The 55,683-nt window shown below is 73.7% G+C and carries 53 protein-coding genes and 2 pseudogenes (2 of these 55 only partly in view); 32 read left to right on the forward strand and 23 right to left on the reverse strand.

What is annotated here, in order from left to right:
• A protein-coding gene (rfaE2, locus tag ABZ793_RS06415; RefSeq protein WP_357452821.1) for a D-glycero-beta-D-manno-heptose 1-phosphate adenylyltransferase crosses the window boundary here: on the reverse strand, positions 1–1,157 show its 5' portion. Its footprint begins 772 nt before the window's first position; 1,157 of the gene's 1,929 nt are visible here — the first part of the coding sequence; its start codon is at positions 1,155–1,157; the stop codon falls past the left edge of the window.
• A gap of 117 nt (positions 1,158–1,274) precedes the next feature.
• On the opposite strand from rfaE2, the gene ABZ793_RS06420 reads away from it, so the two are divergent.
• Both ABZ793_RS06420 and ABZ793_RS06425 read left to right on the forward strand, forming a co-directional pair.
• Entirely contained in the window at positions 1,275–1,835 is a 561-nt protein-coding gene (locus tag ABZ793_RS06420) for a type 1 glutamine amidotransferase domain-containing protein (protein WP_357452824.1), read from the forward strand.
• A 118-nt stretch (positions 1,836–1,953) separates the two neighbouring features.
• Positions 1,954–3,621, forward strand: coding sequence for an MDR family MFS transporter (locus tag ABZ793_RS06425; protein WP_357452827.1), 1,668 nt, complete (start codon positions 1,954–1,956; stop codon positions 3,619–3,621).
• A gap of 13 nt (positions 3,622–3,634) precedes the next feature.
• On the opposite strand, the pseudogene ABZ793_RS06430 reads toward ABZ793_RS06425, so the two are convergent.
• Both ABZ793_RS06430 and ABZ793_RS06435 read right to left on the reverse strand, forming a co-directional pair.
• Positions 3,635–4,830 (reverse strand): annotated as a pseudogene (locus ABZ793_RS06430) (RNA-guided endonuclease TnpB family protein); the annotation flags it as partial.
• Between the two features lie 166 nt (positions 4,831–4,996).
• Positions 4,997–5,488: an NUDIX domain-containing protein gene (locus ABZ793_RS06435; RefSeq protein ID WP_350701761.1), complete on the reverse strand. Its 492-nt coding sequence runs from the start codon at positions 5,486–5,488 to the stop codon at positions 4,997–4,999.
• Positions 5,489–5,586: 98 nt separating this feature from the next.
• Here ABZ793_RS06435 and ABZ793_RS06440 point away from each other — a divergent pair, with 98 nt between their 5' ends.
• Positions 5,587–7,221 (forward strand): fatty acid--CoA ligase, encoded by a 1,635-nt coding sequence (locus ABZ793_RS06440; protein ID WP_357453178.1) that lies wholly within the window; start codon positions 5,587–5,589, stop codon positions 7,219–7,221.
• Positions 7,222–7,494: 273 nt separating this feature from the next.
• On the opposite strand, the gene ABZ793_RS06445 is transcribed toward ABZ793_RS06440, so the two are convergent.
• Positions 7,495–8,511 (reverse strand): NADPH:quinone reductase, encoded by a 1,017-nt coding sequence (locus ABZ793_RS06445; RefSeq protein WP_357452830.1) that lies wholly within the window; start codon positions 8,509–8,511, stop codon positions 7,495–7,497.
• 261 nt (positions 8,512–8,772) lie between these two features.
• Between ABZ793_RS06445 and ABZ793_RS06450 the strand changes: the two genes are divergently transcribed.
• A complete protein-coding gene (locus ABZ793_RS06450) occupies positions 8,773–9,297 on the forward strand; it encodes a class I SAM-dependent methyltransferase (RefSeq protein WP_357452834.1) in 525 nt (174 codons plus the stop codon).
• Between the two features lie 4 nt (positions 9,298–9,301).
• Here ABZ793_RS06450 and ABZ793_RS06455 read toward each other — a convergent pair whose 3' ends face one another.
• From ABZ793_RS06455 to ABZ793_RS06480, 6 genes are all read right to left on the reverse strand, one after another.
• Positions 9,302–9,973 (reverse strand): HAD family phosphatase, encoded by a 672-nt coding sequence (locus tag ABZ793_RS06455; RefSeq protein ID WP_357452837.1) that lies wholly within the window; start codon positions 9,971–9,973, stop codon positions 9,302–9,304.
• Positions 9,974–10,087: 114 nt separating this feature from the next.
• On the reverse strand, positions 10,088–10,912 hold the full coding sequence (locus ABZ793_RS06460; RefSeq protein WP_357453181.1) for a hypothetical protein: 825 nt from the start codon (positions 10,910–10,912) through the stop codon (positions 10,088–10,090).
• A 194-nt stretch (positions 10,913–11,106) separates the two neighbouring features.
• Positions 11,107–11,787, reverse strand: a complete 681-nt coding sequence (locus ABZ793_RS06465; protein WP_357452840.1) for an FKBP-type peptidyl-prolyl cis-trans isomerase — start codon at positions 11,785–11,787, stop codon at positions 11,107–11,109.
• 163 nt (positions 11,788–11,950) lie between these two features.
• Positions 11,951–12,298 (reverse strand): thioredoxin, encoded by a 348-nt coding sequence (trxA, locus tag ABZ793_RS06470; protein ID WP_357452843.1) that lies wholly within the window; start codon positions 12,296–12,298, stop codon positions 11,951–11,953.
• Positions 12,268–12,660 (reverse strand): MerR family transcriptional regulator, encoded by a 393-nt coding sequence (locus ABZ793_RS06475; protein WP_357452846.1) that lies wholly within the window; start codon positions 12,658–12,660, stop codon positions 12,268–12,270. The genes trxA and ABZ793_RS06475 overlap by 31 nt, the downstream gene beginning before the upstream one ends.
• Before the next feature lie 112 nt (positions 12,661–12,772).
• Positions 12,773–13,789: a Ku protein gene (locus ABZ793_RS06480; protein WP_357452849.1), complete on the reverse strand. Its 1,017-nt coding sequence runs from the start codon at positions 13,787–13,789 to the stop codon at positions 12,773–12,775.
• 85 nt (positions 13,790–13,874) lie between these two features.
• Here ABZ793_RS06480 and ligD (ABZ793_RS06485) point away from each other — a divergent pair, with 85 nt between their 5' ends.
• Both ligD (ABZ793_RS06485) and ligD (ABZ793_RS06490) read left to right on the forward strand, forming a co-directional pair.
• Complete coding sequence (gene ligD / locus ABZ793_RS06485; RefSeq protein WP_357452852.1) at positions 13,875–14,816, forward strand: non-homologous end-joining DNA ligase; 942 nt, start codon at positions 13,875–13,877, stop codon at positions 14,814–14,816.
• Positions 14,806–15,717 carry a non-homologous end-joining DNA ligase gene (ligD, locus tag ABZ793_RS06490; protein ID WP_357452855.1) on the forward strand — a complete coding sequence of 304 codons (912 nt, stop codon included), beginning with the start codon at positions 14,806–14,808 and terminating at the stop codon, positions 15,715–15,717. Before ligD (ABZ793_RS06485) ends, ligD (ABZ793_RS06490) begins: the two co-directional genes overlap by 11 nt.
• A 35-nt stretch (positions 15,718–15,752) precedes the next feature.
• Here the strand turns inward: ligD (ABZ793_RS06490) and ABZ793_RS06495 are convergent, their stop codons facing one another.
• Complete coding sequence (locus ABZ793_RS06495; protein ID WP_357452858.1) at positions 15,753–16,601, reverse strand: hypothetical protein; 849 nt, start codon at positions 16,599–16,601, stop codon at positions 15,753–15,755.
• A gap of 136 nt (positions 16,602–16,737) precedes the next feature.
• Between ABZ793_RS06495 and ABZ793_RS06500 the strand changes: the two genes are divergently transcribed.
• Both ABZ793_RS06500 and ABZ793_RS06505 read left to right on the forward strand, forming a co-directional pair.
• On the forward strand, positions 16,738–17,502 hold the full coding sequence (locus tag ABZ793_RS06500; protein WP_357452861.1) for a TIGR03089 family protein: 765 nt from the start codon (positions 16,738–16,740) through the stop codon (positions 17,500–17,502).
• A complete protein-coding gene (locus ABZ793_RS06505; RefSeq protein WP_357452864.1) occupies positions 17,502–18,098 on the forward strand; it encodes a dihydrofolate reductase family protein in 597 nt (198 codons plus the stop codon). The genes ABZ793_RS06500 and ABZ793_RS06505 overlap by 1 nt, the downstream gene beginning before the upstream one ends.
• A gap of 506 nt (positions 18,099–18,604) precedes the next feature.
• Here the strand turns inward: ABZ793_RS06505 and ABZ793_RS06510 are convergent.
• Positions 18,605–20,284, reverse strand: coding sequence for a DNA repair helicase XPB (locus ABZ793_RS06510; protein ID WP_357452867.1), 1,680 nt, complete (start codon positions 20,282–20,284; stop codon positions 18,605–18,607).
• 176 nt (positions 20,285–20,460) lie between these two features.
• Between ABZ793_RS06510 and ABZ793_RS06515 the strand changes: the two genes are divergently transcribed.
• A complete protein-coding gene (locus ABZ793_RS06515) occupies positions 20,461–21,327 on the forward strand; it encodes a L,D-transpeptidase family protein (RefSeq protein ID WP_357452870.1) in 867 nt (288 codons plus the stop codon).
• Between the two features lie 129 nt (positions 21,328–21,456).
• A complete protein-coding gene (locus tag ABZ793_RS06520; RefSeq protein ID WP_350701735.1) occupies positions 21,457–21,705 on the forward strand; it encodes a hypothetical protein in 249 nt (82 codons plus the stop codon).
• A gap of 60 nt (positions 21,706–21,765) precedes the next feature.
• Here ABZ793_RS06520 and ABZ793_RS06525 read toward each other — a convergent pair whose 3' ends face one another.
• The gene (locus tag ABZ793_RS06525; protein ID WP_357452874.1) at positions 21,766–24,249 is read right to left on the reverse strand and encodes a helicase-associated domain-containing protein; all 2,484 of its coding nucleotides are present in this window, start codon (positions 24,247–24,249) and stop codon (positions 21,766–21,768) included.
• Positions 24,250–24,336: 87 nt separating this feature from the next.
• On the opposite strand from ABZ793_RS06525, the gene ABZ793_RS06530 reads away from it, so the two are divergent.
• Both ABZ793_RS06530 and ABZ793_RS06535 read left to right on the forward strand, forming a co-directional pair.
• Positions 24,337–24,960: an HAD family hydrolase gene (locus ABZ793_RS06530; RefSeq protein WP_357452877.1), complete on the forward strand. Its 624-nt coding sequence runs from the start codon at positions 24,337–24,339 to the stop codon at positions 24,958–24,960.
• A gap of 28 nt (positions 24,961–24,988) precedes the next feature.
• Complete coding sequence (locus ABZ793_RS06535; protein WP_091098926.1) at positions 24,989–25,375, forward strand: cold shock domain-containing protein; 387 nt, start codon at positions 24,989–24,991, stop codon at positions 25,373–25,375.
• On the opposite strand, the gene ABZ793_RS06540 is transcribed toward ABZ793_RS06535, so the two are convergent.
• From ABZ793_RS06540 to ABZ793_RS06550, 3 genes are all read right to left on the reverse strand, one after another.
• The gene (locus ABZ793_RS06540; RefSeq protein WP_357452880.1) at positions 25,336–26,229 is read right to left on the reverse strand and encodes a 1,4-dihydroxy-6-naphthoate synthase; all 894 of its coding nucleotides are present in this window, start codon (positions 26,227–26,229) and stop codon (positions 25,336–25,338) included. The genes ABZ793_RS06535 and ABZ793_RS06540 overlap by 40 nt on opposite strands.
• Positions 26,230–26,529: 300 nt before the next feature.
• Positions 26,530–27,180: a futalosine hydrolase gene (locus tag ABZ793_RS06545; RefSeq protein WP_357452883.1), complete on the reverse strand. Its 651-nt coding sequence runs from the start codon at positions 27,178–27,180 to the stop codon at positions 26,530–26,532.
• Positions 27,177–28,835: an MFS transporter gene (locus ABZ793_RS06550; RefSeq protein WP_357452886.1), complete on the reverse strand. Its 1,659-nt coding sequence runs from the start codon at positions 28,833–28,835 to the stop codon at positions 27,177–27,179. The genes ABZ793_RS06545 and ABZ793_RS06550 overlap by 4 nt, the downstream gene beginning before the upstream one ends.
• Before the next feature lie 87 nt (positions 28,836–28,922).
• Between ABZ793_RS06550 and ABZ793_RS06555 the strand changes: the two genes are divergently transcribed.
• Complete coding sequence (locus tag ABZ793_RS06555; protein ID WP_357452889.1) at positions 28,923–29,762, forward strand: DUF3027 domain-containing protein; 840 nt, start codon at positions 28,923–28,925, stop codon at positions 29,760–29,762.
• Positions 29,763–29,799: 37 nt separating this feature from the next.
• Here ABZ793_RS06555 and ABZ793_RS06560 read toward each other — a convergent pair whose 3' ends face one another.
• Positions 29,800–30,048 (reverse strand): DUF2530 domain-containing protein, encoded by a 249-nt coding sequence (locus ABZ793_RS06560; RefSeq protein ID WP_357452892.1) that lies wholly within the window; start codon positions 30,046–30,048, stop codon positions 29,800–29,802.
• Positions 30,049–30,136: 88 nt separating this feature from the next.
• Between ABZ793_RS06560 and ABZ793_RS06565 the strand changes: the two genes are divergently transcribed.
• From ABZ793_RS06565 to thpR, 5 genes are all read left to right on the forward strand, one after another.
• Positions 30,137–31,615: an NCS2 family permease gene (locus tag ABZ793_RS06565; protein ID WP_357453184.1), complete on the forward strand. Its 1,479-nt coding sequence runs from the start codon at positions 30,137–30,139 to the stop codon at positions 31,613–31,615.
• A 119-nt stretch (positions 31,616–31,734) separates the two neighbouring features.
• Positions 31,735–32,184, forward strand: coding sequence for a MarR family transcriptional regulator (locus tag ABZ793_RS06570; protein ID WP_350701717.1), 450 nt, complete (start codon positions 31,735–31,737; stop codon positions 32,182–32,184).
• 70 nt (positions 32,185–32,254) lie between these two features.
• Complete coding sequence (locus tag ABZ793_RS06575; RefSeq protein ID WP_357452896.1) at positions 32,255–33,538, forward strand: MFS transporter; 1,284 nt, start codon at positions 32,255–32,257, stop codon at positions 33,536–33,538.
• A gap of 103 nt (positions 33,539–33,641) precedes the next feature.
• Positions 33,642–34,151, forward strand: coding sequence for a hypothetical protein (locus ABZ793_RS06580; protein ID WP_350701714.1), 510 nt, complete (start codon positions 33,642–33,644; stop codon positions 34,149–34,151).
• Between the two features lie 13 nt (positions 34,152–34,164).
• Positions 34,165–34,743, forward strand: coding sequence for an RNA 2',3'-cyclic phosphodiesterase (gene thpR, locus ABZ793_RS06585; RefSeq protein ID WP_357452900.1), 579 nt, complete (start codon positions 34,165–34,167; stop codon positions 34,741–34,743).
• Between the two features lie 102 nt (positions 34,744–34,845).
• On the opposite strand, the gene ABZ793_RS06590 is transcribed toward thpR, so the two are convergent.
• The 4 genes from ABZ793_RS06590 to ABZ793_RS06605 form a co-directional block, all read right to left on the reverse strand.
• A complete protein-coding gene (locus ABZ793_RS06590; protein WP_357452903.1) occupies positions 34,846–35,832 on the reverse strand; it encodes an aldo/keto reductase in 987 nt (328 codons plus the stop codon).
• A 74-nt stretch (positions 35,833–35,906) separates the two neighbouring features.
• Positions 35,907–36,986: a septation protein SepH gene (gene sepH, locus ABZ793_RS06595; protein WP_357452906.1), complete on the reverse strand. Its 1,080-nt coding sequence runs from the start codon at positions 36,984–36,986 to the stop codon at positions 35,907–35,909.
• A 187-nt stretch (positions 36,987–37,173) separates the two neighbouring features.
• Complete coding sequence (gene serC, locus ABZ793_RS06600) at positions 37,174–38,301, reverse strand: phosphoserine transaminase (RefSeq protein ID WP_350685275.1); 1,128 nt, start codon at positions 38,299–38,301, stop codon at positions 37,174–37,176.
• Positions 38,302–38,593: 292 nt separating this feature from the next.
• Complete coding sequence (locus ABZ793_RS06605) at positions 38,594–39,700, reverse strand: citrate synthase 2 (RefSeq protein ID WP_350685273.1); 1,107 nt, start codon at positions 39,698–39,700, stop codon at positions 38,594–38,596.
• Positions 39,701–39,981: 281 nt separating this feature from the next.
• Here ABZ793_RS06605 and pdxH point away from each other — a divergent pair, with 281 nt between their 5' ends.
• The 7 genes from pdxH to ABZ793_RS06640 all read left to right on the forward strand — a co-directional run bounded on the left by pdxH (position 39,982) and on the right by ABZ793_RS06640 (position 46,161).
• On the forward strand, positions 39,982–40,611 hold the full coding sequence (pdxH, locus tag ABZ793_RS06610) for a pyridoxamine 5'-phosphate oxidase (RefSeq protein ID WP_357453187.1): 630 nt from the start codon (positions 39,982–39,984) through the stop codon (positions 40,609–40,611).
• The gene (locus ABZ793_RS06615; protein ID WP_357452910.1) at positions 40,608–41,903 is read left to right on the forward strand and encodes an MFS transporter; all 1,296 of its coding nucleotides are present in this window, start codon (positions 40,608–40,610) and stop codon (positions 41,901–41,903) included. Before pdxH ends, ABZ793_RS06615 begins: the two co-directional genes overlap by 4 nt.
• A 53-nt stretch (positions 41,904–41,956) precedes the next feature.
• Positions 41,957–42,886 carry an aldose 1-epimerase family protein gene (locus ABZ793_RS06620; protein ID WP_357452913.1) on the forward strand — a complete coding sequence of 310 codons (930 nt, stop codon included), beginning with the start codon at positions 41,957–41,959 and terminating at the stop codon, positions 42,884–42,886.
• A 12-nt stretch (positions 42,887–42,898) separates the two neighbouring features.
• Positions 42,899–43,501: a nitroreductase family protein gene (locus ABZ793_RS06625; RefSeq protein WP_357452916.1), complete on the forward strand. Its 603-nt coding sequence runs from the start codon at positions 42,899–42,901 to the stop codon at positions 43,499–43,501.
• Between the two features lie 187 nt (positions 43,502–43,688).
• Positions 43,689–43,994, forward strand: a complete 306-nt coding sequence (locus ABZ793_RS06630; protein WP_007454850.1) for a type II toxin-antitoxin system VapB family antitoxin — start codon at positions 43,689–43,691, stop codon at positions 43,992–43,994.
• Between the two features lie 98 nt (positions 43,995–44,092).
• Positions 44,093–45,253: an acyl-CoA dehydrogenase family protein gene (locus tag ABZ793_RS06635; protein WP_357452919.1), complete on the forward strand. Its 1,161-nt coding sequence runs from the start codon at positions 44,093–44,095 to the stop codon at positions 45,251–45,253.
• A gap of 143 nt (positions 45,254–45,396) precedes the next feature.
• Positions 45,397–46,161: a DUF4230 domain-containing protein gene (locus ABZ793_RS06640; protein ID WP_350701696.1), complete on the forward strand. Its 765-nt coding sequence runs from the start codon at positions 45,397–45,399 to the stop codon at positions 46,159–46,161.
• Here ABZ793_RS06640 and ABZ793_RS06645 read toward each other — a convergent pair.
• A pseudogene (locus tag ABZ793_RS06645) lies at positions 46,146–46,770 on the reverse strand (XRE family transcriptional regulator). The gene ABZ793_RS06640 and the pseudogene ABZ793_RS06645 sit on opposite strands and share 16 nt — an antisense overlap.
• Positions 46,771–46,861: 91 nt before the next feature.
• Here ABZ793_RS06645 and ABZ793_RS06650 point away from each other — a divergent pair.
• Complete coding sequence (locus ABZ793_RS06650) at positions 46,862–47,833, forward strand: NAD(P)/FAD-dependent oxidoreductase (protein WP_357452922.1); 972 nt, start codon at positions 46,862–46,864, stop codon at positions 47,831–47,833.
• A 176-nt stretch (positions 47,834–48,009) separates the two neighbouring features.
• On the forward strand, positions 48,010–49,239 hold the full coding sequence (locus tag ABZ793_RS06655) for a Cmx/CmrA family chloramphenicol efflux MFS transporter (RefSeq protein ID WP_357452925.1): 1,230 nt from the start codon (positions 48,010–48,012) through the stop codon (positions 49,237–49,239).
• Here the strand turns inward: ABZ793_RS06655 and ABZ793_RS06660 are convergent.
• Positions 49,191–49,385, reverse strand: coding sequence for a PspC domain-containing protein (locus ABZ793_RS06660; protein WP_357452928.1), 195 nt, complete (start codon positions 49,383–49,385; stop codon positions 49,191–49,193). The genes ABZ793_RS06655 and ABZ793_RS06660 overlap by 49 nt on opposite strands.
• A gap of 379 nt (positions 49,386–49,764) precedes the next feature.
• Between ABZ793_RS06660 and ABZ793_RS06665 the strand changes: the two genes are divergently transcribed.
• The 5 genes in view from ABZ793_RS06665 to ABZ793_RS06685 are tightly spaced (at most 59 nt apart) and all read left to right on the forward strand, a layout consistent with a single transcriptional unit that may run on beyond the window.
• Positions 49,765–51,135, forward strand: coding sequence for an L-serine ammonia-lyase (locus ABZ793_RS06665; RefSeq protein ID WP_357452931.1), 1,371 nt, complete (start codon positions 49,765–49,767; stop codon positions 51,133–51,135).
• A 59-nt stretch (positions 51,136–51,194) separates the two neighbouring features.
• Positions 51,195–52,022: an ABC transporter permease gene (locus ABZ793_RS06670; RefSeq protein WP_357452934.1), complete on the forward strand. Its 828-nt coding sequence runs from the start codon at positions 51,195–51,197 to the stop codon at positions 52,020–52,022.
• A 2-nt stretch (positions 52,023–52,024) separates the two neighbouring features.
• Complete coding sequence (locus tag ABZ793_RS06675; protein ID WP_357452937.1) at positions 52,025–52,771, forward strand: ABC transporter ATP-binding protein; 747 nt, start codon at positions 52,025–52,027, stop codon at positions 52,769–52,771.
• Positions 52,772–52,782: 11 nt separating this feature from the next.
• Entirely contained in the window at positions 52,783–54,780 is a 1,998-nt protein-coding gene (locus ABZ793_RS06680; protein ID WP_357453190.1) for a DUF5941 domain-containing protein, read from the forward strand.
• Between the two features lie 16 nt (positions 54,781–54,796).
• A protein-coding gene (locus ABZ793_RS06685; RefSeq protein ID WP_357452940.1) for a bifunctional glycosyltransferase family 2 protein/CDP-glycerol:glycerophosphate glycerophosphotransferase crosses the window boundary here: on the forward strand, positions 54,797–55,683 show its beginning. Its footprint extends 1,321 nt past the window's final position; only the first 887 of its 2,208 coding nucleotides appear in the window; the start codon lies at positions 54,797–54,799; its stop codon lies off the right edge, out of view.

The raw sequence follows: 55,683 nt of genomic DNA on the forward strand, positions 1-55,683 counted from the left end.
TCCGTGTCGAGGGTCACCGCCACCACGTCGGCGCCGGTGTGCGCGCGCAGTTCGGCGAGGCGGGACTCGGCCAGCACCGCCCGGTCGACGCCCTCGCCCGCCGTGGCGTTGACGGTGACGCCGGTGCCGGTCACGGTGAGCCCGTCCCCGGTCATCGCCACCCGGCCCTCGCCGGGCGTCGGCTCGCCGGTCGGCCCGACACCGCCGCGGACGGGGCCCGCCCCGTGCCCGGTCGGTCCCGCTCCGCCGCCGGCCGGGTGGGTCCCGGGCAGGCCACCGGCGTTTCCGGCCGGGTGGGTTCCGGGCAGGCCGCCGGCGTTCCCGGTCAGGCCCGTCGCGTCGGGGTGGCGGATGCCGTGGAGCGGCCCGAGGCCGCCCGGCGCGGCGCCCACCGTGAGTTCGGAGGGGCCGTCGGCCGGATCGCCGTCGGGGTGGTCCAGGTGCAGCTCGGTCGCGTGGGCCGGCCGGGTGCCGGCGGCCCGGGCGAGCAGCCGGGTCGCCTCGGCGAAGCTCGGGGTCACCACGGTCGGGGCGAGGCCACGCCAGTCGGCCAGGTCGTGGGCGTCCAGGGCGACCGTCGCGTACCGCTCCCGCTGGGCGACCAGCCAGGCGCGCACCGGAGCGGGCAGCGCGCCCAGGCCGTAGTCGCAGACCACCAGGGTGGGCGCCTCGCCACCGGCGGCGGCGCGCAGCTCCTCGGTGGCGCAGTCCAGTGCCGTGAGCAGCCGGGCCACCCCGTCGTCGTCGAGCGCGTCGTCCGGGTCGCCGGAGTCCTCGCGCAGCAGGATCTGGTTGCCGGCCAGCATGCGCCGCTTCACCGGCGTCGGGCGGCCGGGCTGGTTGACCGTACGGTCCCAGACGCCGGCCCGGTCCAGACAGTCGTGCAACTCGTCCCCGGCGACGTCCGCGCCGACCGGTGCGACCAGCACCGCCCGGCCCCCGAGCGCCGCGACGTTCACCGCGGTGTTCGCCGCCCCGCCGGCCGCCGAGATCCGCCGGCGCAGGGTGAGGACGGGGGCGGGCGCCTCCCGGCAGAGCCGGTCGGACTCGGCGAACCGCCAGTCGTCGAGCATGGCGTCGCCGATGACCAGGACGGGACGCCCCAGCCAGCCCTCCACCACGGTGGCGAGCCGGCGCTGTTCCGCTGCTGCTGCCATGCCTCCCGGGGTCCCCCTCGGCACCCCCGTCAAACCTGGGCGCACCCTCGGCGCGGGTTTCGGGCACCGGGCCCCGGGAAGGGACGGACGGTACCCCGGAGAGGAGAGGACACCGACATGGCAGCGACGACACTTCAGGGCAAGCGGATCGCGTTCCTGGCCGCCGACGGCGTGGAGGAGGTCGAGTACGTCCAGCCCCGCGAGGCGGTGGAGCGGGCCGGCGCCACGGCGGTGCTGGTCTCGCTCAGGCCCGGCACGATCCGGTCCTTCGACCACCTGGACCAGTCCACCGCGTACGACGTGGACGTGACCGTGGCCGACGCGGACGCGGGCGGCTACGACGCGCTGGTGCTGCCCGGCGGGGTGGCGAACCCGGACTTCCTGCGGACCGACCCGGACGCGGTGCGCTTCGTCAGGGGGTTCTTCGACGCCGGCAAGCCGGTCGGGGTGATCTGCCACGGCCCGTGGACGCTCATCGAGGCGGACGTGGTGCGGGGCCGCCGGATGACCTCCTGGCCGAGCCTGCGCACCGACCTGACGAACGCGGGCGCGACCTGGGTCGACGAGCAGGTCGTCACGGACGACGGGCTGGTCAGCAGCCGAAAGCCCGGCGATTTGCCGGCCTTCTGCGCGAAGATCGTCGAGGAGTTCGCCGAGGGTCCGCACCCGTCCCGGTGACCCCTCGCCGACCAGTGCGGTCGGCGGGCCGACGGCCGGCACCGCCGGCCCACCACGGTCGACCCGACCGGCGACCAGCCGGCACGCATGTTTCGGGTGGGCGGGGAAAGGACCTGGGATGACCACGGAAGCCCCGGTGCTCAACAGGCGGCAGATCCGGCTGCTCATGTTCGGCCTGATGACCGGCATGCTGCTGGCCGCGCTCGACCAGACGATCGTCGGCACCGCCCTGCCGACGATCGTCGGCGAGCTGGGCGGGATCAACCACTACTCGTGGGTGGTCACCGCGTACCTGCTCGCCTCCACGGCCTCGACGCCGCTCTACGGCAAGATGGCCGACCTGTACGGGCGTCGCCCGGTGTTCCTCTTCTCCATCGGCACGTTCCTGCTCGGCTCGCTGCTGGCCGGCCTGTCGCAGGACATGACCCAGCTCATCGTCACCCGCGGGATCCAGGGTCTCGGCGCCGGCGGCCTGATGACGCTGGCGTTCACCATCATCTCGGACGTGGTCACGCCCCGGGAACGCGGTCGCTACCAGGGGCTGTTCGGGGCGGTCTTCGGCCTCTCCTCGGTCGCCGGGCCGCTGGTCGGCGGCTACTTCGCCGAGACCGACTGGCGGTGGATCTTCTACGTCAACGTGCCGCTGGCGATCCTGGCGATCGTGGTCTGCTCCCGGGTGATGCGGCTGATCCCGTTCACCCGGCGCGACCACGCGATCGACTGGCTCGGCGCGGCGCTGCTGGTCGCCGGGGTGAGCTGCCTGCTGCTCGCGCTGAGCTGGGGCGGCAACGAGTACGCCTGGGGCTCCGGTGTGATCATCGGGCTCTTCGTCGCGGGCGCGGTGCTCGGCGTGCTCTTCGTGCTCCAGGAGGCCCGGGTGGCCGAGCCGATCCTGCCGCTGCGGCTGTTCCGCAGCGCCACCTTCGCCCTGGCCAACAGCGCCGGCTTCGTGCTCGGCCTGGTGATGTTCGGGTCGATCATCTTCATCCCGCTCTACCTCCAGATCGTCAAGGGCGCCTCGCCGACCCGCAGCGGCCTGCTGATGCTGCCGATGATGGCCGGCATCATCGTCACCTCGGTGCTGACCGGCCGGGCGATGAGTCGGATCGGGCGGTACAAGTGGTTCCCCGTGGCCGGTGCGGCGGTGCTGGTGGTCGGCATGCTGCTGTTCACCCGGCTGGAGGTGGGCACCACGCTCTGGGCGGCCTTCGGCTTCATGGTGGTGATCGGTGTCGGGCTGGGGCTCTGCATGCAGTCGCTGATCCTGGCCGTGCAGAACGCCGCCTCGATGCGGGACCTGGGCGCCGGCACCGCGTCGGCGACGTTCTTCCGGTCGCTGGGCGGGTCGTTCGGCGTCGCCATCCTCGGCGCGGTGCTGTCGTCGCGGCTCACGTCCGAGCTGGCCGGCCGGCTGCCGGGGGCGATCGCCCAGTTGCCGCCGCAGCAGCAGGCCGCGGTGGCGGCGAGCGGCGGAGCGGACGTCTCGGTCAACGACCCGGCCACCATCCTGGCCCTGCCCGCCCCCGTCCGCGCGGCCGTCCAGGTGTCGTTCGTCGAGTCGCTGCACCTGGTCTTCCTGACCACCGGACTGATCGCGATCGTGGCGGTGCTGGTCACCCTCGCGCTGCCGAACGAGAAGCTGCGCGGGGCGGGCCCCGGCGGCACCACGGGCGGCGCGGACGGCCTCGGCGGCGAGGCCCCGGCGCCGGGCGGCAAGCCGCTGTCCCGGGAATCGAAGGAGGAGGCCGCCGCCGAGATGGAGGCAAAGAGCCAGACCATGCTTTGACATCCTCCCCCGCCTAACGGCGGGGGATTCCGACCCTCGCGGGTTGGGGTTCCTGGTTCACCGCAGACCGCACGGAAGGAGGTCCTTCGTGTCTGACGTCCGCTCCGCAGGCGTTTTGCGTCTCGACCAGCCCGGCCGCGACAGCGATGTTCTTGGCGGCGTTGACGTCCCGGTCATGCCGGGTGCCGCAAACCGGACACGACCAATGCCGTGTGCCGAGGGAAAGCACAGCGAGCAGGTGCCCGCACGCCGAACACGTCTTGGACGACGGGTACCAGCGGTCCACCACGGCGAGGGTGCGGCCGTCGCGGTGCGCCTTGTAGGCAAGCAGGGTGCGGAACTCGGCCCAGCCGGTACGGGCGATCGCTTTGGCCAGGGAGCGGTTGCGGACCATGTTCGCCACCGCCAGGTCCTCCACGGCGATGGCGGCGAACCGGCGCACCAGGGCGGTGGACTGCTGGTGGAGGAAGTCCCGGCGGGCGTCGCGCACCCGCGAATGCGCCCGGGCCACCTTCCGTTTGGCTTTGGCGCGGTTGGCGGAGCCTTCTGCCGGCGGGCCATCATCCGCTGATACCGCTTGAGTCGGCGTTCGCGCCGCTCCATGTGCCTCGGATGCGGGATGCGCTCGCCGGTGGACAGCACCGCGAAGTCACTCAGGCCGAGATCCACCCCCACGACCCCGCCCGACGGTTCGGGTGGTGCGGCGGGTGCCTCGGCGTCGACGGCGAAGCTCACGAACCAGCGGCCGTCCGGGTCACGCGACACCGTCACCATCGTTGGATCCAACCCCGCCGGGTCGATGTTCGGCCAGGACCACACGAACCGCAACACACCAGGTGTCTTCCCCAACGACAGGTTCCCGCCACGCAGCCGGAACGCCGACCGGGTGAAACTGGCCGACTGGCGCCCATGCCGCGACTTGTAGCGCGGATACCGGGCCCGCTTGGCAAAGAACGCCGTCATGGCGGTGTGCTGGTGCCGCAGGGTCTGCTGCAACGGCACCGACGACACCTCACCCAGAAACGCCAGGTCGGGCTGCTTCTTCATCTCCGTCAGCGCCCGATCCGTCTGGGCGTACGAGGTCGATCTGCCCTCAGCGTGGTAACGAGCATGACGGGCGGCAAGCGTGCGGTTCCACACCACCCGGATGCAACCGAACGTACGGTTCAGCACCGCCGCCTGCTCCGGGTTCGGGTACGCCCGACACCTGTACGCCGTCCGCACAGGACCAGTCTTACCACAAAGGACGATCGTGGTTGACGACGCGTTCGCCATTCCTCCCCGCCCTGAAGGACGGTGCATCCTGGCGGTGATCCGGTGACCCTCGGCTGTCACCCCGGGCGCGATCGGTGTCCGGGGTGCGCCCCGGCCCGGGTCACTTGAGGATCAGCCGGTTGGTCTGCTCGAAGACGTCGAGGTCGGCGAGGGTCTCGGGGACGCTCGTGGAGAGCGGGGCCGGGAACTGCTCCCGGTGGAAGAAGCCGGCGTCGACGGTCTCGTCGGTGACCCGGGCCAGGTTGCCGTCCCACTCCTCGACGCGGAACGCGGTCGTGAAGATCTGGTACGTGTGGCCGTACATGTTGGTGTGGGTGCGGTCCGGGCCGGTGTAGAGGGCGAAGGCGCTGACCCGCAGGGCGCGCAGGCCCGTCTCCTCGCGTACCTCGCGGACGGCGCAGTCGGCGATCGACTCGCCCAGCTCCATCGCCCCGGCCGGCAGGGCCCACTGGTGGTTGTCGGAGCGCTGGATCAGCAGGACGCGCCCGGCGTTGTCGCGGACCACGGCGCGGGCCCCGACGAACATCAGCGTCCGGTCACCGGCCAGGGCGCGCAACTGGCCCACGTACGAATCGGCCCAGGAGATGCTCACCCGGACAATTTACGGGGCCGGCCGGGGGCGGACGGGCTTTCCAGGGTTCCCAAGGTGTGACCGGCGACACTAATTTGTTACCCATGCGTAGCACGATGATGGACGCCCCCCTCCAGGTCGCGCGGATCCTCACCCACGGTTCGACCGTGCACGGCACGGCCGAGGTCGTCACATGGACCGGCGGCGAACCGCGCCGCATGTCGTACGCCGAGGTCGGGCGGACGGCCGCCCGGCTGGCCCACGCGCTGCGCGACGAGTGCGGGGTCACCGGCGACGAGCGGGTCGCCACCTTCATGTGGAACAACAACGAGCACCTCGTGGCCTACTTCGCGGTGCCGAGCATGGGCGCCGTGCTGCACACCCTCAACATCCGGCTCTTCCCGGAGCAGGTCGCCTACATCGCCAACCACGCCGAGGACCGGGTGGTGCTGGTCGACTCGACGCTCATCCCGCTGCTCGCCCGGGTGATCGGCGAGATGACCACGGTGCGGCACGTGGTCGTGGTCGGCGGCGGGGACCCGGCCCCGCTGGTGGTGGCGGCCGGCGACCGGATCGCCGTACACCACTGGGACGCGCTGCTGGCCGATCGGCCCGACGTCTACGACTGGCCGGAGGTGGACGAGCGCGCCGCCGCCGCCCTCTGCTACACCTCCGGGACCACCGGAAACCCCAAGGGCGTCGCCTACTCGCACCGGTCGATATACCTGCACTCCCTCCAGGTCTGCATGCCGGAGTCGTTCGGCCTCGGCCCGACCACCCGCGAGCTGGTCATCGTGCCGATGTTCCACGCGATGGCCTGGGGACTGCCCTACGCGGCGTTCATCTCCGGCGCGTCGGTGATCATGCCGGACCGGTTCCTCCAGGCCGCGCCGATCGCCGACATGATCGCCGTCGAGCGGCCCACCCTGGCCGGGGCGGTGCCGACCATCTGGAACGACCTGCTGGCCCACCTCGACGGCCACGAGGTGGACACCTCCTCGCTGCAGGAGGTGATCGTCGGCGGGTCGGCCTGCCCGCCGGCACTGATGCACGCGTTCGGCGAGCGGCACGGCATCGACATCGTGCACGCCTGGGGGATGACCGAGATGTCGCCGCTCGGCTCGGTGGCCCGCCCGCCGGCCGGGGCGACCGGCGACGACGCCTGGCGCTACCGCTACACCCAGGGCCGGGTGCCGGCCGGGGTCGAGGCCCGGATCGTCGGCCCGCTGGGCGAGCCGATGCCCGCCGACGGCACGTCCGTGGGCGAGCTGGAGGTCCGGGGGCCCTGGGTGACCGCCCGCTACCTCGGCGACGACACCCCGGACGAGGAGAAGTTCCGTGACGGCTGGCTGCGCACCGGCGACGTCGGCACCCTCTCGCCGGACGGCTACATCACCCTCACCGACCGGTCCAAGGACGTGATCAAGTCCGGCGGCGAGTGGATCTCCTCGGTGGAGCTGGAGAACGCGCTGATGGCCCACCCGGCCGTGCTGGAGGCCTGCGTGGTCGGGGTGCCCGACGAGCGCTGGGGGGAGCGGCCCCTGGCCACCGTCGTCCTCCGCGAGGGGGCGTCGGTCGACCCGGAGGAGCTGCGCGAGTTCCTGGCCGGGTCGGTGGCCCGCTGGCAGTTGCCGGAGCGCTGGGCGGTCATCGACGCGGTGCCGAAGACCAGCGTCGGCAAGTTCGACAAGAAGGTGGTGCGTTCGAGGTACGCCGAGGGCGAGCTGAGTGTCCGGGAGCTGACGGCCCCGTAACGTTTTCAGGCGCACCGTCGCCTGTTGGGGTAAGGGACGCACTCCTGAGACATCCCTCCCCAGGGGCGGCCCCGGCGTTCGCACCGCGCCGGGGCCGCCCGTTCCTTTTGCGGGGCGACCCGCACCACCATTGTTGCGAAAGTTGTTCGCCTCTGTCCCGATGACGGGGAAACTCGCGCAGATCATTGGGGGTTTGGGGCGGTGGTCCCGGCCGGCTGGCGGGCGCCCCAGCCGTCTCCCGGCGGACGCTCAGCCGCCTCCCGGCGGGGGCCGTCACCCGGGGGCGCTGGTGCTGATGAGCACCTTCCCGACCACCGAGTTCTCCACCGCCCGGTGCGCGGCGGCCGCCGCCGAGAGCGGGTGGTGGTGCAGCGGCAGGCCCGCGTCCTCGCCCACCCGGATGCCGCCCTGCGCCGCCGCGGCGGCCACGTCCACCACCGCCTGGGCCTTGGCCGCCTTCGGCTCCGTGTAGACGAGCACGAACTGCCAGCGCGCGTTCGGCACCATCGACGGCCGGATCGGCAGGGTCAGCTCGTCCCCGCCGTCGTCGGCGTAGACGCACACCGCGCCGCCGCGCCCGAGCAGTTGCACGTCGGTCGCGGCGTTGCGCGCCGCGGAGACCTCGACGATCGTGTGCACCCCGTCGGGCGCGATCTTGCGGACCTCCTCGACCACGTCCTGCTCCCGGTAGTTGACCACGAAGGACGCTCCGGCCGCCGCCGCGAGCTGCGCCTTCTCGGGGCTGCTGACCGTGGCGACCACGCAGGCGTCCGCCCACCGCGCGAGCTGGATGGCCGCGTTGCCCACCGCCCCCGCCCCGCCCTGCACGAGCACCGTGTGGTCGCTGAGCGACCCGGCGTGCAGCCTGTCCGGCGTGTACTCCCCGGCCGTCAGGCACCGGTGTGCGGTGAGGAAGGGGATGCCCAGGCAGGCCCCCACGTCGAAGGAGGCGTCGCCGAGGGGTACCGCCTGCCGGACCGGCACCACCGTGTACTCGGCTGCGGTGCCCCACGGGCGCTGCCAGGCGGCCTCCCACAGCCAGACCCGCTCGCCGGCCAACTCCCGGTCGACGCCCTCGCCGACCGACTCGATCACCCCCGCGCCGTCCTGCCCCGGCGTCTGCCAGCCGTCCGGCAGCGGCCCCTGCCGGCGCGACTTCCAGTCCGTCGGGTTCACCCCGGAGACCGCTACCCGCACCAGGACCTCGCCGGGACCCGGCTCCGGCACCGGCCGGTCGACCAGTTGCAGCACCGAGACGTCGCCGGTGCGCTCGTACACGATCGCCTTCATCCCCGTCTCCTCACCCGGCGGCCCCGGCGCGGGGCGCCGTCGGCTGCCGTACCCGGCGGACCCGCGCTCATGCCGATCTCGACGGGGCCGGAAACCGTGCAACCGGGTGACCGGCGGGAGGGAGTGGTCATGCGGGACGGGGTGGGGGCCGACGCCGAACCGGCCGGCACCGGGGAGTCGCGGGGCCGCTCGGCGACGCGCGCCGAGGTCGAGCCCGAGTCGGGGCGGGTCTGACGGGCCCGGCGTGGCTACGCTGACCGGGTGGCGACCAGGCGGGTGCCGGAGCGGCTGCGCTGGGCCGTGGACCGGCTCGACCTGCGCGCCGGCCACCGGGTGCTGGAGATCGGCTGCGGCAACGGCGTGGCCGTCGCGCTCATCTGCGCGGTGCCGGCGGTCGCCCGGGTCGTCGCGGTCGACCGGTCCGCCACCGCGCTGCGGGCCGCCGCCCAGCGCAACGCCGCGCAGGTCGCCGCCGGTCGGGCCGTCTTCCGGCACGCCGACCTGTCCACCCTGGACTCCCCCGGGGAGCGCTACGACCGGATCCTCGCGGTCAACGTCAACCTGTTCTGGACCCGGCCGCCCACGGCCGAGTTCCGCCGCCTCGCCGGCCTGCTGGCCCCCGACGGCGTGCTGCACCTGGTCTACGAGCCGCCGCACCCCGCCCGGCTGGCCCCGCTCGTCGACCGGCTCGTCGACCGGGTGGGCGCCGCGGGCTGGACCGTCGCGGAGATCGCCCGGGTCGACCGGCCGACGCCGCTGCTCGACGTGGTCGCCCGTCCGGCCTGAGCCGCTACCCGAGCCGGTCCACCGTGGCGGGGGTCAGCTCGCCCACCGCGCCCAGCACCACCGCCGCGAGCCGCTCGGCGTCCGGGTCCAGCGGGTACGACCCGTGCGGCACCGCCACCACCGTCATCCCGGCGGCGGCCGCCGACCGGACGCCGTTGGACGAGTCCTCCACGGCGACGCAGCGGGCCGGGTCGACGCCCAGCCGCCCGGCGACCGCCAGGTAGACGTCCGGCGCCGGCTTGCCCCGCTCGGTCTCCTCGGTCGACAGCGTCGCGCCGAACACGTCGGCCAGGCCCGTCGCGGCCAGCGCCGCCGCGATCAGCCGGGTCGGCGAGGAACTGGCGAGCCCCAGCGGCCACCGCCCGGCCAGCCGGCGCACGACCTCGTCGGCCCCGTCGATCAGCGGTACGCGCGCCGCGTACCGCTGGATCATCTCCTCGACCACCTCGGTGGCGACCTGCTCGGCGCTCCGGTCGACGCCCAGCTCCCCGCTGAGGTACCGGGCCCACTCGCCGGTGCTCATACCCATCAGCCGGCGCTGCGTGTCGGCCTGCCAGGTCCCGCCGTGCGCCGCCACGTACGCCCGCCGCACCTCCTCCCAGACCGGCTCCGAATCCACGATCACGCCGTCCAGGTCGAAGATCACCGCATCCGCCACGGCCCCATCCTGCCCCATCGGGCGCCGACCCGCGCCGTCCCGGACGGGCGACGACCGGGCCGACTCGCCGGGCGATGACCCGCGCCGTTTCCCGGGCGGGCGATGACCCGCGCTGTCCCGGACGGGCGGCGGTCAGCTCTGCGGGGTGGGCAGGCCGATCGGGTTCTCCTCGGGGATGACGAAGTGGGCGGCGCGGGCGATCGGTTCGAGCAGCTCCCGGAGCCGGTCGGCGCGCTCGGGGCCGAGCGCCCGCCACGGTCGCGCGGCGGCGGCATCGGTGGCGTCCTCGATCGCCCGGAACCGGGCGCGGCCCTGCGCGGTCGCCTCGCCCTCGGCGGTGAGCCAGCCCCGCTCGGCCAGCCGGGCACGGGCAGCGGCCCACTGCTCCTCGGCCCAGCCCCGCCCGGCCAGGTACTGCGGGGACAGGCCGACCGCGACCCGCCAGGCCAGCGTCTCCACCGGGTCGAGGTCGGCCGCGACCAGCGCCCCGACGTGCCCGTCGCCCCGGTGCTCCCGCAGCGTCGTGGCGGCCTGCCACAGCCGGGCCAGCGGGTACTCGCCGCGCGGCAGGGCGGCGTTGGCCGCGCCGAGCACCCGGCCGGCGGGCTCCACCTCGGCGGCGGCCGCCTCCAGCAGCTCGGCCGCCTCGACCAGGTGCGACTCGGGCAGCTCGTAGGTCAGCTCGGCCAGCGCCTGCACCGCGCCGGTGAGCCGGGCGCGCAGCGCCTCCGGCGGGGTGGCGAGCCGCCAGACGGCCGGCAGCGCCCGCGCCACGGTGTGCGGGGCGAAGTTGAAGAACGACCCGACCACCGGCGCGGCGTCGACGGGCCCGAGCGGCGCCGCCCGGCCGGCGAAGTAGCCGCGCCAGAAGCCGCGCAGCCCGACCGCCTCGAAGGCGGCGCGGGCACGGGGATGGAAGTAGGTGACCGCGTGGACCGGCTCGAAGTGCGTCCACATCACCCGGGCGGTCCGCCCCGCGTCGTCCAGCGCCGTCACGTGCACCTCCGCGTCCGGTCCGGTGGTCACCCCGGACGGCGGGCGCCCGGGGTGACGCTGAACCTACTGCTGGTCGGTGAAGGGCCGGAAGCCCTCTGTGGGCTACTGCATCACACCGGGGCGACAACCCGGGCGAACCGGGCCGGCCACCCGGGTCACTGGGCCGCGAGCACGTCCACGACGAAGCGCAGCGGGCCGGTCGGCCGCCCGCTGGAGGGGTCGTTGCCGTACGCCAGCTCGGCCGGGATGTCGAGCTGCACGCGGCTGCCGACGGTCACCCCGACCAGGCCCTGGTCCCAGCCGGGGATGACCTGACCGACGCCGATCGCGAAGGAGGCCGGCTGGCCGGCGTTCCACGACGAGTCGAACTCCTTGCCGTCCTTGTAGAACACGCCCACGTAGTTCGTGGTGATCGTCTGGCCCTTCTGCACCGCCGGGCCGGTGCCCTTGATCAGCGGAGTCACGGTGAGCTTCTTCAGCTCGCCCTTGCCGGCGGCGATCGTCGGCTTGGTGCCCAGGGCCGGGTCCGCACCCGCCGGGAGCTGCGGAGCGGGGGGCGCGTCGGCGGCCGGGGCGGTGGCGGACGCCGACGGGGTGCCCGCTGCCTGCTCCTTCGAGTCGTCGCCGTTCTGCCCGATCGTCACGAAGACGGTGATCAGCACCGCGACCACGGCGACGCCGGCGAGCCCGCCGGCCCACGCCTGCCGGCGACGCTTCGCCTCGGCCGCCTTCTGCGCCGCCAACTGGGCGGCCAGCCGCCGCTCCGACTTCTGGGCTCGGTTCTGCGTACGCTCGCTCACGGCGTCGACTCCCTGCTGCGAAGGTGTGGCCGGCATCGGAGTGCCGGGAGGGGAAAGCCGACGCACACGGTACCCGCCCCGACGCCTACCGCGCCGCCTCGGCCGTCCCGCTTCCACCACGCGGGCCACCCCCGCCCCACCAGCACCTGCAGGAACGCCCGGGGCAGGGCGGCGGCCAAGCGGGCCGCCGCCCACGGGCTCAGCCGGCCAGGTGCCGGGCCAGGGACTGCCGCAGGTGGTGCTTCGGCCGCGCCCCGACGATCGAGCCGACCACCTCGCCCCGGTGGAAGACCAGGAGGGTGGGCAGGGACAGCACGCCGTACGTGCGCGTGGTGTCCGGGTTGGCGTCGGTGTCGATCGTGGCGAAGACCAGCTGCCCGGCGAACTCCCCGGCCAGCTCGGCGAGGCTGCGGGAGATCGCCCGGCACGGCGGGCACCAGTCGGCCCAGAAGTCGACCACCACCGGCCGGTCGGCGGCGAGCACCACGGCGGCGAAGGTGTCGTCGGTGACGGCGGTCAGCGAGCCGTGCGGCGCAGTCTGGAGCATGTTTCCTCCCGGTGGGCGATGGCGTGGGCGAGCTGGTCCCGCAGCTCCTGCCGGACCGCGTGCAGTCGGTCGATGCCGGCGTCCACCTCGGCCAGCTTCCGCCGCAGCACCGCGACGGAGTCCGGGCAGACGTGGCCGGCGGCGTTGCCGGCCCGGAGGCAGGCGACGAACGGGCGGATGTCGTCGAGCCCGAAGCCCACCGCGAGCAGGGCCCGGATCTCGCGTACGACGTGCAGCTCCGCCTCGTCGTAGACCCGGTAGCCGTTGGCCGAGCGGGCCGCCCGGACCAGGCCGTGCGTCTCGTAGTAGCGCAGGGTCCGGGTGCTCGTGCCGGCGCGTTCCGCCAGCTCACCGATCAGCATCCGACCTCCCTCGTCCGACGCGACCGACGCTAGACCTTGCCACCGGCGTCAAGGCAACCCGCGCGGTGCGCCGGGCAGGCGTCGGCGGCCGGGGGACGCGGGCCGGTGCGGGTCAGGCGGTCTTGCGGGCCGCCTTCTTCGGGGCCGCCTTCTTCGCCGCGGGCTTCTTCTCGCCCTCGGCGGCCTTCTTCGGGGCTGCCTTCTTCGCGGCCGTCTTCTTGGGCGCCGCCTTCTTCTCGGCGGCCTTCTTGGCCGGTGCCTTGGCCGCCTTCTTCTCGGCCGCCTTCTTCTGGGCGGAACGGGCCGCCGAGATCGGGGTCGGCTCGCCGCCACCGCCGGCCGGCGCCTCGCCCCGGGCGGCCTTGGCCCGCTCCACGGACGCCTTCAGCGCCGCCATCAGGTCCACCGCCGCCGCCGGGGCCTCCTCGACCTCCTCCGGCTGGACCACCTCGCGGCCCTCCACCTTCGCGTCGATGACCTCCTGGAGGGCCGCCCGGTAGTCGTCGGTGAACGCGTCCGGCTCGAACTCGCCGGCCATCGAGTCGATCAGCGAGCTGGCCATGGCCAGCTCCGGCGGGCGGACCTTCAGGTCCTCGTCCAGGAAGCCGAAGTCGGGGCTACGGATCTCGTCCGGCCAGAGCATCGTGTTGAGCAGCAGCACGCCCTCCCGGACCCGCAGCGTGGCGAGCTGTTCCCGCTGGCGCAGCGCCACCTTGACGATCGCCACCCGCTCCGAGTCGGCGAGCGCGTCGCGTAGCAGCACGTACGGCTTGGTGGCGGTGCCCTCCGGCTCCAGGAAGTACGCCTTGTTGTAGAGGATCGGGTCGACCTGCTCGGCGGGGACGAACTCCAGCACGTCGATCGCGTGCGAGGTGGACAGCGGCAGGTCGGCGAAGTCCTCGTCGGTCAGGATCACCATCTCGCCGCCGCCGATGTCGTAGCCCTTGGCGATGTCGTCGTAGGTGACCTCCTCGCCGCAGACCTGGCAGGTGCGCTTGTAACGGATCCGGCCGCCGTCATCCCGGTGCACCTGGTGGAAGCGGATGTCCTTCTCCTCGGTGGCCGAGTAGACCCGCACCCCGATCGAGACCAGCCCGAACGAGACCGCTCCCTTCCAGATGGCCCGCATCCCGTGCTCCTCTCGCCGGTACTGCCCAGGATCCCAAAAGATCGAAGGCCACGCGAGCGCTTCCGTGCGCAAGTACAGTCATGGGGTGCCCGGCGCGCCGCTCAAGCCGATGCTCGCGATGACCGGGCAGCTCCCGGCGGGTTCCGGCTGGGCGTACGAGTTCAAGTGGGACGGCGTCCGCGCGCTCGCCGACATCTCCGGCGGCCGGCAGCACCTGTACGCCCGCTCCGGCGTCGAGATCACCGTGGCGTACCCCGAGCTGGCCACCCTCCAGAAGCAGGTGGGCGACGCGCTGCTCGACGGCGAGGTGGTGCTGCTCGGCGAGCACGGCCAGCCCTCGTTCACCGCCCTGGCGGAGCGGATGCACGTCCGCGACCGGAACAAGGCCGCCCGGCTGGCGGCGACCATCCCCGTGACGTACATGATCTTCGACCTGCTCCGGCTCGACGGCGAGGACCTGACCGGCTGGTCGTACGCCCGCCGGCGGGAGGCGCTGGACGGCCTCGCGCTCGGCGGCGCCCGGTGGGCGGTGTCGCCGGTCTTCCCGGACGGCCTGGCCACCTACGAGGCGGCGGGCGAGCACGGCCTGGAGGGGGTGATGGCCAAGCGGGTCGACTCGGTCTACCGCCCGGGGGTGCGCTCGCCGGACTGGGTGAAGGTCAAGCTGGAGGTGACCGGCGACTTCGTGGTCGGCGGCTGGCGGCCCGGGGCGCGGAAGATCGGCGGCCTGCTGGTCGGGGTGCCGCGCCCGGACGGGCGGCTCACCTACCGGGGGCGGGTCGGCGGCGGCATCGGCGCGGCCATCGAGCGGGAACTGCTCCGCGAGCTGGAGCCGCTGCGCACCGGCGGGTCGCCGTTCGCCGACGCCCTGCCGCGCGAGGATGCGCGGGGCGCGATCTGGGTAACACCGAAGGTCGTGGTGGAGGTGAAGTACGGCCAGCGCACCCCGGACGGGCGGTTGCGGTTCCCCCGGGTGCTCCGGCTGCGACCGGACAAGCCCGCCGAGGAGGTCGACGATGCCGGGTGAGCGGTTGAAGGTGGACGTCGAGGGGCGTTCGCTGGAGGTGTCCAACCTGGACAAGGTGCTCTATCCCGACGCGGGGTTCACCAAGGGCGAGGTGATCGACTACTACACCCGCATCGCCCCGGTGCTCCTGCCGCACCTGCAAGGCCGGGCGCTGACCCGGATCCGCTTCCCCAACGGGGTCACCGGCGGCTCGTTCTTCGAGAAGAACGCCCCGGCCGCCACCCCTGGCTGGGTACGCACCGAGACGCTGCCCGCGCCCGGGTCGAGCAAGGGCCGGGAGACCATCGACTACGTGGTCGCCGACGACCTGCCCACCCTGGTCTGGCTGGCCAACCTCGCCGCGCTGGAGCTGCACACCCCACAGTGGAAGATCGGCGAGCACCCGGACATGATGGTGGTCGACCTGGATCCGGGACCGCCGGCGGCGCTGCGTCAGTGCTGCCAGGTGGCGTTGCTGATGCGGGACCGGCTCGCCGAGGACGGCATCGACAGCTACCCGAAGACGTCCGGGAAGAAGGGCATGCAGCTCTGCTGCCCGATCGCCGGCACGCAGGACGCCGAGGACGTGTCCGCCTACGCCAAGCGGATCGCCCAGGAGCTGGAACGGGCGCACCCGAAACTGGTCGTGTCGAAGATGGCGAAGAACCTGCGGCCCGGCAAGGTCTTCATCGACTGGAGCCAGAACAACGCGGCCAAGACGACCGTGTCGCCGTACTCGCTGCGGGCCCAGTCGGTGCCGTCCGTGTCCACCCCGCTGACCTGGGACGAGGTGGAGGCGGGCGCGGCCGGGAAGCGGCCGGCCACCAAGCCGTACGTGGCGAGCGAGGTGCTCAAGCGGGTGGAGAAGGACGGAGACCTGCTCGCCCCGCTGCTCGACGGTGGCCCCGAGCTGCCGGTGTGACGGTCAGCGGGTCCCGCGTGCGCCTTGCCGCTGGCTCAACGTGGCGGCGTCGGTTGACCGGCATCGGTGCCCGGGATCCGCACAGCGGTGCTCCAGTCGCCGAGGAAGGCGTCGTTTTCGAGGTCCAGGGCGATGTCCAGGTCGCCGCCGAAGCTGATGCCGCCCAGTCGGCACACCTCGATGTACCAGGGCGACAGGCCGTCGCGCACTCCGTCGGGGGACATGTCGGTGCCGCCCAGGTGTTCGGCGTGGAAGACGTCGAACCTGTCCGGCACGTCGACGTAGGCGTCGCCGTCGGACGGGAAACTCACCGGTGGCACGCCTGCGTTGGGGTCGTCGCGGGGCACCAGCCACAGTGAGCCGTACACGCCGTGCCTCGCCCGCCAGGAGGTGTTGTCGACCTCGCCGTCGGCGAGCGAGGGCGCCGCGGTGGGTCGGGCGACCCGTGGCCCGTTCAGCTCCGCCTCGGTGAGCCACACCATGGCGAGCAGGGACGCGACGCCGTCGTCGGCGACCTGCAGTCGTGGGTGGGCCCTGGCCCGGGCGAGTTCGGCCCAGAACGGGTGCTCGGGCTGTGCGACGTCGACGGGTCCTCCGGCCATGATCGTGGTGATCTCCGGCGCCGGGTCCTTGAAGTAGAGCTCGTCCTCCCATTGGAAAACGGCGACGGCCACCAGATCGGGTCCGCGCCGCCGGTACGCCTCGGGCAACCACAGCGTGAAGCAGTGCAGCATCGGTTGACCGGTGCGCGGGGACCTGGGCCAGGTCCGGACGTCGATGCCCGGCCCGGCATGGTCGGCCCATCCCGCGGGCAGCCTGGGCCGCTCCCCGGCCTCGTCATCGACGTCGTCGTCGGTCCAGATGTCGTACGCCTCGGTCAGCACGGGCGGACAGTAGCGCACCCTGACCGGCAGGGGTTCAGGTGACGCCGATCCGTTCGCATGCCCGCCGGCACGTCAGTGGAATGCTGGTCCGACGCTGGTTGAGTAGGGTGGCCTGAGCCTGCCCGAGGAGTGCGTGATGATCCTGACCGATGCCCTCGTCCGGGAGTCGCCGGCCGGTGACCGGCCCGCCGGGGTGGACCAGCCGCTGCTGACGTACCTCGACGACGCGACCGGTGAGCGGGTCGACCTGACCGCCACGGAGCTGGGCGGCTGGGCGGCGCGGGCCGCCGGGCTGCTGCGTGAGGGCTGCGGGCTGGGCGTCGGCGACCGGGCCGCGGTGCTGCTCCCGGCCCACTGGCAGACCGCCGCCGTGCTGCTGGGCGCCTGGTCGGCCGGGGTGGCGGTGTCGTTCCGCCCCCGGGCGACCGCCGGGCTGCCGCAGCTCGGGCCCGGCGACGACGAGCCGTTCGACGCGGTCTTCGTCAGCGCGAAGCGGCTGGACGACTGGCTGGAGGACGTGCCCGAGGGCCGGCACCGCTACGTCCTCGGGCTCGGGTCCGCCCCGTTGGCCGAGGTGCCCCTGGGCTACCTGGACTGGCTCGCCGAGGTGGGCCGGCACACCGACGCGCTGCCCGCGTCCGCTCCGTTGACCAGCGCCGACGCGGCCAGCCCGGACGGCACGAGCTACCGCCAGTGGGGCAGCGTCGCGCGGGCCGTGGCCGAGCGGCTCGACCTGCGGGCCGGCGACCGGCTGCTGGTCGACGTCGCCGAGCACGAGCAGCCCGTGTACTGGCTGCTGGCGCCGCTGGCCGTCGGCGCGTCGGTGGTGCTCTGCGCCAACCTCGACCCGGCGACCCTGGAAGCCCGGATCGCCGCCGAGCAGATCACCCGGGTGCTCTGATGGCCGGGGTCTACACCGAGGCGAGCATGTCGCTGGACGGCTACATCTCCGGTCCGGGCGAGAGCGGCTTCGACCTGCTCTTCCGCTGGTACGAGAACGGCGACGTCCCCGTGCCGACCGCCAAGCCGGACATGACGTTCCGCACCTCCCCGGCGAGCGCCGGCCACGTGCGCCGCACCATGGACGAGACCGGCGCCCTGGTCGTCGGCCGGCGACTCTTCGACCTGATCGGCGGCTGGGACGGCCGGCACCCCCTGGACAAGCCGGTCGTGGTGGTCACCCACCACGTGCCGGACGGCTGGCCCCGGCCGGACGCGCCGTTCACCTTCGTCACCGAGGGCATCGAGGCCGCCGTCGCGCAGGCCCGGGAGCTGGCCGGCGACCGCTGGGTCGGGGTCAACGGCGGCACCATCGCCCGCCAGTGCCTCGACGCCGGGCTGCTGGACGAGATCCGGGTCAACCTCGTGCCGGTCCTGCTCGGCGGCGGGGTGCCGTTCTTCGACCAGCTCGGCCACCCGCCGGTCGAGCTGACCGGGCCGACGGTGATCGAGGGCGACCAGGTCACCCACCTCTACTACCGGGTCCGCCGGCCGTAGCCGCCCGGCAGTCCCGACCGCCCGTCCGCGCCGGCTCACCCATCGCCCCACGGCCGGGACCACACCGCCCCCGCCCCCTTTGGCGATCTTGGACAGTTGTCGTTCCCAGCGAGCGGAAACTGTCCAAGATTTGGCCGAAGCGCTTATTGGAAGAGCCTGCCGGGCCTTCTGGAGCGGCCCCGCTTGCTGATCATGGAATCCCTGCGCCTGCGGCGCACCATGATCGACTTTGTCTGCCTCTTCAGAGCTTGGAGGATCCTGTCCCTCATCGCATGCCTCTTCTCGCGTATGTCGGGTCGGCCATCGCGATTCCGCGCCGGGCCGTGGCCCAGCGTGATGGTGGTGCGGGCCCACGGGCCCGAGTCCGTCGCCGGTCTCGCAGCCCGCGTACCCGGGCAGAGATCAGTCATTCGTCAGCGTCGGGCCACACCGCTGAGCCGGTGCCAGGCCCGCCACACCGACCGCAGGGACGTGCGCTTCCCGCGAGGTCTGTCCGGTGACGGGAGTCAGTCGACCGTCGGCAGCTTCGGGCCGAGGACGTCGTCGGCGTCGACGATCGTGTACGCGTACCCCTGCTCCGCCAGGAAGCGCTGGCGGTGGGCGGCGTACTCGGTGTCGATGGTGTCCCGGGAGACGACCGTGTAGAAGTGCGCCTGCCGGCCGTCGGCCTTGGGCCGCAGCACCCGCCCGAGGCGCTGCGCCTCCTCCTGCCGCGAGCCGAACGTGCCGGAGACCTGGATCGCCACCGCCGCCTCGGGCAGGTCGATGGAGAAGTTGCCGACCTTCGAGATCACCAGGGTGCGGATCTCCCCGGAGCGGAACGCGTCGAAGAGCCGCTCCCGTTCCTTGTTGGTGGTCGAGCCCTGCACGATCGGCGCGTCGAGGTAGTCGCCGAGCTGGTGCAGTTGCTCGATGTAGCCGCCGATCACCAGCGTCTGCTCGCCCGGGTGCCGGTCCACCAGCGCCTTGACCACGGGCAGCTTCGTGCGGGCGGTCGCCGCCATCCGGTAGCGCTCCTCGGCCTCCGCCGTCGCGTACGACATGCGCTCCGCGTCGGTGAGCGTCACGCGTACCTCGGTGCACTGGGCCGGGGCGATCCAGCCCTGCGACTCGATGTCCTTCCACGGCGCGTCGTACCGCTTCGGGCCGATCAGGCTGAACACGTCGCCCTCCCGGCCGTCCTCGCGGACCAGCGTCGCCGTCAGCCCGAGCCGGCGGCGGGCCTGGAGGTCCGCGGTGAACCGGAAGATCGGCGCGGGCAGCAGGTGCACCTCGTCGTAGACGACCAGGCCCCAGTCGCGCGCCCCGAACAGGTCCAGGTGGGTGAACGCGCCGCCGCGCCGCGAGGTGAGCACCTGGTACGTGGCGATGGTGACCGGGCGGATCTCCTTGCGCTCGCCCGAGTACTCGCCGATCTCCTCCTCGGTCAGGGAGGTGCGGGCGATCAGCTCGCGCTTCCACTGCCGCCCGGCGACCGTGTTGGTGACCAGGATCAGCGTGGTGGCCTTCGCCTCGGCCATCGCCGCCGCCCCGACCAGCGTCTTGCCCGCGCCACAGGGCAGCACCACCACGCCCGACCCGCCGGCCCAGAACGCCTCCACGGCCTCCCGCTGGTACGACCGCAGCGTCCACGGCTTGCCGCCGTCCTTGCCGGCCTCGGCCAGCTCGATCGGGTGCGCCTCGCCGTCGACGTAGCCGGCCAGGTCCTCGGCCGGCCAGCCCAGCTTGAGCAGCGCCTGCTTGAGCCGGCCCCGCTCGGACGGGTGCACCGCGATCGTGTCGTCGTCGATCTTCGCGCCGAGCATGCCGGCGAGCTTCTTGCTCTTGGCGACCTCGATCAGCACCACCCGGTCCAGGGCCCGCAGCACCAGCCCGTGCGCCGGGTCGTTGGTGAGCTGGAGCCGGCCGTACCGGTCCATCGTCTCGGCCACGTCGACCAGCAGCGCGTGCGGCACCGGGTACCGCGAATACTTGATCAGCGCGTCCACCACGGCCTCGGCGTCGTGCCCGGCGGCGCGCGCGTTCCACAGCCCGAGCGGGGTCAGCCGGTAGGTGTGCACGTGTTCCGGGGAGCGCTCCAGCTCCGCGAAGGGCGCGATGGCCATCCGGCACGCCTGCGCGTCGGGGTGGTCGATCTCCAGCAGCAGGGTCTTGTCCGACTGCACGATCAGGGGTCCACCGCTCACGCCAGTGCCTCTCCTCCGCATCGGGTCGCCGGCTGTCCGGGAGGTGACTGACCCGCCCCGGGCCGACCCACCAGTGTTGCACGTATCCGGGTGACGCCAGAAAAATCTGGACACGGGGCGCAACCGGAGCGGTACTCGCAACGTCTAGCAATAGGACACCTGTCACGGGAGGCGCCATGAAACACGTCCGGATCACCACCCGGCTCGTCGCCCTGGCAGTGGCCACGCTGGTCGGCGCCGGTGCGTGCGCGTTCGAGCCGCGGGCCGACGGAGGTGGGGGCGGGGGTCCCGTCCCGGTCGGTGCCACGGAGCAGTTAACGGGGGCGAGCGGTGCGCCCGGGCCGGACCAGCGGGCCGGCGCGGCGACGGCGAAGCCGGCGGTGAAGCCCGCGCCGAACCGTCCGAGGCCGACCCGGCCCGCGCCGAAGCCCACCACGTCGCCGTCGGCCGCCGGCTGCCCGCAGGGGGAGCACCAGCGCGCGGTGGAGGCGTACCTCGCCCGGCTGGGCGGTTTCGGGACGCTGACCGTGGACGGCCGCCAGTCCGCCGCCGACTGCGCCGCGATCAAGAAGTTCCAGAAGCGGTACGACATCCGCCCCGCCCACGGCCGCGCGGGGCCCACCACCCACGACGTGGCGAAGCGGCTCGCCACCACCGACACGGCGCGCTGCAAGGCCGGCTCGGGCACCACCTTCTGCATCGACCTGACCCGGCAGACGACCTGGGTGATGCGCAACGGCAAGGTGCTCGTGAAGCCGACGGTCACCCGGACGGGGATGCCCGGCTACCGCACCCCGGCCGGCACCTTCAAGATCAACTATCGCAACATCAAGGAGTGGTCCGACCCGTACGAGGTCTGGCTCCCGTACTGGCAGCACTTCACGCAGGGAATGGGCTTCCACGAGACCACGACCTACCTGCACAACAAGGCGATCGGCTCGCACGGCTGCGTCAACCTGCTGCACGCCGACGCGGTCCGGTACTGGGAGCTGGGCAAGGTCGGCAGCCGGGTGGTGCTGGTCGGGCGGCGCCCCGGCACCTGAGCCGCCGCCCCGGGGTCCCGTCCCGTCCGCGTCGCACATGTCGTCCGATCGGGGTTTTATCCCCTGTCACTCCGGTCACCCGAGTGACACGCTGGAGTGCCAGGTGTCGGACGGACGGGGAGGCTGGAGATGACGGTCGACCGGGAAGCGAGACCGGAGCACAGTGCCGAGCGCGACCGGTCGCCGGACGAGGGGGTCTCCACCGTCACCGTCGTCGCGTACGCGGCCGCCGCGGCGGTGCTCCTCGGCTGGTTCCTCTTCGGCTGGCTGGTGCTCGAACAGGGCTTCGTCGACTCGGTCGGCGAGTCGGCCGGCGCCGGGTTCGCGCTGCTGCTGATCGTCTCCGTCGTCGGGACGGTACGCCGCAGCCGGCGCTGACCCGCCCGAGGCCGCCGGCCCTGCCGGAGAAACGACCCCGTGGGGGACGGGCGCCGACGTTCAGTCCTCCAGCACCGCCGCCGTGATCCGGTGCAGGGCGAAGGTGTGCAGCATCTCCGTCCGCTCGTCCTCGGCGCGCAGGTAGCCGGCGCCGATCGAGACCGGCCGGACCAGCCGGGACGCGGTCGCCCCGTGCGCGTCGACGTACCCGACCCAGACCAGCGCCTTGTCCCGCACCGCCTGCTGGAGCACGGCGAGGGCGTCGCTGTGGGTGTGCACCGGCGCCGGCCCGGTACGCGCCGCACCGCCCCGGACCACCGCCGGCGCGCGCCGCGCCGCCCGGGCCGCCGCGTCGCCGCGCCGGATCTGCTCCACCACGCCCAGCAGGCGGGGCATGGACAGCTTCGGCGCGGTCAGCGGGTCGAGGGTCCGGGTCGTCACCGACACCCGGGCCGGGGCCCGGCGGGTCTTCGGGCGGGACAGCACCGCCGCCCCGCTCGCGTCCTCCGGCACCGGGGCGTACCCGGCCTCGCGCAGGGCCGTGAGCATCCGGCCCACCTGGTACGGGGTCGACAGCACCGTCGGCGCGAGCCGGCGCAGCGCCAGCGACTCCAGCCGCCGGTCGGCGAGCACCTCGGTCAGCAGCGCCTCGTCGTCGCTGCGCACGTACGCCCCGGCGGAGCCGACCCGCAGCCCGCCGTGCTTGCGGGCCACGTCGTCCACCAGGTACGTCAGCCCCTGCGGGACCGGGGTGCGGGACCGGCGCCGGAACAGGGCGTGCAGGTCGTCGGCCGAGTAGCCGGCGTCCAGGGCCCGGCGCACGCTGGCCGGGGTGACCCGGTGCACGCTGGCGCCGCCGGCCGACTCGTGCTCGGCCACCACCTCCAGTTCGGCGGCGAGGGCCGGGTCGGGCGGGCCGGGCACCACGACGGTCAGGTCGGCCTGCACCAGGAAGTGGTCGACGGGGGCGGGCAGCAACGCGTCCAGCGCACGCACCGCGCCGGTCCCGTCGCCGTCCTCGGCGTCCGCGCGCAGCCCGAGCGGGTCGTCCCCGCCCCGCTCGTCGGTGGCGGTGACGTCGGCGAGCAGCAGCCGCCCGTACGAGGTGAGCGCCCCCAGGCCGGTCACGCCCAGCGTCGCCGCCTCGGTCAGCACCTCGCGGTGCGCGGCCTCCCGCCCCCGGCTGCGCCGCGGCGCCCGCCAGTCGAGCAGCGACTGCACCTCCTCGGGGGTGGGCGCGGTGGCGGGCTCCAGGTCGGCGAGCACCCCGAGGACCGCGCGTCGGGCGGCCGGCGCCCCGGCCCGTTCCGCCTCGGCCGAGAGCACGGTGATCGGCCGGTCCCGGTCGTCGCGCTGCCCGATCAGCCCGACCTGCCGGGTCATCGTCAGCCAGGCCCGGCCGAGCTGCTCCCAGCGCTGCGCCAGCGTGCCGGCCCGCCACACCTCGTACCCGGCGGTGGGCAGCACCTGCTGGTCGGCCCCGTAGCGGGTGGTGGTGGCCCCGGGCAGGTCCACCTCGCCGATCAGCCCCGCCGCGTACGCCGCCTCCAGCAGCAGGGCGGCCGTCGGCTCGTCCACCCCGACCGCGCGGGCCAGCCGGCGCAGGTCGCGCACGCCCAGGCCGCCGGAGCGCAGCACGGGCGCCGGCTCGGCGGCGAGCTGCTCCAGCAGCGCCTCGGTGTGACGTACCGCCTCCATGGTCTGCCCGGCCCCGGCGGAGTCGGCGGCCTTCGGCTCGCGCGGCGGCGTGGCCACCGGCGGCGGGCTGGTCCGCAGCGGGCCGAGCGGGCCGCTGTCCCGGCGCAGCAGCAGGCCGACCTCCCGGGGCAGCTCGACGGCGCCGGTGGCGCTGGCCTTGTTGGGGCCGGAGACCAGCACCAGCAGGTGGTGGTCGACCAGCCACCGCACCGGCGAGCCGGTCGGCGCGCCGCCGTTGGTCGGGTCCGGGGGCAGGTCGTCCTCCGCGCCGACCGGCGGCGCCTGCAACGCGCCCGCCGGGACGCTGCCCACCGGCGGGCCGGCGGCCAGCCGGTCCAGGATGGCCCGGGCCGAGGGTGGCGCGGCCAGCAGCGTCCGCCGCAGCTTCGCCGGGTCCGCGCAGAGCGCCGCCGCCCGCGGGTCCAGCTCCGCCGCCGGCCGGCCCAGCCCCGCCGGGTACGGGGAGACCTCGTCGATGCTCTCCACCACGCGCAGGGCGCTCTCGGGGCCGTGCAGCAGGAAGAGCGCCCGCAGCCGGTTCACGGCGGTGCGGACGGAGGTGGGGGCGGGCGGGTGCGGGCCGGTGGTGGCCATGGCGAGCACCGAGGCGGTGGAGGTGGTGCCCTCGGCCGGGTCCCGGGTGAGCCGGGCGGCGTCCAGGATCTGCAGGGTGAACTGGTCGAGCCCGTCGAGCGCGCGGGCCACCGAGACCCGGGACTGGGCCCGGATGGCGAGCGCGGAGACGTCGGCGGGCACGGGCACCACGAGGTCCGGCCGCAGTTGGAGGAGGGCGGCGAGCGACTCGTCGGGCAGCGACCGCAGGTGGTCGGCGAGTGAGGTGGTCATCGTCGTTCCACGCTAGCCCGGCAGGGGGTCTTCCCGCCCCTCGGACGTCCGGCTGACCCGTGCGGACGGGCGGGTAGGTTTCTCCGCATGCCCGCACTGACGGTCGGCTTCGACCTCGACATGACCCTGGTCGACTCGCGCCCCGGCATCGCCGCCGCCTACCGGGCGCTGACCGCCCTGACGGGGGTGCACGTGGACGCCGAGGCCGCCGTGTCCCGGCTCGGCCCGCCGCTGCGTACCGAGATCGCCCGCTGGTTCCCGCCGGAGCAGGTCGACGCGGCCGTCCGCACGTACCGCGAGCTCTACCCGGCGTACGCGATCACGCCCACCGTCCCGCTGCCCGGCGCCCGCGAGGCGATCGACGCGATCCGCGCCCGCGGCGGCCGGGTGCTGGTGGTCACCTCCAAGCTGGGCCGCCTGGCCCGGCTGCACCTCGACCACCTCGGACTGGCGGTCGACGAGCTGGCCGGCGACCTGTTCGCCGAGGAGAAGGCGACCGCGCTGCGCGAGCACGGCGCCACGCACTACGTCGGCGACCATGTGGCCGACATGGTGGCCGCGCGGGCGGCGGGCGTGCCCGGCATCGCCGTCGCGACCGGCCCGTGTTCGGCCGACGAACTCCGCGCCGCCGGGGCGGAGGCGGTGCTGGATGATCTCACCGGATTCCCGGCGGCGCTGGACGGGATGATCCGGCTAGCCTTGGGGCAGTAGACGTCTCAAGCGAAGCAGGGGTTCTCAGGTGCCGACGGGTCGAGTGAAGTGGTTTGACGCGGCCAAGGGATACGGGTTTGTCACCAGCGACGAGGGTGGCGACGTGTTCCTTCCCAAGACCGCGCTACCGGCGGGTGTCACCGACCTCAAGGGCGGTCAGCGGGTCGACTTCAGCGTGGTGGACAGCCGCCGGGGCGCGCAGGCGATGGGGGTCAAGCTGCTCGACGCCCCGCCGTCGGTGGCGGAGCTGCGCCGCCGGCCGGCCGAGGAGCTGCACGGCCTCGTCGAGGACATGATCAAGGTGCTGGAGGCGAAGGTGCAGCCGGACCTGCGCCGGGGCCGCTTCCCCGACCGCAAGACCGCGCAGAAGATCGCTCAGCTGGTCCACGCCGTCGCGCGCGAGCTGGAGGTCTGAGGCACCAGCCCGGCGGCGGCGGCCCGACCGAGCAGCGCCTCCACGGCGGCGAACCCGGCGTCCCCCAGGTCGGCGGTGAACTCGTTGACGTAGAGGCCGATGTGTCGGTCCACCACGTCGGGCTCCATCTCCTGCGCGTGCGCCAGCACGTAGTCGCGGCTCGCCGCCGGGTCGGCCCAGGCCCGGCGGACCGACTCGCGGATCCACCCGGCGGCGGCCTCCGGGTCCACCGTGCCACGCCGGGCCAGGATGGCGCCGAGGGGGATGGGCAGGCCGGTGTCGGCCTCCCACCACTCGCCCAGGTCCACCAGGGCGGTCAGGCCGTGCCGTGGGTAGGTGAACCGGGCCTCGTGGATGACCAGGCCGGCGTCGTACCGGCCGGCGGCCACGCCCGGCATGATCTCGTGGAACGGCACCACCTCGATCCGCGCCGGCGGCCGGTCCGCCGCCCAGAGCCGGAAGAGCAGGTACGCCGTCGTCCGGTCGCCGGGCACCGCCACGGTCGCGCCGGTGAGGTCAGCCCGGTCGGCGAGGCCAGCGCGGTCGGCGTGCCCCGCGCTGCCCGGGCGGTCGGGTCGACCGGCGCCGTCGCCCCTGGTCAGCACCAGCGGGCCGCAGCCACGGCCGAGCGCCCCGCCGCAGGGCAGCAGGTGGTAGTCCTCCAGCAGCCACGGCAGCGCGGCGTAGCTCACCTTCACCAGGTCGAACGCGCCCCGCTCGGCGGCCGTGTTGGTCACGTCGACGTCGGCGTACGTCACCTCCACCGGCGGCGCGTCGGGCACGAGGCCGTGCACCAGGGCGTGGAAGACGAACGTGTCGTTGGGGCAGGGCGAGATCGCCAGCGAGAGCGCCACGCCCCCACGGTATCCCTGCCCGCAGCGGGCCGGCTCCGCCCGGTACCCGCGACTGTGACCTGCCCCGCGACGTGGGCCCGTCCGCGACGGGCGCGACGGGACCGGGACACACCCACGGTGCCGCCGGGCCGGGCGCGCTGCGGGCAGACCGGGGCCAGCTCGGCTCGGGCGCGGTGGTCCGCCCAAGAGCATCCGGCTGCACACAACCATGCCGGTTATCCACAGGCTTTTCCACAGGTGGGCGGCTGTTGTCGAAGTCGGCACACTCCATGGCGACGATCGAGGTGTGACGGAGCCGGGTCAGGCCAGGGCCGCGGCGGCGGTGGTCAGGGCGGCCAGCGCCTCGCGCATGCGCCACGCGTCGCGGTCGCGGGGGCCGATCGGGTTGGAGACGGTACGCAGCTCGACGAACGGGAGGCCCGCCTGGGCGGCGGCGACGGCCACCCCGTACCCCTCCATGGCCTCGGCGACCGCGTCCGGGTGCCGCCGGCGCAGCGCGTCGGTGCTGGCGGCGGTGCCGGTGACCGTGCTGACGGTCAGCACGGGGCCGACGGTGGCCGTCGGGAGCGCGGCCCGCAGCCGGGCGAGCAGGCCCGGGTCGGCGGCGAGCGCGGTGCTGCCGCCCAGCCATTCCGGGGGCATGCCCAGCTCGTCCACGGGGATGAAGCCGGCCGGCGACTCGGCGCCGAGGTCGGCGGCCACGGACACGGTGCCCAGCACCGTGGCGCCCACCTCCACCCGGCCGGCGAAGCCCCCCGCCACGCCCGCGCTGACCACGCCGCCGTAGGGCCGGCCCGCGGCCTCGGCGAGCACCAGCAGCCGGGTCGTGGTCGCGGCGGCGACGGCGGGGCCGACCCCCACCGGCAGCACCGTGGTCGTCTGGTCGGCGATGCCGGCGCGGATCGCCTCGGCTTCGGCGGGGACCGCCGTGACCACCAGCAGAGCGGTCACGAGAGCGGCCCCTGCGGCTCCCGGCGGGTCTCGTCGTCCGTCCCGCCCGGCCCGCCGACGGCCGACGAGGGCCGGTAGATGTGGTAGCCCGGCGGTGCCAGGCCGGGATCGTCCAGCGGAGAGCCGCCCTGCGTCGGGGCGGGGGAGGTGGGCGTGGGGTCGTATCGGCGCCCGGCCTCCGGGGCGGGGGAACCGGCGCCGTCGGTGTCCGGGGAGCCCGGGGCGTCGGGGTCGGCTCCGTCGGTTTCGTCGGCCAACTCGTCGTCACCGAGCGGTCGGCCGAGCAGGCGCTCCGCGCGCAGCCGGCCGGCCACCACCAGGCCCCGGGCGGCGGCCACGGTGCCGACGAGGGCGACGACGGCGATCCCGATCCGGCCGTCGAAGGGTACGAGCCCCAGCCCGCCCCCGGCGACGAAGGCGAGCATCAGCACCGTCTCCGAGTGGGCGAAGGAGCTGGCCCGCAGCCGCTCCGGGATGCGTTCCTGGATCGAGGCGTCCACGGCGAGCTTGGCGATGCCGCTGTTCAGCGCGGCGACCAGGCAGAGCAGGGCGACCATGGGCAGCGAGAACTTCAACGCGGCGAGGATCGCCACCCCGGCGACGACGACCATGCCGCTGGACTGGATCGCGGCGGGTCGGTGGATGCGCAGCCGGGTGCCGACCGCGGTGGCCAGGAAGGTGCCCACGGCGAGCGCCGCGCCGACCAGGCCCAGCGCCGCCTCGTCGCCGAGGTCCCGGCCAAAGGCCACGGTGGTCAGGTCACCCGCCTTGATCGCGAACGCCAGGAAGAGCAGCAGGAAGCCGTAGACCGCGCGCAGCGTCGCGGCGCCGATCAGGGTGGCGATCACGAGCCGGCCCGCCGGTCGCCCCCGGCCCAGCGGGCGGTCCCCGGTGCGGCGACCCAGCGCCCGCAGCGGCCGGGGCACCCGCTCCGGCGGCTCCGAGTCGGCCTTCGGGGGCAGCCGCAGGGAGATCACCATGCCCACCAGGAAGATGACCGAGGCCACCCGGAGCGGCCACTGCGGCCCGAACCAGAAGGCCGCCAGGCCGATCGGGGCGACCAGCGCGCCGGCCACCGTGCCGTAGACGCTGGCCCGAGCACCCACCTGGGACAGCCCGAGCCCCTCCGGGAGCAGCCGGGGCACGGCCGCCGAGCGGGCCACCCCGTACGCGCGGGAGAGCGCCAGCACGCCGAAGGCCGCCGGGTAGAGGCCGAAGCCGTGGATGTAGTCGGAGATCAGCCAGGCCAGGAAGGCCCGGCCGAGCATGGTGGCGGCCAGCGCGTACCGCCGGCCGTGCCGGAAGTGGTCGAGCAGCGGGCCCACCACCGGGGCGAGCATGGCGAACGGCACCATGGTCACCAGCAGGTAGAGGGCGACCTTGCTGCGCGCCTCGCCGAGCGGGACGTTGAAGAAGATCGTCCCGGCCAGGCCGATGGCGATCAGCGTGTCCCCGGCGCAGGAGACCGCGTGCAGGTCGAAGAGGCGGACCATGCCGACCTCGTCCCCGGCGCCCCGGGCGCGGGCCCGGCCGGCCCGGCGGGTCATCCAGCGTCCACCGCTGACCGAGCCCCGGAACAGCAGGCGGACGGCCTTGATGCCGGTGCCGACGGTCTGCCCGAGCACGGACCGCCCGGAGCGGGAGAACAGCGGCATGCCCACCATCCTCGCCCATCCGGTCCGCGCACGCCGCACCACTGCGCCAGAACGTCCTCGGCGGGTGCCTGTCGGTCGGCCGTACGCATGGGGAACAATGGTCGGGTGACCAGGCCCACCTCCGCCCGCGCCGCTCGTCTCGACCAGGTCTGCGCCGCTGCCGTCGAGGTGGCGCGCGACGCCATCACCGAGGTCGACGCCTCGGACATCGGCGACCACCTGCAGGCCGTCGCGGAGGGCGACCGGCTCGTCACCCACTACTTCGAGTGCCGGCTCGCCGGCTATCGCGGCTGGCGGTGGGCGGTCACCGTCACCCGGGTGCCCCGCAGCCGGCACGTCACCGTCTGCGAGACGGTGCTGCTTCCCGGCGCGGACGCGATGCTCGCCCCCGGCTGGCTGCCCTGGCAGGAACGGCTCAAGCCGGGTGACCTCGGTCCCGGCGACCTGCTGCCCACCCCGGCGGACGACGAGCGGCTCCAGCCCGGCTACGTGCTCTCGGACGACCCGGCGGTCGAGGAGACCGCCTGGGAGTTGGGGCTCGGCCGGGCCCGGGTGCTCTCCCGGGAGGGGCGCAGCGAGGCCGCCCAGCGCTGGTACGACGGCGACCACGGCCCCTCCGCCGCGATCTCGGTCGCCGCTCCCGCCGCCGCCCGCTGCGGGACCTGCGGCTTCTACCTGCCGCTCGCCGGCGCCCTGCGGCAGTCCTTCGGCGCCTGCGGCAACTTCTACGCCCCCGACGACGGCCGGGTGGTCAGCGCCGACCACGGCTGCGGCGCGCACTCGGAGACCCTGATCGAGGCCGCCGACACCCCGGTCGACGAGATGCCGACGGTCTACGACGACAGTGCGGTGGAGCCCGTGTCGGTCAGCCGGGCGCCGGGCTCGGTGGAGGCCGCGGAGCCGGCGGAGCCGTACGGCCACCCCTGACGGACCGGCCGCGCCGGCGGATCGGCGTCGGCGCAGGTCAGCGGCCGGCGCGGCGGCGGCGTCGGTTGGCGTCGTGCCGCATCATCACGGCGAGACCGGGAAAACCCCACAGGAAACCGGCCAGGCAGATCCACAACCAGTCCTGGTGACCGTGCGCGGTCAGCCAGCCGCGGAAGAAGACGAGCAACACCAACCCGGCGAGCGCCCAGGCCGCCATCCCGGCGAGGGCGAACGGCACCATCGGCGGGTCGAGCGGCTCGGGGCGCGGCGGCTGCTCCTTCGACACGCGGCAAGCGTACGCGATCAACTTTCGCTGCTGGCCCGTGATCTGCGACGATGCGGCGCGACAACGGAAGATCACCTGCGAGGACCTGATGGCAGTAGCCCCACCCGACAACGGCACACCACCCGATCCGGCTCGCCCGCGTAACGGTTTCGACCGGTTCTTCGAGATCTCCGCCCGTGGCTCGACGATGAGCCGCGAGGTGCGCGGTGGCCTGGCGACCTTCTTCACGATGGCGTACATCGTGGTGCTCAACCCGCTCATCATCGGTGGTGCCGTCGACGGCGACGGCCAGAAGCTCCCCATCCCCGCCCTCGCTGCGGCGACCGCCCTGGTCGCCGGCCTGATGACGATCCTGATGGGCGTCGTCGGCCGGTTCCCGATCGCGCTCGCCGCCGGCCTCGGCGTCAACGCGCTGGTCGCGTACGAGATCGCCCCGGAGATGACCTGGGCGGACGCGATGGGCCTCGTGGTGATCGAGGGTGTGATCATCGCGGTGCTGGTGCTGACCGGCCTGCGCACGGCGGTGTTCCGCTCGGTGCCGACGCAGATGAAGACGGCGATCGGCGTCGGCATCGGCCTCTTCCTGACCATCATCGGGCTGGTCGACGCCGGCTTCGTCCGCCGCGTCCCGGACTCGGCGAACACCACCGTCCCCGTCGGCCTGGGCTTCGACGGCACCCTCGGCAGCTGGCCGATGCTGGTCTTCGTGGTGGGCCTGCTGTTGACCGTGGTGCTGCTGGTGCGCCGGGTCAAGGGCGCGATCCTGATCGGCATCCTCGGCTCCACCGTGCTGGCGGTCGTCGTCGAGGCGGTGGCGAACATCGGGCCGTCCTTCGTCGACGGCAAGCCGAACCCGAAGGGCTGGGCGCTGAACGTCCCCGAGCTGCCGAAGACCTGGCTGGACGTGCCGGACCTGTCGCTGCTCGGCAACTTCAACGTGTTCGACTCGTGGAGCCGGGCCGGCTGGCTCGTCGTCCTCATGTTCGTGTTCACCCTGCTGATCACGGACTTCTTCGACACCATGGGCACGATGGTCGCGGTCGGGCAGGAGGGGAGCATGCTCGACGAGCGGGGCACCCCGCCGCGGGCCAAGGAGATCCTGCTGGTCGACTCGATCGCGGCGGCGGCCGGCGGTGTGGCGAGCACGTCGAGCAACACGTCGTACATCGAGAGCGCCGCCGGTGTGGCGGAGGGCGCCCGCACCGGCGTGGCCAACCTGGTCACCGGCGCCCTGTTCCTGCTGGCGATGTTCCTGGCGCCGCTGGTCGTGGTGGTGCCGTTCGAGGCGGCCTCCACCGCGCTGGTGGTGGTCGGCTTCCTGATGATGACCGCGGTGCGGACGATCGACTGGTCCGACTACGAGATCGCCATCCCGGCGTTCCTCACGATCGTCCTGATGCCCTTCACGTACTCGATCTCCAACGGCATCGGCGCCGGCCTGATCACGTACGTGGTGGTGAAGCTCGCCAAGGGCAAGGCCCGGGAGATCCACCCCCTGCTGTACGGGGTGGCCGCCCTCTTCGTGCTGTACTTCCTGCGCGGGCCGATCGAGTCCCTGGTGCTCTGACCACCCTCCGCTCCGGGCCGGTGACCGAATCGGGTAGCCGGCCCGGAGCAGGGCAGACTTCTCGTGACCGTGGTCATATCGCAGCTCATTAGCCAGGCTCATTAGTTAAGCTAACTATCGTGACGGAGCGGACGGTGACGGCGAAACGCGTGCCACCGGCGCAGCTCGCACCACAGCTGCGTGATGCGATCACCCGACTCAACCGACGGGTCCGCCAGGCCCGGCCGGTCGGCGACCTCACGGTCACCCAGCTCTCCGCGCTCACCAGCCTCCAGCTGGCGGGCGCGCTGACGCCCCGGGAACTGGCCGACGTCGAACGGGTGCAGCCGCCGACGATGACCAAGATCGTCGCGAAGTTGGAGGAGCGCGGCCTCGTGCAGCGCACCCCCCACCCGACCGACGGCCGGCAGGTCATCCTCGCGGCGACAGAGGGGGGACGGGCGGTGCTCGACCAGTTCGAGCGCGTCCGCGACGAGTGGCTGGCCCACCGGCTGGCCGAGCTGACCGAAGCAGAACGGGACACCCTGCGGCAAGCCGCCGAGATCCTTCAGCAGCTCGCCCGCGCCTGACCCGCGCGCCTCGCACCACCGCGCCGTCCGCCGTCGATGACGCGTACGACCGCGAGGAGGCGCACAAAGAGTGCAGGCGAAGCTGAGCACGATGTTCCAGTCCCTACAGGTCCGCAACTACCGGCTCTTCGCATCCGGGCAACTGATCAAGCTGATCGGTGTCTGGATGATGTTCATCGCCCAGGACTGGCTGGTCCTCGAGCTCTCCGACAACTCCGCCACCGCGCTCGGCGTGGTCACCGCCCTCCAGTTCGCTCCCGTCCTGCTGCTCACCCTGCTCTCCGGGCGGCTCGCCGACCGCTACGACAAGCGGATGCTGCTCTTCGTCGCCAACGCGTTCTGGACCGTGCTGGCGCTCGCGATGAGCCTGCTGGTGATCACCGGCCTCGTGCAGCTCTGGCACGTCTTCGCGTTCGCGGCCCTGCTCGGCGTCGCCAACGCCGTGGAGACCCCCGTCCGGCAGGCGTTCGTCTCGGAGCTGGTCGGCACGTCGCTGCTGCCGAACGCGCTCTCGCTGAACGCGGCCGTGTTCAACTCCGCCCGGATCGTCGGGCCCGCCGTCGCCGGCCTGGCCATCGCCGCGTTCGACGTGGGGCCGGTCTTCCTGTTCACCGCGCTCAGCTCGATCGCCCCGCTGGTCAACGTCGTCCGGATGCGCCCGGCCGAGCTGCACCGGGAGGCGCTGCCGCCGCGCGACGAGCGGGCCTCGGCCAAGGTCGTCGACGGCCTGCGCTACGTCTGGCGCCGCCCCGACCTGCTGCTGCCGATGGCGGTGATGTCGGTGATCGGCATGTCGCTGTTCAACTTCCAGCTCACCCTGGCCGCGCTCGCCAAGACCGTGTTCCAGACCGGGGCGGCCTCGTTCGGGCTGTTCAGCACCGCGCTGGCGGTCGGCGCGCTGGTCGGGGCGCTGGCCGGCACCGGGCGGCGCAGCCGCCCGTCGGTCTGGGTGGTGCTCGGCGCCGCGGTCGGCTGCGCCAGCTTCGGCACCCTGGTCGGGCTCGCCTCGGCGTACTGGATGGTGGTGGCGCTCCTGCTGCCCACCGGATTCTTCATGGTGTTCTTCGCCCAGGCCGCCAACCAGCGGGTCCAGCTCGGCACGGACGCCGCCTTCCGGGGCCGGGTGATGGCCCTGTGGGTGCTGGTGTTCCTCGGCACCAACCCGGTCGGCGCGCCGCTGATCGGCTGGGTGGCGGAGACCTACGGCGCGGGCGCCAGCATCTGGATCGGCGGGCTCGTCTCGCTGGCCACCGCCCTGATCGCGCTCACCTGGCAGCTCCGCCGCGCCGGCGCCCGGCTGCGCTTCCGCATCCTGCCTATGCCGCGCTTCTACGTCACCTCCACCGACTGCTGACCGCCCTCGCCGCCCGGGGTGGGACGATCCGTCCCATCCTGCGGATGGCGTGGATGCGGCCAATCCGGTGGCGGCCCGGGGGGATCGGGCTTAGCGTCGATGCGTGGAGGTCGGACGCGGGGTGCTGCTGGTCCTGGCCTTCGTGGGCGTGGCCAGCCTGCCGGCGGTGATCGCCGCGGTCTTCTGCGCCGACGAGATCATCGATCGGGTCGCCTGTGGGTGGGCCGAGTGGCGTGAGCGCCGGCGGGAGCGGCGCACCATCGCCCGGCTGGACCGGGCCGTCGAGGCCGACGCGCTGACCCGCGACATCGACCTCACCGACTTCGACCGGCCCGACCGGCGCCCGCTGGAGCAACTCGCCGCCGACCTGCGGCGCCTGCGCGGCCAGGGCGCCAGCACCGACGGCCGGCAGCCGGTCTGGCACGGCACGGTGCTCCGGGCGTACGACGACCGGCTCCGGCTGGCCTGCCGGGCGCTCGGCATCACCGAGCACCTGACCGAGCTGGAGGGCGTCGACCTGGAGCTGGAGCGGGTCCGGGTGGAGGGCCTCCTGCACGCCGCCGGGCTGACCCTGCCCGCCGCCCGGGCCGGTCACCGGCAGCGCCACCACTGAGCGGCGGGCCGGCGTGAGGCTCTTCGTCGCGGTCTACCCGCCGCCGGAGGCGATCGCGCACCTCGGCGCGCAGGTCGCCCGGTTGCGGGTCGGCGCGGCGGCCGCCTCCGGGATCAACGTCCGGCTCGCCGACCCGGCCACCGCCCACGTCACCCTCGCCTTCCTCGGCGACGTCGAGGCGGACCGGCTGGTCGAGGTGGAGAGCGCGCTGGGGCTGGCCGCCGAGTGGTCCCGGGAGGGCCGTTCCGCCGCGCCCCGGCTCCGGATCGCCGGCGGCGGGCGCTTCGGGCGGGGCCGGTTCACGGTGCTCTGGGTCGACCTGCGGGGCGAGGTGGAGCAGCTCCAGATACTGGCCCGGCTGATCCGCTCCCGGCTGCGGCACGCCCGCCTGCCACACGACGAGAAGCCGTTCCGCGCGCACCTGACGGTCGCCCGACCCGGTGACCGGGTGCCCGACGTCGACGTGGCGGCGGACCTGGCGACCCTGGACGGCTACGAGGGCCCGGCGTGGCCGGCCGCCGAGATGGTGCTGATGCGCAGCCACCCCGGCCCCCGCCCCACCTACGACCGCCTGGCCGCCTGGCCCATCTGACCGCCCGGCCGCGCCGGCCCGGGGGAGGTCGCCGCGGGCCCCGGCGGCGGCGTCCACCCGTGGAGCCGGCGGTCGCCCGCCGCCGGCTCCAATGGCGCGTGGCTACCAGGCCCAGGCCTCCGGGCCGGGGCCGCCGTTGCCGACGGGCGGGAAGAGCTGGTCGAGCCGGGCGAGGGCGTCCTCGTCGAGACTGACGGTCAGGGCGCCCAGGGAGCGGTCGAGCTGGTCGGCGGTGCGCGGCCCGATGATCGGGGCGGTCACCCCCGGCCGGGACAGCAGCCAGCCGAGCGCCACGTCCGCCGGGTCGTGCCCCAGCTCGCCGCAGAGCTTCTCGTACGCCTCGATGGTCGGCCGGTGCGCGGCCAGCGCGTCGGCCGAGCGGCCGCTGGCGCCGCGCGCGGCCCCGCCCTCGGCCATCTTCCGCAGCACCCCGGCGAGCAGCCCGCCGTGCAGCGGCGACCACGGGATGATGCCGAGCCCGTGGTGCTGCGCGGCGGGCACCACCTCGAGTTCGACGTGCCGGGTGAGCAGGTTGTAGATGCACTGCTCCGAGACGAGGCCGAGGAAGTGGCGCTTCGCCGCCGCCTCCTGCGCCACGGAGATGTGCCACCCGGCGAAGTTGGACGACCCGACGTAGAGCACCTTGCCCTGGGCGACCAGGGTCTCCATGGCCTGCCAGATCTCCTCCCACGGCGTGGCCCGGGAGACGTGGTGCATCTGGTAGAGGTCGATGGTGTCGGTCTGCAACCGGCGCAGCGAGTCCTCGCAGGCCCGGACGATGTGCCGGGCGGACAGGCCCTGCTCGTTGGGCCACTCGCCCATCTTGCCGTAGACTTTCGTGGCCAGGACGACCTTGTCCCGCCGGCCGCCGCCCTGGGCGAACCAGCGGCCGATGATCTGTTCGGTGATCCCCTCGCCGGTCTGCCAGCCGTAGACGTTGGCGGTGTCGAAGAAGTTGATGCCGTGTTCGAGGGCCCGGTCCATGATCGCGAAGCTGTCCGGCTCGGTCGTCTGCGGCCCGAAGTTCATCGTGCCGAGGCAGAGGCGGCTGACCGAGAGGCCGGTGCGGCCCAGGTTCGTGTACTCCATACGGTCACCCTGCCACGGCGGCACTTCGAGTGCCTCGCGTCGACTCCGGCGAACGCTCCGCCGGAGTCGACGCGTCAGGAGGACTCGCGGGCCGCCGGCCCGCTGCCGAAGAGGACGTCGTCCCAGCTCGGCAGGCGCTTGCGGGGCTTGCCCCCGGCCTCGGCCGAATCGGCGGCCGAGGCAGCCGGCGCGCCCGTGCGGCGAGGCCGGAGCACCGCCAGGGACGGCACGGCCGGCACCTCCTTGGGCGCGTCCGAGTCGTCGTCGAACGCGGAACCCTGCCCGCCGCCGAGCAGCGCCGCCGCGCCGCCGCTGACCGGCCGCTGCCGGGGCGCGTCCTGCCCCGCCAGGGCGGCCGGGGAGCGCGGGTCGAGCCCGCGGCCCGAGGTCGAGCCGAGCGGACGGTCGAGGGAGGCGAGCAGGGCGTCCCGCCCGGCCCGGATCGGGTCGCGGCCCGGCCGGCTGTGCTCGGCCGGCGCAGGCAGGCCGTGCCCGCCCCGGCTCGGCTCGCCGCGCGACGGGCCGGGCAGCGCGTGACCGCCCCGCTCCGGCGCCGGCTCCTGACCGAGGATCGGGGTGGGCCGCTCGGCGCAGAGGTATTGCGCCATGTCGTCGTGCGGGGTGACCGCCTGCCGGGTCTTGTCGAGATCCCAGACCGCCTGCGCGGTCGCCTTGCCCGACGGCCAGGTCGCGACGATCCGCCAGGTGCCGTCGTCGCGGCGCCACGCGTCCCAGGAGATCTTCTCGGTGTCGATCCCGTGCTGGGCCAGCCGGCCGTTGACGACCTCGGCGAGCGGGGTCGGCTTCTCCGCGCCCTTGAGCCGGGTGCGCCGGGCGTGCTGGGCGAGCATGGCCCGCTCCTGGAGCACCGGGCCGGCGTAGCGCAGCACCCGGTCGACCGGCACGCCGGCGATCCGGGCGACGTCCTCGGCGGACTCGCCGGAGCGGATCCGGGCCTGGATGTCGCGTGGGGACAGTGAGGGCACCGGGTCGGCGGCGGTCGGGGCCACCGTGAGCGGCGGGGCGCCGGGCTCGGCGTGCAGCGCGCCGGCGATGCGCTCGTCGATGGGCAGGGCGAGCAGTCGCCCGACCTCGTCGGCGAGCACCAGGGCCTGGCCGTCCTCGGAGAGGGCGACGAAGCGTACTGGGCGCATAGCGTTGCCTCCGTCCCGCTTCGCTGGCCGTCACGCCACGAGCCGGCCACCCGGGCGTCTCGCACCACCGTACGCGCATCTTCCCCGAGGTGGGGGATGCGACACCCGCATGTCGCGACTGAGCTGCGGCGATGATCACGTTCGGTGGCCGCCGTACGGGCCGGCGGCCACCGAACGTGACGGCGACCTAGAGTCGCTCGACCACGTAGTCGATGGACGCGGTCAGCGCCTCGACGTCGGCCGGCTCGACGGCCGGGAAGAGCGCGACCCGCAGCTGGTTGCGGCCCAGCTTCCGGTAGGGCTCGGTGTCCACGATGCCGTTGGCGCGCAGCGCCTTGGCGATCGCGGTGGCGTCGACCCCGTCGGCGAAGTCGATGGTGGCGACCACGTTGGACCGCAGCGCCGGGTCGGCGACGAACGGCGTCGCCACCTCGGAGCGCTCCGCCCAGCCGTAGACGATCGCGGCGCTCTCGGCCGTGCGCTTGGCCGCCCAGGCCAGCCCGCCCTGCGCGTTCATCCAGTCGGTCTGCTCGGCGGCCAGGAAGATGGTGGCCAGGGCCGGGGTGTTGTAGGTCTGCTCCAGCCGCGAGTTGTCGATCGCGGTGACCAGGTCGAGGAAGGCCGGGATGTAGCGGCCCGACGCCTTGATCTCGCCGGCCCGCTCCAAGGCGGCCGGGGACATCAGGGCCAGCCAGAGGCCCCCGTCGGAGCCGAAGCACTTCTGCGGGGCGAAGTAGTAGACGTCGGTCTCGCCGACGTTGACGTCGAGCCCGCCGGCGCCGGAGGTGGCGTCGACCAGCAGCAGCGATCCCGGGTCGGCGCCGGCCACCCGGCTGATCGGCACCGCGACGCCGGTCGACGTCTCGTTGTGCGGGGTGGCGTAGACGTCGACCCCCGCCTCGGCCACCAGGCTCGGGGCGGTGCCGGCCTCCGACTTGCGGATGGTGGGCTCGCCGAGGAAGGGGGCGTCCTTGACGGACTTGGCGAACTTCGCGCCGAACTCGCCGAAGCTGGCGAACTGCGCCCGGTCCCGGACCAGGCCGAACGTCGCGACCTCCCAGAACGCGGTGGTGCCGCCGTTGCCGAGCACCACCTCGTAGCCCTCGGGCAGGGAGAAGAACTCGGCGATGCCACGGCGTAGCCGGGCGACCTGGTCGCGGACCGTCTTCTGCCGGTGGGAGGTGCCCAGGTAGCTGGTCGCCACGTCGGCGAGGGCGGAGACCGCCGCCGGACGGACCTTGGACGGCCCGCAGCCGAACCTTCCGTCGGCGGGCTTGAGGTCGTCGGGAATCCGGATGGTCGGTGCGTCAGCCACGGTTGTCGAGATCCTTCCGCATGTGCGATGGCGGGCCCGGTCTGCAGGTGGGCGCGGATCGACGGCGGACGCGCGCGGGCGCGCGGGGCGGCCGGGATCCGGGCCCGGTCCGGCGACACTGCCGGCCTTCATCCTCCCATCCGGGCCGGCCGATCCGGCCGCTGGTCCCACACCCGGGCGTGAGTCATCCGCCACAAATGCGACCTCAGCCGTGGCCTGCCGACCATGAGCCAGAACGGGGCATGCGCGAGGGGCCCCGTCCGCGCGGACGGGGCCCCTCGGAGGTACGCGGTCAGACGCCGTGCGGGATGGCGTCCCAGCCCTCGACGTCGCTGGGCTTGCGGCTGCCCGGGCCGACGTAGCGGGCCGACGGGCGGACCAGCCGCTGGAGCTTCTTCTGCTCCAGGATGTGCGCGCTCCAGCCGCCCATCCGGGCGCAGGTGAACATCGAGGTGAACATGTGCGCCGGCACCTCGGCGAAGTCGAGCACCACGGCCGACCAGAACTCGACGTTGGTGGCGAGCACCCGGTCCGGGCGACGGGCCTGCAGCTCGGCCAGCGCGGCCTTCTCCAGCGCCTCGGCGATCTCGAAGCGCGGCGCGCCCAGCTCCTTGGCGGTGCGGCGGAGCACCCGGGCACGCGGGTCCTCGGCCCGGTAGACCCGGTGGCCGAAGCCCATCAGCCGCTCGCCCCGGTCGAGGACGCCCTTCACGTAGCCCTCGGCGTCGCCGCTGCGCTCGACCGCCTCCAGCATGCTGAGCACGCGGGAGGGGGCGCCCCCGTGCAGCGGGCCGGAGAGGGCGCCGATGCCGGAGGAGATGCAGGCCGCGGCGTCGGCGCCGGTGGAGGCGACGATCCGGGCGGTGAAGGTGGAGGCGTTCAGGCCGTGCTCGGCGGCCGAGATGAAGTAGGCGTCGACGGCCTTGACGTGCCGCGGGTCCGGCTCGCCGCGCCAGCGCTTCATGAACCGCTCGACGATGGTGGACGCCTTGTCGATCTCCTTCTGCGGCACCGCCGGCAGGCCGAGGCCGCGGGCGGACTGGGCGACGAAGGACAGCGCGGTGACCGACACCCGGGCGAGGTCCTCGCGGGCCTGCTCGTCGGAGATGTCGAGGAGCTGGTCGAGGCCCCAGTAGGGGGCGAGCATCGCGACCGCGGACTGCACGTCCACCCGGATGTCGCCGGAGTGCACCGGCACCGGGAACGGCTCCGCCGGCGGCAGGCCCGGGCCGAACCGCCCGTCGACCAGCAGCGCCCACACGTTGCCGAAGGAGACCTGGCCGATCAGATCCTCGATGTCGACCCCGCGATAGCGCAGCGCGCCGCCTTCGCGGTCGGGTTCGGCGATCTCGGTCTCGAAGGCTACGACGCCCTCCAGCCCGGGTTTGAAATCGGCCATGTCATCTCTCCTGGGTCTGCTCGGTGCGCCCGGCCAGCCCTCACCGGCCAGCCGGCCGAGTGCCCCAGGCGACCCTCATCAGGGATGTGTTCGTGACATCTTGCCTGCTGGGTACCGGATCCGCGACCCGCTGCGACTGTGCTGCACGCGACATCCCCCGCCCGGGACGGCCCGGACGCGTCGGCGACACTGGGCGGTGCGGCCTGGCCTGCTCGGAGGGCGTGGGCCGGGTCGACGGGGAGGGAGAGAAAGTGACGGGCGACACAGTGCCCCCGGCCGCGATGCGTAACGAGTACGCCGCGGACCTGGGCCTTTCCGAGGCGGACCTGGCCGCCGACTGGCACACCCAGTTCGACCGCTGGTTCGCCGACGCGGTCGCCGCCGGGCTGCCCGAACCGAACGCGATGGTGGTCGGCACCGCCGACGCCGCCGGCCGGCCGAGCGCGCGGACGGTGCTGCTCAAGGGGTACGACCCGGAGGGCTTCGTCTTCTTCACGAACTACGGCTCCCGCAAGGGTGCCGAGGCGGCCGCCAACCCGTACGCGAGTCTGGTGTTCCCGTGGTTCCCGATGCAGCGGCAGGTGGTGGTCGCCGGCCGGGTGGAGCGGGTCGACCGGGCGGAGACCGAGGCGTACTTCGCCAGCCGGCCGCGCGGCTCCCAGCTCGGCGCCTGGGCCAGCACGCAGTCCCGGGTGGTCCCCGACCGGGCGGCGCTGGACGCGGCGTACCGGGCGGCGGCGGAGCGGTTCGCCGAGGTCGAGCCGATCCCGGCGCCGCCGCACTGGGGCGGGCTGCGGGTGCGGCCGGAGTCCGTGGAGTTCTGGCAGGGCCGGGCCAGCCGGCTGCACGACCGGCTGCGGTTCCGGCGTGCCGGGGCCGGGGAGTGGATCGTCGAGCGGCTGGGTCCGTGACCCAGCTCAGGGAACCCCGGCCGCGCGGGCTGCGCCGGTTCGCGATCGACCTGCGCCCGCTGGCCGTGCCGGCGTACCGGCGGATGTGGCTGGGCAACGGCATCGCGATGTTCGGCATGCAGTTCACCGCCGTGGCCGTGCCGGTGGAGATGTACGCGCTGACCGAGGACTCGCTCTGGGTCGGGCTGATCGGCATCGCGGCGTTCGTACCGCTGCTGGTCTTCGGGCTCTGGGGCGGCGCGGTGGCCGACGCACGCGACCGGCGCAGGGTGCTGCTGGCCACCTCGGCGGTGCTGTGGGCGTCGACGCTCGGCCTGCTGGCGCAGGCGCTGCTCGGGGTCGGCAGCCCGCTGCTGCTGCTGGTGCTGGTGGCGGTGCAGTCGATCGCCTTCGCGATCAGCTCGCCCACCCGCAACGCGATCCTGCCCCGGCTGGTGCCGCTGGACCTGGTGCCGGCGGCGAGCACGCTGAACTTCACCACCTACACCGCGGCGGCGGTCTTCGGGCCGCTGGCCGCGGGCCTGATCTTCGCCCGCTGGGCCACCGGGGTCGGCCTGCCGATCGCGTACGCGCTCGATGCCGTGCTGTTCACCGTCGCCGTCTGGGCCACCTTCCGGCTGCCGGCGATGCCGCCGGAGCCGGACCCGGACGGGGGCGACACCCCCCGGCGGGCCGGGCTGGCCAGCATCGTCGACGGGCTGCGCTACCTGTCCACCACGCCGGTGCTGCTGCTCTCCTTCGCCATCGACCTGATCGCGATGGTGCTGGCCATGCCCCGCGCGCTCTTCCCCGAGATCGCCGAGGAGCGGTTCGGCGGCGGGGCGGCCGTCGGCTGGCTCTACAGCGCGATCGCGCTCGGCGCGATGCTCGGCGGGCTCAGCTCCGGCTGGATCGGCCGGCTGCGCCGGCAGGGCCTGGCGCTGGTGGCGGCCGTGGTCGCCTGGGGCCTCGCCGTGGCGGCGGCCGGGCTCGCCGGCCAGCTCTGGCTGATGGTGCTGCTGCTCGCGGTGGCCGGGGCGGCCGACCTGGTCAGCGCGGTGCTGCGGCAGTCGATGCTGCTGGTCTACGCGCCGGACCGGATGCGCGGCCGGCTCATGGGCGTCAACACGGTGGTCATCGCGGGCGGTCCGCGCCTCGGTGACCTGCGGGCCGGGGCGGTCGCGGCCGGGTTCGGCGGCGGGGTCGCCTGGGTCAGCGGCGGGCTGATCTCGGCGGCGCTGGCGGTGCTGCTCGCGGTGGCGTTCCCGGCGTTGCTGCGCTACCGGGCGGCGTCCGGTGCCGGGCGGGGCTGACCGGCCGGGTCGGGGCGAGCGACCGCACGGCGCGAACCGCTAGGGTCGCCGGCATGGACATCCCCGACCAGCGGTCGCCTTCGGGCGCGCAGTGGGCCATTTCCGGCGCCGGTCACGAGGCCGTCATCGTGGAGGTGGGCGGCGGGGTGCGGACATACCGGCACGACGGGGTCGACCACCTCGACGGGTACGACGCCGACGAGATGTGCCCCGGCTGCGCCGGGCAGGTGCTGGCCCCGTGGCCGAACCGGATCCGCGACGGCCGCTACACCTTCGGCGACCGGTTGTTGCAGCTCACGCTCAGCGAGCCGGACCGGGGTGTGGCCATCCACGGGCTGGTCAGTTGGGTGCCGTGGCGGCTGCTGGACCGGTCGCCCGACGCGGTGACCGTCGGCTACGACCTGCCGCCGCAGCCCGGCTATCCGTGGCCCCTGCGGCTGCGCACCCGGTGGAGCGTCGGCCCGGACGGGCTGCGCGCCGAGCACGAGGCGACCAACCTCGGTGCCGAGCCGGCGCCGTTCGGCTTCGCCGTGCACCCGTACCTGCGCGTGCCCGGGGTGGCGGTGGACGACCTGTCGATGCGGCTGCCGGCCCGGAGGCGGTTGCAGGTGGACTCCCGGCTGCTGCCGATCGGTGCCAGCGAGGTCGCCGGCACCGAGTACGACTGGACCAGCCCCCGACGGATCGGCCGCGCCCGGCTGGACCTCACCTTCGGCGACGTGATCCGCGACGACGACGGCGGCTCGACGGTCACCCTGTCCGCCCCGGACGGCTCGGCGGGCGTACGGATCTGGGCCGACCGGGAGTTCGGCTGGTGGCAGGTGTTCACCGGCGACGCGCTTCCCGGGCAGCGGTGCCGCCGTTCCGTCGCGGTGGAGCCGATGACCTGCCCGCCGGACGCGTTCCGCTCCGGCCGGGACGTGATCACCCTGAAGCCGGGCGCGACGTGGCGGGGTGTCTGGGGCGTACGGCCCGGGGTCTGAGCGGGGGAACGCATGGAGTTCAGCGAGGTGGTCCGGCGGCGCCGGATGGTCCGCAACTACGACCCGGACCGTCCCGTGCCGCCCGACGTGGTGGAGCGGCTGCTCGACCACGCGGTCCACGCGCCGTCGGCCGGCTTCGCCCAGGGGTGGGGGTTCCTGGTGCTGGAGGAGCCGGCGGACCGGGACCGGTTCTGGGCGGCGGCCACCCCCGGCGGGGGCGGCCGGGAGCGCTGGCTGGCCGGCATGCGCCGGGCCCCGCTGATCGTCGTGCCGCACGCGAACCGCTCGGCCTACCTGGAGCGGTACGCGGAGCCGGACAAGGGCTGGGCGGACCGCTCGGCGGAGCGCTGGCCGGTGCCCTACTGGTACGTCGACACCGGCTTCGCCGCCCTGCTGATGCTGCTGACCGCCGTGGACGAGGGGCTGGGGGCGTGCTTCTTCGGCATCCCGCCGCAGCGCCTCGACGCCTACCGCGAGGCGTTCGGCGTGCCGGACGAGTACGAGCCGATCGGGGCGGTGACCGTGGGTTACCGGGCGCCGGACCACAGGTCACCGTCGCTGCGCCGGGGGCGGCGTCCGGTGGACGAGGTGATCCGGCGCGGGCGGTGGAGCTGACCGGCTCCGGGCGTTTCGCCCGGTTGAGAACCGGACGGTGGGTAGTGAAACTGACATCAGGGAGCAGAACGCGGGGTGCCGCAGCCCGCTACGCTGGCACGGTCATCGGCACCGCGGGTCGCGGTGCCACGCCGCGACCCGGCCCCGCGTGGGTCGGCCGGGCCTAGGGGGAGGGGAGCGTGCCGTCGTGATCTTCAGAGCGGTCCGGGACGGGCGTCCCTACCCGGAGCACAACCTGACGCTCAAGCAGTGGGCGGAGATCCCGCCGCGGCCCCTGCGCCTGGACCAGTTGATCACCACCAAGCGCGAGCTGGCGCTGGACAAGCTCCTCGCCGAGGACTCGACCTTCTACGGCGACCTCTTCCCCCACGTGGTGCAGTGGAACGGCGGGCTCTACCTGGAGGACGGGCTGCACCGCGCGCTGCGGGCGGCGCTCCAGCAGCGCAACCAGATCCACGCCCGGGTGCTCGTCCTCTCCGAGCCGATCGAGTGACGAGGGCTCGCGTCGCCGCGCCGCGTCCGACGGCCACCCCTCGCGACGCCCGCGCCTCGTCCGTCGCCCGCGCCTGAGGCTTCGTTAAGGTGGCTGCCATGAGCCGTACCGACCTGCTCGACCTGGACTCCTCGCTCACGGAGGAGGAGCGGCAGATCCGCGCCGTCGTGCGCCAACTCGTCGACGACCGGGTCCGCCCGCACGTCGCCGGCTGGTACGAGGAGGGCCAGGTGCCCGCCCGGGAGTTGGCCGTCGAGTTCGGCAAGCTCGGCCTGCTCGGCATGCACCTGACGGGCTACGGCTGCGCCGGCGCGTCTGCCGTCGCGTACGGGCTGGCCTGCCTGGAGCTGGAGGCCGGTGACTCCGGCGTCCGCTCCCTGGTCTCGGTGCAGGGCTCGCTGGCCATGTACGCCATCTGGCGCTACGGCAGCGAGGAGCAGAAGCAGCGCTGGCTGCCGTCGATGGCGACCGGCGAGGCGATCGGCTGCTTCGGCCTGACCGAGCCCGACCACGGCTCCGACCCGGCGTCGATGACCACCCGGGCCCGCCGCGACGGCGACGACTGGGTGCTGACCGGCGCCAAGATGTGGATCACCAACGCGCCGATCGCCGACGTCGCGGTGATCTGGGCGCGCACCGACGACGGCGTGCGCGGCTTCGCCGTACCGATGGACACGCCCGGGGTGACGGCGCGGGAGATCCGGCACAAGATGTCGCTGCGCGCCTCCGTCACCGGGGAGGTCGTGCTCGACGACGTGCGGCTGCCGGCGGACGCCCGACTGCCCGAGGCGGTCGGGCTCAAGGCGCCGCTGAGCTGCCTGACCGAGGCCCGGCACGGCATCGTCTGGGGCGCCCTCGGCGCGGCCCGCGACTGCCTGGAGACCGCCCTGGAGTACGCCACCACGCGCACCCAGTTCGGTCGGCCGCTGGCCGGCTTCCAGCTCACCCAGGCCAAGCTCGCCGACATGGCCGTCGAGCTGAACAAGGGCGCGCTGCTGGCGCTGCACCTGGGGCGGCTCGCCGACGCCGGGCGGCTGCGTCCCGAGCAGGTGAGCGTGGGCAAGCTCAACAACGTCCGGGAGGCGCTGGCCATCGCCCGGCAGTGCCGCACCATCCTCGGCGCGAACGGCGTCTCGGGGGAGTACCCGGTCATGCGGCACGCCAACAACCTGGAGAGCGTGCTCACCTACGAGGGCACGTCGGAGATCCACCAACTGGTCATCGGGCAGCGGCTGACCGGGCTGTCGGCCTTCGCCTGACCTGCGGTTTCCGCCCGTCCGACCGGTGTCCACGCCGGCTCCCGCGAGGCGCCGGCAGCCGGTCGCGCCGCTCGGCGAGCGCCTGTCGTACCGGGGCCTTACCGTCATGACAGACGACGTGTCTGACGAGGACGGTGAGGGCCATGGCCCGCGACGGTGACATCAACGAGCCCACCAGGGAGTTCCCGGGCTACCCGACCGGCGAGGAGCTCAAGGCCCGGACGGACGTCGCACCCGAGCCCGCGCCGGGCGCGCCGACGCCGGCCGGCGGGCCGGCCCGCGGCCTGCTCTGGGTGCTCGGCGCGGCGGCCCTGGCGGTGGTGGTGCTGCTCGGCGTGCAGGCCACGGGCATCCTGCCGGACTTCCGCAACCCGTTCGCCAAGGAGCAGACCGACCGCAGTCAGCCGCCGCTGCTCAAGTCGATCCAGGATCTCAGCCGCTACGTCGCCGCCGAGGGCAACTTCCAGGTGGTCGTGGACCTCCAGAACGACCGGCGCAACGTGCCCGACTGGCTGCTCAACCAGCGCACCCTCTTCGTGGGGGCGGGCAGCGTCGAGGCGTACGTGGACTTCGCCAAGATCTCCGAGGGCGCGGTGGTCGAGTCGGCCGACGGCAAGTCGGTGGAGATCAGGCTGCCGGCGCCGCAGCTCGGCAAGACCAACCTCGACCTGGAGAAGAGCTACGTCTTCGCCGAGGAGCGCGGGCTGCTCAACCGGATCGGCGAGCTGGTGGACGGCGATCCCAACCGCCAGCAGCAGGTCTACCAGCTCGCCGAGGAGCGGATCACCACCGCCGCCCGGGACAGCGGCCTCACCCAGCGGGCCGAGGAGAACACCCGCAAGATGCTGGAGGGTCTGCTCCGCTCCCTCGGCTACGAGAAGGTGACGGTCACCTACACGGCCCCGTGACCGTCAGGGGAGTCTTCCCCGTCGGAGTTGCGGGAGCGGGGCCTGGCGCGTACGTGCATGCGTTCCCCCTGTCGGCCGAACAGGTTGAGGACCTCCACCGGTGATTCGCCCGTGCTGCCGAACCAGTGCGGCAGGCGGGTGTCGAATTCGGCCGCCTCACCCGGCTCCATGACCAGGTCGTGGTTGGCGACGACGAGCCGCAGGCGCCCGGACAGGACGTACAGCCACTCGTAGCCGTCGTGCGTGCACAGCTCGGGCCGGTTCTGCTCGGCCGGAATGACCGACTTCCAGGCTTGCAGGGGCCCCGGCTGGGTGGTCAGGGGGACCACCGTGCGGCCGTTGCGGACGCGGGGCGTGTGACGGATCCGCGGATCGCCGACCTCCGGCGCCCCGACCAACTCGTGGTGGCACCTGATGGGCCTGCGAGATGGGCAGTAGCAGCTCCAGGCTCGGGCGGCGCTGGCCCGACTCCAGCCGCGACAGGGTGCTCTTGGAGATGCCGGTGGCCTCGGCCAGCGCGGACAGGGTCACGTTGCGGTGGGTGCGGATGCGTTTGAGGCGAGAGCCGACCTGGGCCAGCGCCGCGGCGATCGGGGAGTCCTTGTCCATGCCCCATTCCACCTCGCGCGTTCCAGAAATGGCAACAGAAGTTGTCAGTTCAGGGCCGGGGTGCGCACCATCGAGCCCGGAGGTGATCATCATGATCAAGGTAAGGAACGAGCAGTTCGACGAGCAGCGTGCCGCCGCCGACGGGGTCTACGACGTGGTGGTTGTCGGCGGCGCGGCGGCCGGCCTGAACGCGGCCCTGCTTCTCGGGCGCGCCCGCCGCGAGGTCGCCGTGATCGACGCCGGTGAGCCGCGGAATGCCCCCGCCTCGCACATGCACGGCTTCCTGTCCCGCGACGGCCTGCCCCCCGCGGCCCTGCTGGAACTCGGCCGCGCCGAGATCGCCCGGTACGGCGTCCGGCTCATCGAGGGGCGGGTGGATCAGATCGACCACGGCTACTACGTCCGCATGGTGGGCGGGCCGGTGCTCAAAGCCCGCCGCGTCCTGGTCGCAACGGGGCTGCGGGACGAGCTGCCCGACATTCCGGGCCTGCGCGAGCGGTGGGGCAAGGACCTGCTGCACTGCCCGTACTGCCACGCCTACGAAGTGCGCGACCGGCCCCTCGCCGTCCTTGGCACCCACCCGGGGGCAGTGCACCAGGCCCTGCTGGTGCGGCAGTGGAGCGACGATGTCGTCTTCTTCCCGCACACGCTGGACGTGACGCCTCAGGACCGGGAACGGCTGGAGGCGCGCGGCCTGCGCACGGTCGAGGGCGAGATCAAGCAGCTCGTCGTCGACGGGGACCGGCTGCACGGCATAGAAACCACCGACGGCCTCGTCGTCCCGCGCGCCGCCGCCTTCGTCGTTCCCCGCATGGTCCCACGCGACGAGCTACTGACCCAGTTGGGCTGCGCCATGGACGACAACGGCCGGGTCGCCACCGACCGTACCGGCCGTACCAGCGTCCCCGGCGTCTGGGCCGCCGGCAACGTCATCGACCCGCGCGCGCAGGTCATCGTCGCCGCGGGCATGGGTTCGACCGCGGCGTTCGCCATCAACACGGACCTGCTGGACGAGGACGTCGACCGCGCCGTCGAACAGCGTGTCATGACCGCCAGCCGGTAGCCCACCGCCCGCGCCGCCGCGCGCCCGACCTGACCCTTCCACGCGGACAAGGGGATCCCACACATGCCCACACCTGCCACGGGCCCCATGAACACCGACCAGACGTTCGCCGAGCGCCTCCGCCGCGCCGGACAGCCCGGCGAGTTCACCACCGTTGCGGGACGGCGGTGATGACGGTGAGCGTCGAAACCGCACGACAGGTGCCCGTCTCTCGCGGGAGGCTGCCGCTCGGCGTCTACCTGCTCGCGATCAGCATGTTCGCGATGGGCAGCGCCGAGTTCCTGCTTGCCGGCGTCCTGCCGGCGATCGCGGACGACCTTTCGATCACGTTGTCCTCGGCCGGTGCATTGATCTCGGCGTTCGCCATCGGTGTCGTCATCGGCGGCCCGCCCTTGGCGATCATTACCCTTCGCTGGCCGCGACGGGCCACGCTGGTGACCACCCAGGCCCTCTTCGCCGCCTCCGTCGCGGTCGGCCTTCTCACCCAGAGTTACACCGTCCTGCTGGCCACCCGCTTCATCTGCGGCCTCGCCTACGCGGGGTTCTGGGCCGTCGCAGCGGTCACCGCGATCAGCCTCGTCACGCCCGACCGCACCGCACGCGCCTCCGGAGTGGTCGTCAGCGGGCTCAGCCTCGCGATGGTCGCCGGCGGCCCGGCCGGGGCCATGCTGAGCTACTTCACGGGATGGCGGGGCGGATTCTGGGGCGTGGCCGCCCTCACCGTGGCCGGGGCGATCCTGACTCTCCTCGCGCTGCCCGCGACGAGCGCGAACGTGAAGCCCAGTGTGCGGCGGGAGCTTCGCACCATGCGGCAACCACAGCTGTGGGTCGTCTACGCCGCCACCGTCCTGAGCACCGCCGCCTACATGATCTCGTTCAACTACCTCGCGGCGTTCCTGACCGACATCACCGGCGTCCCGCGGGTCTGGATTCCCGCGATCCTCACGTTGTTCGGCGCCGGCGCCTTCGTCGGTCTGTCCATCGGCGGCAGGATCGCCGACCGGAGGCCGTCACATACGCTCCTGATCGGGGCGATCGGAATTCTGACCAGTTCCGTCCTGCTCGCGGGCCTCGCCCAGCACGCGCTGGCCGTCGTCCCCCTCGTCCTGCTTCTCGGGGTCGCTGGATTCGTGCTCAACCCTGCCATCTACGGCCGCGTGTTCACGATCGCGTCGCAGGCGCCAACCCTCGCCGGGGCCACCACCGTGTCCGCGTTCCAACTCGGCATCAGCCTCGTCCCCGTACTCGCCGGAGCCGCATTCCACGCCGGGGCAGGCATCACCTCCGTCACCTGGATCGGCGCCGCCCTGGCAGCCGCCACGGTGCCGGCCATCCTCCTCGACCGGGCAATCTCACGTCACCGGTTGCGGTCCTCGTTCGGCATCAGGACCCAGAGCACCAGGTAGAAGATCACCTGGGTGCCGGGCAGCAGCAGCGACAGCAGGAACAGCAGCCGGACGAACCCCGCCGACCTGCCGAAACGTTGGGCCAGACCGGCGCAGACACCGGCGATCATGCGTTCCTGACGGGGGCGGACCAGTTTGCGACTCATCGTCGTACTCCCACTCTGCGGCGTTCGCCGCGTCTGCCCCAACGGTAGGAACGGGCGCCCACCACGCCCTCGGCCTCAGGGAGGATCGGCCGCCCGCGTCCCCGTAGGTGGTTACCCGGGAGCCGTCCGCGCGACGGGCGGACGGGCACCACGGGCACCCGTCCGGATCGACGACCCACGGGGGCCTCGCGGCGGTCCCCGCGCGGCGCCGGCTTTCCGGATGCCGACGATCGGGGCGACGCGCCGGGCAGCCGGTGAGCTGGGCGGGTAGGCTCGCCGGTCGGGCACCCGCACGTCCGGGTGCCGACGGCCGCCCGGTCCCGGGCCGGCCACGACCGGGCCGGACCCCGCGAGGGGTACGACGGCGAGGAAGTGCAGCATGATCAGCGTTTTCGACCTCTTCAGCGTCGGCATCGGGCCGTCCAGCTCGCACACGGTGGGGCCGATGCGGGCCGCCCGCACGTTCGTCGCCGGGCTGAAGGCCGACGGGCTGCTGACCGGCACCGTCCGGGTGCAGGCGGAACTCTTCGGCTCGCTCGGCGCCACCGGTCACGGCCACGGCAGCGACCGCGCGGTGCTGCTCGGGCTGGCCGGCGAGGCGCCGGAGACGGTCGACACCGACACCGTCGACGCGCGGATCAGCCGGATCAGGGCGGAGCGCCGGCTGAGCCTGCTCGACGCGCACGAGATCGGCTTCGACCCCGACCGGGACCTGGTGCTGCACCGGCGCCGGTCGCTGCCGTACCACCCGAACGGGATGACCTTCGTCGCGTACGACGAGCGGGGCGCGGAGCTGCGCGTGCGGACGTACTACTCGGTCGGCGGCGGGTTCGTGGTCGACGAGGCGGCGGCCGGGGCGGACCGGATCAAGCCGGACGCGACGCGCGTGCGGCACCCGTTCCTCACCGGCGCGCAACTGCTCGACGTGACCGCGTCGACCGGGCTGTCGATCAGCGAGGTGATGCTCGCCAACGAGCTGTCCTGGCGAAGCGAGGGCGAGGTGCGCACCGGCCTGCTGGAGATCTGGCGGGTGATGCGGGAGTGCGTCGAGCGGGGCTGCTCGCGGGACGGGGTGCTGCCCGGCGGGCTGAAGGTCCGCCGCCGCGCCGCCGAGCTGCGCCGCAGCCTGGCGACGGAGTCCGACCCCACCGACCCGCTGCGGGCGATGGACTGGGTGACCCTCTTCGCCCTCGCCGTCAACGAGGAGAACGCGGCCGGCGGCCGGGTCGTCACCGCGCCGACCAACGGGGCGGCCGGGATCATCCCGGCGGTGCTGCACTACTACACCCGGTTCGTGCCGGGCGCCTCCGACGAGGGGGTGGTCCGGTTCCTGCTGGCGGCGGGCGCGATCGGCGTGCTGTTCAAGGAGAACGCGTCGATCTCCGGCGCGGAGGTGGGCTGCCAGGGCGAGGTGGGCTCGGCCTGCTCGATGGCCGCCGCCGGGCTGGCCGAGGCGCTCGGCGGCACCCCGGAGCAGGTGGAGAACGCCGCCGAGATCGGCATGGAGCACAACCTCGGGCTCACCTGCGACCCGGTCGGTGGCCTGGTGCAGATCCCCTGCATCGAGCGGAACGCGGTGGCTAGCATCAAGGCGATCACGGCCGCCCGGCTGGCGCTGCGCGGCGACGGGGTGCACCACGTATCGCTCGACAAGGTCATCAAGACCATGCGCGAGACCGGCGCGGACATGAAGGTGAAGTACAAGGAGACGGCGCGCGGCGGCCTGGCCGTCAACGTGATCGAGTGCTGAGGGGGCGTTCGTTCACTGACTGCTAACCTGTCGTCCGTCCGGTGAGGCGGGAGGCGGCGGTGACCTCTGGCGTCGCGGCGTTGTGGTCGCACCGCAACTCCCTGCGCATCCTCGTCCGGCGCGACCTGGCGGTGAAGTACCAGCAGTCCGTGCTCGGCTACCTCTGGTCGCTGATCGAGCCCCTGGGCATGGGGGCCATCTACTGGTTCGTCTTCGGCGTCCTCTACTCCCGGGACACCACCCGCCACCTCGGTGACGCGGCCGGCTCGTACCCATTGTTCCTGATCACCGGGATCTTCGCCTGGATGTGGACCAGCTCGGCGCTGAGCGAGGCGACCAACGCGCTGACCGGCCAGTCGCGGCTGATCACGACGATGAACGTGCCCCGGCAGGTCTTCCCGATCGGCCGGGTCGCCGGCCGCTTCGCCGAGTACGCCGCCGGCCTGCCGATCCTGGTCGCCGTCGCCGTCGGGTACGCCGCGTCCGGCGGGATCGACCTGGGCTGGTCGCTGCTCGCGCTGCCGCTGGCGGTGGCGGTGCAGGCCGTCCTGCTGGTCGGGCTGGCGCTGCTGCTCTCGGCGGTCAACGTGCTGATGCGCGACGTCGAGCGGTTCATGCGGCTGGTCATCCGGGTGCTCTTCTACGCGACGCCGATCATCTATCCGCTGAGCCTCGTGCGGGGCGCCGACCTGCCGGGCTGGCTGAAGGTCGCGTACGAGCTGAACCCGCTGGTCGGCATCTTCCAGCTGCACCACGCGGTCTGGTACCCGGACGAGTTCCCGGACGCCCGGCTGCTCGCCACCACCGTCGGCGTCAGCCTGCTGGTGCTGGCCGCCGGCTGGTGGTCGTTCCGCCGGCTCGAACCCGCCGTGCTCAAGGAACTGTGACGATGGCCGACCCGATCATCGAGGCGGAGGGGCTCGGCATCCGGTTCGTCCGCAACCGGCGGCGGCAGCTGCGGCTGCGCGAGCTGTTCATCCACCGGGGCACGCGCGGCGCGTCCGCCGGCCAGTTCTGGCCGCTGCGGGACGTGTCGTTCTCGGTGGCGGCCGGCGAGACCGTCGGAGTGATCGGCCGCAACGGCACCGGCAAGAGCACGCTGCTGCGGCTGATCGCCGGGGTGCTGATCCCCGACGAGGGGCGGATCCGGGTGCGGGGGGACGTGGCGCCGCTGCTGGAGCTCTCCGCCGGCTTCTCCAACGACCTGACCGGGCGGGAGAACCTCTACCTGGTCGGCGGCCTGCACGGGCTGTCGTCGGGCTATCTGCGGCGGCACTTCGACGACATCGTCTCGTTCGCCGGTGAGCAGGTGGAGCGGGCCATCGACACCTCGGTGCGGCACTACTCGTCCGGCATGAAGGTCCGGCTCGGCTTCGCGATCATCTCGCACCTGCCGCACCCGATCCTGCTCATGGACGAGGTGACCGCCGTCGGGGACGCGGAGTTCCGCAAGAAGTGTTATGCGACGATCGACCGTCTGCTCGGGGAGGGGCGCACTCTGGTGCTGGTGTCACACAACGAAAAGGACCTGACCCGGTTCTGCCGTCGGGGGCTCTACCTCGACGGGGGCCGGCTGAGCGTCGACGGCACGATCGCCGAGGCGCTCGACGCGTACCACACCGCGGTCCCGCGGTGACGCTCGCGATCGTGCTCGCCGCCGACGCCCCGGCCGCGAGCCTCCCCACCCGCGCGGGCGAACCCCTCGCCGACCGGCTCGCCGCCCAGCTCCGCGCCGCAGGGGCGGACGAGGTGCGCCGCGTCGCCGACCTGGACGAGCTGGCCGCCCTCGTGGACGCGGCCACCGGCCCGGTGCTGGTCACCGGCGCCGACCTGGTCGCGCACACCGCCGTCCTGCGGCACCTGGCGACCAGCCCGGTCGGGCCGACGGTGGCGCTGGTGCTCACCGACCCGCCCGGCGACGGGCGCACCGCCGTGCGCGAGGAGCGCGGCCAGGTCGTCGAGGCCGGGCCGCCGGAGACGCTGAACGGCGACGCCACCGGGATCTTCGGCGGCGCGCTGCGGGTCGGCGTCGCCGACCTGCCGTCGCTCGCCGCCGCCGCGCGCGCGGCCGCCGCCGGGGTGCTGCCCGCCGGCGCGCCGTCGGCCGCCGCGCCGCCGCCGGCCGGGCCCGCCGTGGACCGGCTCTTCGCCGGCCTCGCCGGGCTCGGCGCGCTGACCTTCGCCCATCGCGTACGCCTGCTCGTCGCGCACCGGGTGACCGACCCGACGGGGCTGGCCGCCGCGGAGGCGGCCGTGGCCGCCGTCGACGAGGACCGGGCGGAGCTGCGGCTCTCGGTGAAGGAGCGGGACGACTTCTTCACCACCTTCTTCGTCAGCACCTGGTCCCCGTACGTCACGAAGGCGTCCGCCCGGCTCGGGCTCGGCCCGACGGCCGTCACGATGATCTCGGTGGCCTTCGCGGTGGCCGCCGCCGTGCTGTTCGGCGTCGGCGGCCGGCCGGCGCTGGTCGCCGGGGCGGTGCTGCTCTACCTCGGCTTCGTGCTCGACTGCGTGGACGGCCAGCTCGCCCGCTACACGCGGCACTTCAGCGCCTGGGGCGGCTGGCTGGACACGATGGCCGACCGCGCGAAGGAGTACGTGGTCTACGCCGGCCTCGGCTACGGGGCCACCCAGGCCGGGTTCCGGTACGGCTGGGCGCTGGCGATCGCCGCGATGACGCTGCAGACCGTCCGGCACATGACGGACACGTGGTACGGCGTGCTGCACGACGAGGCGGCGCGCCGGCCGAAGGCCGTCGGCACCTCCGGCGGCGGCATCGGCGACAAGCTGAACGCCGCCTCGAACCGGGTGCAGGCCGACACGGGGTCGGTGTCGTACTGGCTCAAGCGGACGGTGGTCTTCCCGATCGGGGAGCGGTGGGCGCTGATCGCGCTGACCGTGGCGCTGTTCGGCCCGCTGGTCAGCCTCTACGCGGTGCTGGCGTGGGGGGTGCTGGCGTTCGCGTACACCGGGGCGCTGCGTACGCTGCGCGCGCGGTGGATGTGGGTGCCGGTGCTGGACACGGTCGACGCCACCCTGCACCGCGACGACGGCCCGCTGGCCCGCCGGCTGCCCGTGGTCCGCCCGATGGGCCCGCTGACGCTGGCGGTCGTCGCGGCGCTGGGGCCGGCGGCGCTGCTGGTGGCGGCCCTGCTCACCCGGGACGGCACCAAGGCGGCGGGCCTGGGCTGGGCGGTGCCGGTCGCGCTGCTGGTGCTCCTGGTCGGCGGCCTCGGGGCGGGCGCGGCGCACAACGGGCCGCTGGACTGGCTGGTGCCGGCCGCGCTGCGGGCGGGGGAGTACCTCTTCGCCATCGCGGTCGGGGTGGTCGGCGACGTGCCGCCGTGGCTGGTCTTCGGGTACGTCTTCGTGCTGACCCTGCACCACTACGACCTGACCGCCCGGCTGGAGAAGCGGCAGTCCGCGCCGCCGCTGCACGGTCTCACGCTCGGGTGGGAGGGGCGGTCCGTGCTGCTGGCCCTGGCGGCGATCGTCGGAATTGCGGGTATCGGGATGGCTACACTCGGTACGTACCTTCTCATGGTTTTCGTGGGGAGTGTCGTCCTCGCCTGGGTCGTCCTGCCCGCCCGCGCCGCGCGGGCGTCGGTGGGCCTGGCCGGTGCGGGAGGCCGCTCGCCGGGCTGACGGAGGGGCCGGCCGGATGACACTGATCAGTTTCGTCGTGCCGGCCTTCCGGGTGCAGGGCTACCTGCGCGAGTGCCTGGACTCCATCCTCGACCAGCCCGTCGCCGACATCGAGGTGATCGGCGTCGACGACTGCTCGCCGGACGACAGCGGCGAGATCCTCGCCGAGTACGCCGCCCGCGACCGGCGGGTGCACGCCGTCCGGCTGACGGAGAACGTCGGGCTCGGCCCGGCCCGCAACGTCGGGCTGGACCGGGCCGTCGGCGAGTACGTCTGGTTCGTCGACGGCGACGACTGGCTCGCCCCGGAGTGCCTGGTGGAGGTGGCCGAGCGCCTCCGCGCCACCCACCCCGACGTGCTCCTGGTCGATCACGTCCGGACGCACTGGAACAACGCCGTCACCCGCAGCGCCATGGCGGAGGTGTTCCCCGAGCCACCCGGCGAGGGCACCTTCCGGCTGCGGGACCGGCCCGAGACGCTGCGGGTGCTGCACACCGCCTGGAACCGGCTGGTCCGTCGGCAGTTCCTGGGCGACCTGGGGCTGCGCTTCGCCCCCGGCTGGTACGAGGACGTCTCGTTCAGCTACCCCGTGCTGATGGCCGCCGAGCGGATCGGCGTGCTGGACCGGGTCTGCGTCAACTACCGCCAGCGGCGGTCCGGCGCGATCACCAGGACGCGGGGCGACCGGCACTTCGAGGTCTTCCACCAGTGGCACCGGGTGTTCCGGCTGATGGACTCCTGGGGGTCGGTGGTCGACGACCTGCGCCCGGCGGTCTTCGAACGGATGATCTGGCACTACCTGACCGTGCTCGGCAACGGGCAGCGGATCGCGCCGGAGCTGCGGCCCGCCTTCTTCGCCCAGATCACCGCCGACTACGCGCGCTGGCTGCCGCCCGGCGGCTA

The sequence above is a fragment of the Micromonospora sp. NPDC047465 genome (genome assembly GCF_040643125.1).
GTDB lineage: Bacteria > Actinomycetota > Actinomycetes > Mycobacteriales > Micromonosporaceae > Micromonospora.

Bases quoted from the DNA above. Each gene is read 5' to 3' on its own strand.
- ABZ793_RS06420 (WP_357452824.1), top strand. From the start codon at position 1,275: ATGGCAGCGACGACACTTCAGGGCAAGCGGATCGCGTTCCTGGCCGCC.
- ABZ793_RS06425 (WP_357452827.1), top strand. From the start codon at position 1,954: ATGACCACGGAAGCCCCGGTGCTCAACAGGCGGCAGATCCGGCTGCTC.
- ABZ793_RS06440 (WP_357453178.1), top strand. From the start codon at position 5,587: ATGGACGCCCCCCTCCAGGTCGCGCGGATCCTCACCCACGGTTCGACC.
- ABZ793_RS06445 (WP_357452830.1), bottom strand. From the start codon at position 8,511: ATGAAGGCGATCGTGTACGAGCGCACCGGCGACGTCTCGGTGCTGCAA.
- ABZ793_RS06455 (WP_357452837.1), bottom strand. From the start codon at position 9,973: ATGGGGCAGGATGGGGCCGTGGCGGATGCGGTGATCTTCGACCTGGAC.
- ABZ793_RS06460 (WP_357453181.1), bottom strand. From the start codon at position 10,912: ATGTGGACGCACTTCGAGCCGGTCCACGCGGTCACCTACTTCCATCCC.
- ABZ793_RS06465 (WP_357452840.1), bottom strand. From the start codon at position 11,787: ATGCCGGCCACACCTTCGCAGCAGGGAGTCGACGCCGTGAGCGAGCGT.
- trxA (WP_357452843.1), bottom strand. From the start codon at position 12,298: ATGCTCCAGACTGCGCCGCACGGCTCGCTGACCGCCGTCACCGACGAC.
- ABZ793_RS06475 (WP_357452846.1), bottom strand. From the start codon at position 12,660: ATGCTGATCGGTGAGCTGGCGGAACGCGCCGGCACGAGCACCCGGACC.
- ABZ793_RS06480 (WP_357452849.1), bottom strand. From the start codon at position 13,789: ATGCGGGCCATCTGGAAGGGAGCGGTCTCGTTCGGGCTGGTCTCGATC.
- ligD (WP_357452855.1), top strand. From the start codon at position 14,806: ATGCCGGGTGAGCGGTTGAAGGTGGACGTCGAGGGGCGTTCGCTGGAG.
- ABZ793_RS06500 (WP_357452861.1), top strand. From the start codon at position 16,738: ATGATCCTGACCGATGCCCTCGTCCGGGAGTCGCCGGCCGGTGACCGG.
- ABZ793_RS06505 (WP_357452864.1), top strand. From the start codon at position 17,502: ATGGCCGGGGTCTACACCGAGGCGAGCATGTCGCTGGACGGCTACATC.
- ABZ793_RS06515 (WP_357452870.1), top strand. From the start codon at position 20,461: ATGAAACACGTCCGGATCACCACCCGGCTCGTCGCCCTGGCAGTGGCC.
- ABZ793_RS06520 (WP_350701735.1), top strand. From the start codon at position 21,457: ATGACGGTCGACCGGGAAGCGAGACCGGAGCACAGTGCCGAGCGCGAC.
- ABZ793_RS06525 (WP_357452874.1), bottom strand. From the start codon at position 24,249: ATGACCACCTCACTCGCCGACCACCTGCGGTCGCTGCCCGACGAGTCG.
- ABZ793_RS06530 (WP_357452877.1), top strand. From the start codon at position 24,337: ATGCCCGCACTGACGGTCGGCTTCGACCTCGACATGACCCTGGTCGAC.
- ABZ793_RS06550 (WP_357452886.1), bottom strand. From the start codon at position 28,835: ATGCCGCTGTTCTCCCGCTCCGGGCGGTCCGTGCTCGGGCAGACCGTC.
- ABZ793_RS06555 (WP_357452889.1), top strand. From the start codon at position 28,923: ATGGGGAACAATGGTCGGGTGACCAGGCCCACCTCCGCCCGCGCCGCT.
- ABZ793_RS06565 (WP_357453184.1), top strand. From the start codon at position 30,137: ATGGCAGTAGCCCCACCCGACAACGGCACACCACCCGATCCGGCTCGC.
- ABZ793_RS06590 (WP_357452903.1), bottom strand. From the start codon at position 35,832: ATGGAGTACACGAACCTGGGCCGCACCGGCCTCTCGGTCAGCCGCCTC.
- sepH (WP_357452906.1), bottom strand. From the start codon at position 36,986: ATGCGCCCAGTACGCTTCGTCGCCCTCTCCGAGGACGGCCAGGCCCTG.
- ABZ793_RS06605 (WP_350685273.1), bottom strand. From the start codon at position 39,700: ATGGCCGATTTCAAACCCGGGCTGGAGGGCGTCGTAGCCTTCGAGACC.
- pdxH (WP_357453187.1), top strand. From the start codon at position 39,982: ATGCGTAACGAGTACGCCGCGGACCTGGGCCTTTCCGAGGCGGACCTG.
- ABZ793_RS06620 (WP_357452913.1), top strand. From the start codon at position 41,957: ATGGACATCCCCGACCAGCGGTCGCCTTCGGGCGCGCAGTGGGCCATT.
- ABZ793_RS06625 (WP_357452916.1), top strand. From the start codon at position 42,899: ATGGAGTTCAGCGAGGTGGTCCGGCGGCGCCGGATGGTCCGCAACTAC.
- ABZ793_RS06635 (WP_357452919.1), top strand. From the start codon at position 44,093: ATGAGCCGTACCGACCTGCTCGACCTGGACTCCTCGCTCACGGAGGAG.
- ABZ793_RS06640 (WP_350701696.1), top strand. From the start codon at position 45,397: ATGGCCCGCGACGGTGACATCAACGAGCCCACCAGGGAGTTCCCGGGC.
- ABZ793_RS06650 (WP_357452922.1), top strand. From the start codon at position 46,862: ATGATCAAGGTAAGGAACGAGCAGTTCGACGAGCAGCGTGCCGCCGCC.
- ABZ793_RS06660 (WP_357452928.1), bottom strand. From the start codon at position 49,385: ATGAGTCGCAAACTGGTCCGCCCCCGTCAGGAACGCATGATCGCCGGT.
- ABZ793_RS06665 (WP_357452931.1), top strand. From the start codon at position 49,765: ATGATCAGCGTTTTCGACCTCTTCAGCGTCGGCATCGGGCCGTCCAGC.
- ABZ793_RS06675 (WP_357452937.1), top strand. From the start codon at position 52,025: ATGGCCGACCCGATCATCGAGGCGGAGGGGCTCGGCATCCGGTTCGTC.